Origin of the sequence: Bowmanella yangjiangensis (assembly GCF_017255015.1) — a bacterium.
Lineage (GTDB): Bacteria > Pseudomonadota > Gammaproteobacteria > Enterobacterales > Alteromonadaceae > Bowmanella > Bowmanella yangjiangensis.
Map to the genome: position 1 here is coordinate 286205 of NZ_JAFKCS010000001.1, position 57671 is coordinate 343875.

Genomic DNA, 57671 nt, shown 5'->3' on the forward strand with positions numbered 1-57671 from the left:
CCTCAGCAGGAATGTAGGCTACATCGTCCAAACGCAATCCATTATTCCAGATGTTTTGAGAGCGCAAGAATGGAATGCCTTTATTAACATATACTTTTCGACCACCTCTTGGTGTGCTGCCTGAACCAATCTTGTTCGCTATTTCCCCTAATCGAACAAACGCCCACCCTTTTGGAAGGGGGAATGGATATTCCTCTTCTGGAACATTGCTGAAAGCAGTTTGCTTCGGAATTAGCTTTTGCTTTACAAGATGGGCTTTAGTCGTTTTGACTTGCTCCAACCAGGTATCCAGAGGTGTGTCTACATTTGATCGCTCAACTAATAGTCCGTGAACGGCTAAATCTAAAATGAGAGCGCGCAGTTGGGCCACATCCTCTGGTGTGGAAAACAGTTGGCCGAAGTTAGTTTGCAGGCGTTGCCAGCTTTCTTTCAGTTCTTGTGAGCTTTGGCTGGCAGCGACGGCTTGCAAAATAGATTGACGTAAGTTGTTTTGCAAAGTGCGACGTTTTTGTTGCTGCACTTCTAGCTGGTCGCATAAAGCCATCAGTTCATCAACTTTGGCGACAATGCGGGATTGTTCTTCGGTTGGGGGAAATGGCATTGCGCATAATGCAAAGTAATCCGTCGGTAAACGCTTTTGTCCAGCGGTGCCTGTCATGCTGGCTTCGCCTTTTGCACGGAATAATGGCGAGCGAATAAAAAGATAAATATAGGCTGGATTAACGTCTTCGCTTATGGGGCGGAAAACATGAAATTCTGTAGAGCCTGAGCCGATATTGTGTTCAAGCCCACGTACTACGGCCGACTTTCCGTTTTCAAAACACGGGGTGATTTTAGCCAATAACACATCGCCATTTGCGAAATGTGTGTAACCTTTTTTGATTTCTGACCACGGCCTAACATCGCCAGCTATAGCGATTGAGTGTAATTCGGAAACTGCTGCCATTGGCACAAAAGTGGCCATAATCACTGATTCCGAATCTTCTTCAACTTGATTTCGTGGGTTGATTTCCCCCAGATCGAGCAAGCGACTCCAGCGCCAGCTGGGCGGTAGATCAATTAACGGCGGTACCAATTGTGTTGATTCCAACTTTGGCGAACGCTTAAACTTTTTCTCTGCTATTAACTGTTTACGAATACGAGCTACATTTGTGAGCACGCTGTCTGCGCCACCATCTTCTTCTCTCTGTTGCGTGAGCTTTCCTGTAACGGCGAATTGATAAACCAATTCCCGCAATCGAGCTATGCCCCCCGGCGCATTGGCAATATGGCCAAACTCGGCCAAAAATTGATTCGCGTCCATTACGCTTCCTTATCGCTAAAGTGGTGAGAAAGCGCGGCGGCCAGTTCGCTTTTTAGTTGGTTTTCGGTTTCTTCAATTTCACCTAACAACTTTTTGAATTTAATCAGCAGTTCGTCTGGGTCGTGGCTTTCTTCTTCCGGTGCATTGGGGTTTTTTAAATCCAAGTTATAAATCGGCCAGTAAAGGCGATCGCCAGCGGCTTGTGCATCACGGGCTTTTAAACGCAGTCCTTCACTTTCTGTTTTTAAAACTTCGATGTCATCTTCTACGCTTTGGCGCTGACTTTTGTCGGTGACGCCTTTAATAGAATCACGCAAATCACGGATGCGATTATCCAGAACGCTTGCTTGATTATTTAAGCTTTCGGCATTCGCCCAGTGAGGCGCAGCGGCGGCTTCGGCTTGTTCTCGTTTGCTTTTGAAATCAACTTTCCAGGCGAATTCGTTTTCTTCACGGCTAGCAAAGTCATCACTTTCGTCGCCCCACCAATCCTGCTCAGGTTTAAATTCTTCCAAGCGGATAGGTTTGGTTTTGCTGTAGCTTTTGTAGCCCTGTGGGTAAGGGTGTTCGTAAAACCAGATGGAATCGGTGTGGAAATATTCGCTGCCGTCGTCTACCCGCGTGCCTTTGGTAAAAAATAACAGGTTGGTTTTAATGGTTGTGTAAGGGGCGAACACGCCTTTGGGCAGACGAATGATAGTGTGTAGTTTACATTCTTGCAGCAGTAGCTTTTTAAGGGTGCCTTTAATGCCATCGCCAAATAAAAAGCCATCGGGTAGCACCACAGCGGCGCGGCCATTCTCATTTAATAGCTTTTTAATGATCAACGCCATAAACATATCGGCGGTTTCACGGGTTTTTAAATCGGCCGGGTAATCGCTACCTACACCATCGTCTTCATAGCCACCAAAAGGAGGGTTGGTAATGATGCAATCGACCTTTTGGTTTGCGCTCCATTCGTTCCAGCCGATACCAAGCGTGTTTTTGTGTTCGATCTGACTGGGTATATCTATGCCATGCAGCAGCATATTTGTGGTGCACAGTAGGTGCGGCAGTTGTTTTTTCTCGATGCCGCGAATGAGGTCTTCAATAGCGCGCTTGTCTTCGGCGCTGGATTTGGTGGTTATTTGGTTGCGCAGGTGATCAATCGCTGCGGTTAAGAAGCCACCAGTACCGCAGGCTGGATCCATCACGCTTTCGCGTTTATCGAGGCGTGGATTGACACGATCTGCCATAAAGGCGGTGATGGCGCGCGGGGTGTAAAATTCACCGGCGTTACCCGCACCGCGCAGATCGTTAAGCAGTTGTTCATATACATCGCCGATATTGGCACGGGTTTTAAAATCATGAAAATTAATGGCTTCTTCGAGCTTTTCGATTACCGCCAATAATTGGGTGCCAGATTTCATGTAGTTGTTGGCGTCTTCAAAGACACTTCGAATCACTTTGTGGAGGGCAACCGAAGTTGCATTATCTTTTTCTGCATCGAACACAGGTATTTCCAGTTCTTTTAATGCAGGGAACAGTTGGTTGTTCACAAAGCCAATGATGTCGCTAGCGGCTTTTTGTGGGGCTTTTTTACCATCTACACCTGGAACATAAGCTGCCCAGTTGCGCCAGCGGAGCGCCTCTGGTAAAGGCGATTTATAGCTTGTGTCATCGTCTTCCCATTCTTCTTCGCGTTGATCGAATACTTTTAAAAACAGCATCCAAGTTAATTGGCCGAGCCGCTGTGCATCGCCATCAACACCATCGTCTTTGCGCATGATGTCTTGAATACTTTTAATAGTGCTACTTAAGTTCATTTATTTTCTAATCTCAATCTTTACATGATGACTATGCAGTTAAATCATCTTTATATAATTCGGTTTCTAATTCTTTAATAGCGTTTTGGTATTGGTCTACACCGCCAAAAATACCTCTTCGAATCTGAGTTTTACTACCTAACTGATCAAAAGGAGGTAGCTCTAATACTTTAGGGCTTTCAATATCTTGAACGCCATGTTCAGCAAACTTTTCAACTAACGCTTCAAGTACAGCCTTGGCTTGTTCGCCATATTTCCCGAATACATCACGTTTTTTAACGTTATTTGCTCGTTCTTTGCGAGTTAAAGGCTTCTGGTTAAAAGCTACGTGTGCTATTAAGTCAAATACATCTAGCTCTTCACCGTTAGGAATAGCTTGTTGAAGTAATTCTAACTTGATACCTTGCTCTGCCAATTCATCGATTATGGCTTGTTTTTTATCGCTTTCGTTCCAGCGTTTTAAAAAAACATTAAGCGTACCAAAACTCTCTTTTAATGACTGTTCAATTTGGTCTTTTAACAAGACTCTATAATCTTCAGTGATGAGTTTACCATCCGCGTCAAGATACTGAGAGCGCTCTGCGGCTAGGTCCACATCCACATCATCTAAATAAAATTTCTTTTTAGGTTCACGGACTTCTGAAGTATCCTCTGGCTGTAGCGGCAAAGTATCAACTAGCAGCGTTGAATCATCAGGCGCAATACCTTCTTCAGTTTCTTCTGGCGGAACTACTGGATCATCTTCATCGGGTTCATAAATAATGACGGGCTCGCCATCAAAGTCAGGATCTGAAAATAGGCGAGTAGCACCCTTGAAGTCCATAATGGTGAAGTAGAGTTTGTTATAGTCTTCTCTTAATCGAGTTCCTCTGCCGATGATCTGCTTGAACTCAGTCATTGAGTTTATGTTTTGGTCTAGAACAATCAGTTTACAGGTTTTAGCATCAACACCAGTTGTTAGTAACTTTGAGGTAGTTGCTATCACTGGGAAAGGTTCGTCGTTATCAATGAAGTATGACAATTGAGCCTTGCCTTCGTTATCGTCGCCAGTAATTCTCATAACGTAGCGGCGATTATTTGCAGCGGCAGGTATAAGTTTGACCAACTCTTGGCGCATTCTTTCAGCGTGATCTTGTTCGTCACAAAACACGATAGTTTTTGCCATTGGATCGGTGTTTTCTAAGTATTCCCATACTTTTTTCGCGACGAATCGCGTGCGCTTTTCTAGAATCAGATTTCGGTCGAAGTCTTTAGTATTGTATTGGCGTTGCTCCACTTCTTGGCCGTATTTATCCGTCTTTCCCTTTTCTGGGGTGTAGCCTAGGGCATCAACGTTCGTTGCTATACGAACAACCTTATAAGGTGCTAGAAAGCCATCTTCTATCCCCTGTTTTAGCGAATAGGTGTAAATGGGCTCGCCGAAATACTTGATATTGAATTCAGGGTTTATAATTTCGCCATTAACAGGCTTTTTCTCTTTTGGTGTAGCCGTCAGGCCTATGTGCGTAGCGCTTTCGAAATATTTAAGAATGTCATGCCAAGCAGAGTCTTCTTTTGCACTGCCACGATGACATTCATCAATCACAACTAAATCGAAAAAGTCAGCAGGGAATTGACGATAAATCTGCTTCCATTCTTCTTTACCGGTAACAGCTTGGTAAAGAGCAAGGTATATTTCGTAATTCTTCTTTGCTTCTCGATTGGTAACTTTATGCATCACTTCGCCGAATGGGGCAAAGTCTTGTTGCATTGTCTGGTCAACCAAGATGTTGCGATCTGCCAAGAATAAGATTCGTTTCTTCGTTTTTGATTTCCATAGTCGCCAAATAATTTGAAACGCGGTATATGTTTTACCTGTTCCGGTCGCCATAACAAGAAGGATTCTATTTTGTCCTTTGGCAATCGCTTCTATTGTTCTGTTGATGGCAACACGCTGATAGTACCTAGGTTCTTTTCCACTCCCATCACTGTAATAGGGTTGAGAAACTATCGGTTCAGATGACTCTGTTGTTAAGCCTTTCCACTGTTGATAAATTGGCCATAACGACTGTAACGTTGGAAATTCGTCGAGACTTAACTCTCTTTCTACAGGTGATGTAAGTCCTGTTCTGTCATGAAAAAGAAATCCATCGCCATTGCTGCTTATAGCGAATGGAATATCTAGCATCTCCGCATAGCTAAGAGCTTGTTGCATTCCATGTCCAATGGATAGTGAATTCTTTTTAGCTTCAATTACGGCGATTGGAAGATTGGGCTTTGCATATAGGATGTAATCAGCTCTTTTTGGGCCACCTTTTTTTTCGGGGTTTTTAACGCGGGCCGCCAGTCGACCTTTAACCATCACGCGACCATCAGTAAGTTTTACTTCTTCTCGAAATTGATTTTGTTTCCAATCCGCTTTTTCAATTGCAGGTGTTATATATTTGGTACAAATATCTCTTTCTGATAGTGCTTTTTTATCCATGATGGCGCCTTAATCCTTTATCCCTCGAAGAAGTCTTCGTCTATTTTCTTCAGGTGTAATACCTGTTCGTCTCGGCTGCCGATGTTGTATCGCAGCATGAGCTTTGCTAATTCAGTGCCGTTGATTAGTACAATACGAGTACCTAAGTTTTGTGCAGTTTCGCTGGCTGATACGGTGAAATCTGAGGTGGTAATAAAAATACCTTTTTGCGCACGCTTAAGGTTGAGTGCGCCATAGAAGTCTCGGATGTCACCAGCACTAACATTGTTACCTTCAGCATAACGTTTGGCTTGAATATAAATTTGGTCAACGCCAAGTGGGTCTTGATCTATTACACCATCTACTCCATTGTCGCCGGTTTTACCTAGTGCATGGGCTGCGCCTTCACCTGTACCGCCATAACCCATGGCGACGAGTAGCTCAATTAATAGGTCTTCAAAAAAGGCTGGAGTGACTTTACGTGTTCTATCGAGAATATCTTGCGCTAGAGCATCGTTAATCTTTTTGTAAGCGGCTCTTAGTGCTTCATCAGGGGTGATGTCTTTCTCTGACTCTACGTCAACGCTAGTCGTATCAGATTCATTTGTCTTTTGCTTAAACGCGACAAATTCATCAAATTGCTTGAGATAGTCATTGTCTATTATAACGCTGGGATCTTGCAAAGCTGATATACCACGAGCGGTGATAACAAAATGAGCTCGTCGCGTGGTTTCAAGCAAGCCAGCTTTGGTTAGGTAAGTCCTAGCCCAACCAACACGGTTATCAAGAATAGATTGTCTGCCGCTTGGCAGTGTCTCTTCACGTTCAGCTTCAGATAGACAGAACTTATCAGCTAACTGATTTATCACATCGCGTAACCTAACTTCTTTGCCATCAGCTTGATGAGCTATTTCTAGAAAGGGGCGCATGAATTCTTGATAACTCGGGATCATATAACGTCCTTATTTATTCTTTTGGTTGAGGACTCTTTTGTTCTTCAATCCACTTTTCCAAATCTACGCGCTTAAATCGCCAACTTCCACCCACTTTAAAACCAGGTAATTTGCCTTCACTTGCAAGACGATATGCCGTCTTTTCATTTAGCTTTAAGTAGCTTGCGACCTCTTGAATGGTCAAAATATCATCGGCCATGCTGACCCCCAGTATGTGAACTATTGGATGTTATGAGAAAATTGAGGAGTTATCTATATCTATCAAGGGAACAGAGATCTTGAACCCATAGCTAATACTTTGTTCTGAACACTGAAAGCGCAGAACTTGTGGTCATCCTAGGGTTTTTTAGCATCACTCTTGTTGCAAGTAAGCCTGGATCTCAGCAAGCTCACGCTTATTCCCATGCCGCAGAATCTTAGAGATTTCCTGGTCATAACAGAGGTTTTCAGGGAGCGTTGGTACTGTCTGCCACATCTGGATTGATGTTTGAGTTCACAGGCTTGATGAATGTGAACATTTCGACTACGTTTTAGCCTCTACGACAGCAAAGGAATGCGACGTATGCAAAGCGAATACATTGCACATGATTTTAAAGCCAGCCCTCTCCAATTTTTGATAAAGCTGATGGACTTGAGTTTGTACGCCAGTGAATTGCAAGAATTGGATTCTTCACTCAACATTCTGACGGGGTTAGTGTCTTTTCGCAGTCTTGACCGCCTTAGAAAGTCCCAAATATTGTCACTCATTAATGCTATTCCTCCTGGTCGGCTGCTCGCGAAAATTCATCCAATGCCTGCGCAAATTATTGCCAATCCGTATTGGTACTGTTGGAGCCTTACTGACCAGGAGCTTCGGGAGTATTATGAGTACAATCGTGACTTTTCGAAATCCCTCGAAACCCTTGGTGTCAACTTTGGGTCAATAACAGCTATAGGTATTGCTGGCTTGCTTGTTGACCTATCTAAGTCTGGATTCGCGTCTATGACGGGCAATACAGTGCGAAATGTAAGCTCATATAATAAGCTAATGGACACAACGAGGAAGTTAGGGATATCAGGAGGAGTGGCCAGAAATATTGGTTTTGCAGGTGCGTTTGTCTCGGTGCTGCTTGGATGTTTACATGCTGGTGCACAAAGCGCCAGAGAAGATGCATTAAAGGAACTTTCAATTAGAGGGTTGGTTACGCTGAAGGATTTCTAATGTTTGAGTTGTCATTTGCCAATCTGTTGCATGGCGTTATTGGATTGCTCAGTCTGGGAAAGCTTGTACATCTTTCAATAAGCTATCGTCCAAGTTTCGGACCAAACAGATCCGTATATTTATCTTCGCTACCTTATAGTCTGTTGCAAGGTTTTCTTCTTGCAGTGTCCAGCATGATGCTTTTGAATGTGCTCTCGTTCTTTGTATCTATCAGTCTTTTTCTCACCCAGTTTTTACTATTTACTGTCTATTTCTATTCCTGCGCGCTGTTTAATAGCAAGGAAGTAAAGGATGACTAAGCCCACTATTGCTCTTCTTCTTGTCACAATAACGGCAAACCCTGATTTAGGGTTGCAAGGGCGACATATGGCGTTTCTGATGAGCTGTGCGGAATTTGCTCTTGATGTGAGTGAAGATGATAAGGAGCGGTTCAGAACACTGGGATTTGCAGTGAATGAACGGGTTAAAAACCATTGGCCTGACAATCAGGACTTTATTGATGGCATGCTCAGCGCTTATGAAGAATTTTCTGAACTGGAACCGATGTCGGCCAATATCAGAGACAATAAACAGTTGATGTCAATTAAGCTTACCCCTGATTTCTGCGTATTGCATGCTAGGGGCGCCGAAGCCTTTCTGGAAAATACTATGTCTGCTAAATCATCCAGCCGCATTCCAGCACTCGTTGTGGAGCCTATCGTTGTAGATGGTATTCGTTATGAGCAGGTAAAAAATGGCTTAATGGCGGGCTTTGAACAAATGGGCGGGTTGTTGGCGGCGTTTGAGCAAGATCAGCGGCTATGGGTGATAAAGGTCTACGAGAACCAGCGTGACCCCGCTCGGGAAGGGGATGTGCAGGATGTGTTTTTTAAAAGCATGACCCTGGAAGCGGATGGACTGCATCTGCGTATTGAGAACGAACGAGGCCGGGTATTTCGTGTTAACCGTGAAACCCGGCAAGTGACGGAGTTATAACTTTGTCCTAACTTGAGGTAGAAGAAATTACGGCGGCTCCTTGAGTTGTTAGTGCCTTCGCCCAGTGGCCCTAAAGCTCGGCCACAGGGCTGTCTTGGTCGGGTACGCGACGTTTGGCGGTAAGCAGCATATACACGCAGGTGGTGGCTAAGCAGGCTGTCAGATACCAGGGGATGCTGTTGCTTGAGGTGGTAACGTAAGCGGCTAACAGTGGCCCTATTACCGAGCCCAGGCTGTAGGCCAGCAGCATTAATTCGGTGGCTGATACAATTTTGTTTTGCGCTAACGTTTCACATACCAGAGTGATGGCAATGGGATACAGGGCGAAGCTTGCCGCTCCCAGTAACAGGTAACTCGCCACCAATAGCTCAACCTCGGCGGCGTAGATAACACCTATCAGGCTCAACACCCCTGCCAGGGAAAACAGCGCCATCAGTAAGCATTTATTCAAGCGCGGTGATAAGTAGCTCACCAGCGGTTGCACCACCATACCGCCCAGAATTACCGCCGCCATCAGCAAGCCGGTTTTGGGGGCGTAGTCGGACTGCATAATATACATGGGCAGCAAGCCGTAAATGGGCCCCAGCAACAACCCGGAAACCAGGCAGCCGACCAGCGCCGGGCGGCTAAGGTTTTTCAGCTCCTGCCACCGTAGTTTATGGGATTGTTGTTGCTTTGGCTGACCGCGTTTAATCAGCAGCGGCACCAACACCGCCATGCTGAGCAGCGCAATCACAAACAGATAAGGCATGGCGCCTTCCACCCCTAAGGGCTTTATCATCAATTGCCCCACTGCCGAGCCGCCGTACAGCGAGGTCATATACAGGCCTAATCGCTTGGCGCGCTGTTTGGCGGTGTCGGCCATTAATAGCCAGGACTCTACCACCACAAATACGCCTGCTACCGCAATGCCGGCAATAAAGCGGTCTATCAGCCACAGCCAGGCATAAGGCAAGAGAATTTGGGACACCACCGTAGTCAGCAGCAACAGCAAAAAGCCAATAAAGGCCAGACGATGGCCGGTCACCGCCACTACGCGCTGGATAAAAAACGCGCCACATAGCAGGCCCAGGTAAAACACGCTGGCAAGCCAGGGGGCAAGAGCAGGAGTGAGTTGGTTAGCCACTAACGATAGCGGCACTAGGCTCATTAAAAAGCCTGATGCCACAGCATAAAACGACAAGCCAAGCACAGGCACTAACGGGCTGTTGGGTCTGTTGGCCATCACTACATCGACCATCTTTATTTCCGGGAAAGCCAGCGCCATAAAAGAGACAAAGACGAGAGGTGGCACTGAGACAGGTATGAAATTGGCGGCGAATGTAGGGCAGGCTAGCCATTAAGTAAAGTGACATTTATTTATCCGATACCTGAATAATATTCAGGCAAAGGGCGTATTTAGCCACTTAGGCTGGCAAAGCCAGAGAAATCGGGCCCAGATTGCCATCCACATTGCAAGTTCGCCGGAAAACATGGGTTATCCTCCGCGCCTTGCGATGAAGAGGAAGTTTGCTGTGCCAGTGAGGTGTTAGCGCAATAAAAAACACACTTAACAGCCTGGGCTGATAAGTGTGCTTTTATGTGGTTAAACAAGCTTATTGGCGACACCAACAAGCTTGTAGTTGGTCGTTTTAGAAGGTGTAGTTAATACCCAGGTAGAAACGGCGGCCGTTGGTCCATTCGTTCACCACAATTTTATTTAAATGGTTTTCGTAATAGGGCTTCAGGTCGGCCACTGGAATACCGCTGGCTTCAGACAGCATCTCAAACGCGGCATCGCCGGTAATGGATGATTCAATAATTTGGTTGCCGTCATCATCTGTAGCGATAACACGGTTGCCGGTGGCGGCACCGTTTTCATCCACCTCATCAATCCACTTCATCTTATTGATAACCGGGTCATTGACGATCTGGGTGCTATCCAGGTAGTGAACCACGTTCTCATTGGTCAGGTTGGTAACCGCGAAACTGGCTATCAGGTTGTCCATGATTTTGTAGGTTGCTTTAAAGTCTAACTGTGAACGTGCATCGGTGTAGCGGATACCTTCGCTATTGCTCTGATTGGCAAATTCACTGCGATAGTTATAGGAAAGACGGGCCGAGAAGTCATCGTCTTCATAATAGATCGATGCATTTAAGGTGTCTTTCGACTGGCCAAACATAGGCTCTGTTTGGGTGGTGGTTTTAGCACTAAAACCGGTAACTTCGAAATATTCACGCTGTGAAGGGTCGCTTTGATGGGTTTCGATATCCGTCATATCGGCGATTTCATAGGCAAAGGTCGAAGTCGAGAATTTCTGATCCGGCACGTCGGTATAGGTGTAGTTAATCAGACCACCAAAGCCGTTACCTAAGTCATGCTGAAGCTGTACTTCTACCCCTTCGACTTTCTGCTCACCGGTATTGAAGTAGGAACTGACTACATAGTCACCAAAAATGGCATAACCGTTATTGTCGGTTCGGCCTTCTTCACCCAGATAATCGAGGTTCTGCACCCGAGATGTTGAACGCACCATGTTCTTAATATCTTTCTGGAAGGCAGTAACGGCAAAGATCGAGGACTCGGCAAAGTACCATTCCAGTCCCACTTCACTGTTTACTGAGGTGTAAGAGCCTAAGTTGGGGTTACCCACAGAGCCTCTGCGCTGCGAGTCCATGGCAAGACGTTCAGCATTACCTTCTGGTGTCAGATCTTGCTGACGGCCATCGGTGTAAAGTCTTTGTCTTTCGGTGACCAGATAGAAGGTACTTCTTAACTGGCTCAGGCTGGGGTGAGAGATGTTTTTCGACGCCGCGGCGCGCAAAATCAGATTGTCAGTTAAGTCATACGACAGGTTAAAGCTTGGCAAGTAGTCCTTGGTGGTGCTGGTTTGCACTAATGGTTCGTACTTGTTAAAGCCAGCCAGCTCCGCAATGTAGTCAGGGGCGCTGGGGTCTGTGGGGTGAGAAAGTAACTGACCATTTTCGTCTTTGGCCACTTCTCTGCCAATGGACTCACGCTCGGTATCTACCACCCGCACGCCAACGTTACCACGGAATTTCTCGCCACTGAAGTTGACCATGGCATAGTAAGCCAGCAATTCTTCGGTCACATCATAGAAGTCACCGGCAGACTCGGTCAGGCCAGAGCGGCAACCGAAGTAGTTGCTGGAGCCCGATGCAGCAATGGCGTCTTCACAGGCGCCTTTGTTTGGTGCGCCTTCAGAATGCAGCAGCAGGAAGTGATCATTGAGCAGGGTATTTCGCTTATCCTGGTCAATATCAAAATACTCGTCGGGAATATCGTGACCAGCTGTATCCAGGCCAGATACCGTGCCACCGACGAGTTGGTCAGCGAGGATTACCGGGAACTTACTGGTTTCGTTGGAATAGCCATGGAAAGTGGCATTCTCGGTATAATAGTGTTCCGTACGCTGGATATTACGATACTTGGCACCGAATTTTACGCTATCGATGTAAAAGTCATTATCCAGCTCCCAGGTGACATCGCCCTGGAAAAAGTCTTCGGTGTTTTCACGATAACGGGCGGTATTTCGCAGTCCACCTGTCAGCAGGTAGAACTCGTTGGTTGGGGCCAGTAAGAAGTTTTCAGCACGCTGTTGTGCGGCGGCCAATGCATCACCAGTTAACGAAGGATCAGCATGTAAGCCCCAATAAACCTTCTCGGTATCTGGGTCGTAACCGTAACCCAGGTTTACCCCTTCATAGGTGGGGATTTTCAGGGCAGCGATGTCACCAGAATAGGGCGTCTCAGAGTCTCCATAACGGGTGGCAAGGGTGGTGGCCCTGTCCAGTACCGTACTGTCCGCCGTTGTCCGTCCAGCCTGAAGCTTAACGGTAAAGGCGTCTTTGGCGTAATCCATAGTCAGGTGAACGCGGTCTTGTTCGGTCTCAGTACCGCTACGATCGTTGGAATCCCTGCGCACCATTTCACCCCAGCGGGTATCACCAGCATAATAGTTGTTGCCGTCCCATACCATCCCGGCGCCACGTACCAGGTTGACGCCGTCAATAGGGGCTGTCGCTGACAACACGATATCGCTGATGGGATCCATCACCAGACGCGGGTCGATACCTTCTACACTGTTGCTGTATAGCAACTGGCTGATGCGGAAGGTTTGCGCATACAAGTTATCGTTTTTGTTGTCGCGATCTGAACTGTTGCGGTTTAACTCAAGGTTGAAGCTTAACGAATCAGACGGTGCCCATTGCAAATTCACCGTGGTATCCAGGCGACTTTCATCGGTAGAAAACGCCGGAGAGTACAGCATATTACCTATATGCCTGGGGGCTGTTTGTCCTAAGCCGCCGCTCCTTCGATCTCCTAAGAATAAACCCCAAGTGGGATCGATATAAGTGGGATCCATCACTTCATCAAGTTGCCCCCAGTTATTAGTATGGTTATTCCATACCCCTGAACTGTTAGGGTCATTGGTTAGTGAATAAGCGCCATTGCCTGCTACGGCTTCAAGGTCGCCATAGGTATAGCCGTTTAACGCCATATGTCTGGTAACAATCAGGTTATGGCCATTCATATGCCTTAACTTGATATCGCTGCTGGCACAGTCTTCCGTAGGGCAGGCGATGGGGTTGGTTTGCTGGAAGCCGGTACCTGCACCCATACCACCGGATTCAAACCCCGAGCGAAAAGCATTGCGTTGCTGAAGGCTAACCGCAATGGAGGCACCAAACTTTTGGTCTTCAGAAACAAAGTTATAGGCTGTAGAAATCTGTGGAGAGGACTTCTCTGAAGAGTCATTGTATTCGCCCTCAATATTCAAGTAACCGTAACCGTCTCGTTGTTCTAATGGTTTTTTGGTATGCAGAACAACAGTGCCACCTATGCCGCCGGCATCTAAGTCAGCGCGGGCAGATTTATGCACTTCTATCTTTGCCACCCGCTCTGCTGGAATGTTAGAAAAATCAAAGGCATTACTTTCAGCCTGACCTGGCAGGTACGACGCTGATTTGGCCGATTGACCGTTAACCAGGGTATTGGTCAGTTCGGGCGAGGTACCACGAATGGAAATTTTAGCGCCTTCACCAAACTGACGTTCAATCTGTACACCGGGTATGCGCTGCAACGCCTCCGCCATATTTTTATCAGGGTTCTTGGCAATATCTTCGGTGTTGATTGAATCAACAACAGAGTTTGAAAAACGCTTGTTGTTTAAGTTCTCGCGCAGCGATGAGCGAATACCGGTGACCTGAATAATTTCAACGCCTTCCTTTTCGTTCTCTGCTGCGGTGCCTTGTGCGTCCTGAGCAGCGAAAGCAGCCATTGGCATACTCGCGCTCATCACTAATGCAGTGCTTACTGCTAAAGCGGTTTTGGATAGTTGAATAGCCTTCATACCATTTCCTTCAGTTTAGATGTCGCCACTGTTGTTATGTCCACTCACTGCGAACCTCAGTTGTCGCCTCGCAGGACCGCAAAACGCGGTACTGATGCTTTATGCATTGACCCTTCCGGTTGTATCTCACCGATTCAGATCTGCGCACCTCCTTCTACCGTTGCCGCCTTTTGCCGTGCCGCTTGCAGCCGCTAACTGCGCTAAGTACTGACTAACAAAGCAGAATTAGAGAGAAAACATCCAGAATAATCTATCACATGGTTAATGGATTGTGAAAAATAAATTATTACTGCGTGGGGAATAATTGTCCAATGTCTGTTTGGCATGGGGATCTTTGCTAGGCGTTAATGAGGCGTTTAGGGGCGACGCTCAGAGCACACATGCCTCTTTTTGTACACGCAGACTGAGCAACGCTGTCACTTGTTGGGTCTCTGCCTGAGCGTTGTTGTCTGGCTGGTTCTGGCCGCCTTGGCGGTGAGTGCCTCTTGTCGGCCTTTGAGTTTGGTCGGGCGTTTTGAACTGAGGTTGCAGAGTTACTTTTGAAATCAAAGTAATCTGGCGCTTTAAAAGCTCACGTCTGGCTTTTTGAAAGTACCACCTGATCGCGGCCGCGTACTTTGGCATCGTACAAGGCCTTATCTGCCCGCTCTATAAACGCAGTTGGGCTTTCATCGCCTAACTGGGCGACGCCAAAGCTTGACGTTAAGCGAATATTGTTGGTCCATTGGTGGTCACGAATTAGCCTGCGTAATGCCTGGGCCAGCTCATAGGCGTCTGATAACGAAGTATTGGGACAAACTAACAAAAACTCTTCTCCGCCCCATCGGGCCAAAAAGTCAGTGAAGCGGCAATTTTGACTAATGAGTTTTGAAAATTCCTTGAGAATCTCATCACCTACAGCGTGGCCATAGTTGTCATTAATAGACTTGAAGTGGTCGATATCAATGAACATGAGCGACAGTACCTCAAGTTCTTTAGTGAATATTTTTTCTATTCCAGCGCGATTCAGGGCACCTGTTAAGGGATCTCTCTCGGCCTGGTTTTTAAGCTCTTTGGTTTTGACGTTTAACAGTTGGTTGAGTTGCCTCAAATCCTCGGCTCTTTTTTCTGTTTCACTCAACTGCTTGTATGACAATCTGAGGCTATAAAACAAAAAGCAAGCTGCCGAGCTGACCCACAGCGATATGAGGAAGAGCAAAATCTGACTGTTGGTAAAGTACTTACCATTAAACTGAATGTACTCTACCTCAATCAGATACTCACCAGGTTGAATGTTGTTGCCTGTTGCCAGCTCTAACATCATGACATTATCAAATTCAGGCACCGCGTATTTTATCGGCAGTTTTTGTTCAACTATCCACCAAGTCGCAACTTGCAGGCTTTTTAGAGGAATATCATTCCCTTCTGGTGAACGCTGTGGCCAATACTCAATGCCCACATACTTCCACGTGCCCGGATCGTCCAAACGACCATATGCAGGGTTAAAGTTTCTCAGTTGAAAGCGGAGACTCTCGTGCCCCTTATTGAGATAGCGTGCTTTGACATGCACAGAAGAAAAAGTCGAAAGATCAATGCCTTCTCCCTTTTGAGAGCCAGGCGCTTGAAAGAAGCCAATCGAAATTTCACAGAAAGGCCAACTGTATTCAGAGGCAATGATATGGCAGGCTAGTAGCCACTTGCCGTCTTTTTCGATTACCCTGGCAACGGAGCTTCCGCCATTGCTCTGATCTGATATGGCGCTTACATATTTTGTATCGCCAGGGCGAAGTACTAAGGTTCTTTCCAGTAAGAAAAACTGCAGAAATATTGCAACAAAGGTAATAACTAACAGCAAAACTAACGTGATGCTGTAGAGCTTTCGATGCTCCATAACAACCTCAATCTTTAAATAATTTCACGTCCGTTTGTAACTGGTTAAATCACTTTAGCTTAACTGGGATACACAAGAATTTGCTGTGACATTAAAAATGACACTATTAAATCATGCTGTTAGTGGATGCTGCGGGAAGCGTGTTATTACATTTTCTGAGTCAAGGATTTGCCAATACTTCCAAGCAAAAACCACAATAAATGCCAATAGACAATGACCTCTGTACTGTCTTGTCAGGCTCAATATGCTTGAAAATAAAGCAAAAAGCTATGGTTACCGTGCGTTAGAATCGATGGTTCCGATTTATACTGGTTCTGCTTGCGCTAAAAGTACTGTAAGCACACTAGACTTATTAGGGGATCCACATTGGAGTCCCCTAATAGGTTATTGACGCCGGAACGTGTTTGGCTCAAGGTCGCTCCTCGCTAAGGAGCGCCTATCTGTTGGCTTTAAAGCTATTCACTGTGCTATCTAAGTGCTTGGCGATACCGTGTAAGTCTTTCACAGTCTCATTATTGGTGTTGGCTTGCCGTTGGGCTTCATGGGATAAGTCGGTAACCCGGTGAATATTGTGATTGATATCATTGATCACCGCGCTCTGTTCTTCCGTTGCCGCCGCGATCTGTAAGTTTGAATCAGTTACGCGTTTTAATTTGCTCGTTAAGGTTTCGAGTTGCTGCGTATTGGTATTCAGCATACCGACCATATTGCCGACTTCTGTTTCCGATGCTTCCATATTCCTTACCGCAGAGGCTGACGCCGATTTGAGCGCCAAGATCATCGCCTCAATTTCTTGGGTACTTTGTTGGGTTCTGCCCGCCAAATTGCGAACCTCATCCGCAACAACGGCAAATCCTCGCCCTTGCTCTCCAGCCCTGGCGGCTTCAATGGCTGCATTCAGTGCCAGCAAATTGGTTTGCTCAGCTATGCCTTGTATGGTTGTCAAAATACTATTGATTTTCTCTACCTGAGAACCTAGCTCTACTACTTCTTTTGCTGATTCAGCCATACGCGTATTGAGTTTCTCAGTATTGCTCATCATGATTTGGTAGTCGCTGTTCATCTGGCTGCTTTGTTCGCTGGCATCCTGAATTTCGGCACTTGCCGCCTGAATATTTTGCGCTATCTCTTTGGCTGAGGCTTGCAGTTGGTTAATGGCTGCGGCTACGCTGTTCATATTGTCATTTACATGATTAATGCTTTGCATGGACGAGGAAGTGCAGCGTGCCACTTCATCAGCATTGCCCGTAACTTCGGTACTGGCAGAGCGAATTTCGTTCATCACTGTTTCCAGATCTGCCATCATTTTGTTCAACGCCTGTGCGAGAACACCCAGCTCATTACTTACATCCGTGCTTATCCGATAATTTAGTGAGGTCTCAGGATCTGCCATGGTTGATATTTGACTAATCAAACCATCAACATTCGTCATGATTTTGCGCACCAGGAAGAAGCCGCAAGCAATCAAAAGTGTCATAAGTACTAAGATTACCGGTATGGCTTTTGACGACAGACTGTCTTTTGCCTGCAGGCCAAAGTTGGTAAAGGTTTCTTCCAGAACCGCTTCTGAGGTTTCAGAGACAGTATTCAGCTGTACATAGCTCGCAGATTGTTTAGCTTGCTCCCTGATCATCTTGCCCATATCGGTAAGCGCTGCCGCCACTATGATGATGGTGATAATCAAGGCAGGTAAAATGGCTACAAGAGTTAACTGAGTACGGATTGATAACTTCATAAATGGGCTTGTTCCTAAACAGGCAAAAGTATGACATTCACTACCGGAATGTATGGTTGTAACTTGTCCTACCACATAGGATAAGTCACTGTATGTTAAAGTTTTGTTGATAACAACCGCTTTGACAATGTGGTATCGACCTTCGGTGTCATGTTTACACCAAACCAATGCCAAAGTGCGGTTGAGTTGATGGGATTGCGCCAGGTGTACTTGTATTTTCAACAGCGTCCATACACGCCGCTGGCCTGTACTTTGAAGAGCGGGATCTGCTAAAGCAGTTTGGTAATACTTACCGCAAGTACAAACAGCAAATTGCCACTTTTATCCCAGGTATTTATTAGTTGTTGCTTATCTGACGTATGGCCCAGGTCATCGTCAGATAGCCCTTTAAGTTCTTTTGATTGATGCAGAGGTTTGTGTTCAAACCAGGTAACAAGGCATCAGGTCGCTGAATAGCCAAAACTGCAAGACGATATCTGCGATACCTTTCCTTTCTGTTACTCTGAAGGCAGTTTAATCTCTTACTGTTTTTGGCAAGTGACTGCCGGGAGCCCTTTATGCCCATCTCATGCATTGCAAAAGCGTTACTGGTTTGGGTGGCAATATTGCTGCTGGCCATTACCAACGGCATTTTTCGTGAAGCGGTGTTGTTAAGCCTGTTTATAAAAAGCGCGGCGTTTATGCTGAGCGGTTTACTGCTATGCCTGTGTATCTTTGTGGTCACGTACCTGACTTTACCCTGGCTGGGCCGAGGTTCCCCTCGTCGCTATTGGGCAGTGGGGATGTTCTGGCTGGTTTTAACCTTGTGCTTTGAGTTTGTGCTGGGCTATATCATTCAGGGACATAGCTGGCAGCAGTTGCTGGAACCTTACACATTTAAAGACGGTAATCTCTGGCCCATTGTCTTGCTGGTTACGCTGGCATCTCCCTATCTGGCGGCCAGAGCTAAAAAATGGCTTTAGTACCGCAGAGTTGCGTTTTTTATCAGTCTCTAAGCCATTTTATGGCGAATATCTTTGCCATACCTGAGTCTTGGCGACTAAGCTTGCCCCCATCGTGATTTTGATGCCAAGCACTGTGTTTAATTGTGCACCATAAATTGGTGGTGATAAGTGCTTGATATTCAGCGTGTAACAAGGATGCGTTGATGAAGAAACTGCCGGTCGTATTGCTGTTTTTACCTTTACTGTGCGCTGCTGACGCCAAGGTGATTGAGAATTACCGTTACTATAATGTGTCGGCAACGGAGAAAGGCCGCCTGCTAAGCGCGCTTAACAAGGCCTCGCCCATTCGTGAGGATGGCGAGATATTCCACGGTCATACCAAATATCATATCGGTTGGCGCTATTGGCGGGATAAGCGCGAAAAGCACTGTGCACTGACCAAGGTCGAGATTACCTTAAATCTGACCTACACCATGCCCAAGCTGGCATCCGTCAGCGAAGAGGTAAAACAGGTCTGGGATGCCTGGTATCCTAACCTTGCTCTGCATGAAGAGCGCCATGGCAAACTGGCCAAAGATACCGCTGCATTAATGGATCAAAAACTCAATGCCATAGGCCCACGGGACAACTGCCGGGTTTTGGAAAAAGACGTCAACAAGCAAGCAAATGCCCTGATGGCCGAGCTGAAGAAAGCCAACAAACACTATGATAACCAGACCAACCACGGCGAAACCGAAGGAGCCTGGCTACATTTACATCTTTAGTGTGTTGATTGGCGATGCCTAATTAGTTATCAGTCTGATGCGGGTTGTCTTCACGGCTTTGCGGCAGATGCTGCTGTAAGTAATCCAGCAGCAGACCAACACCGGGGGCGGTCCAGCGACTGGCCGGATACAGCCCCCATATGCCTTCACTATCGGGTCTGTATGGGGCCAATACTTCTACCAGTTGCCCTTGTTGAATCTTGTCCAGCACATATTCTTCGGGTAATTGAACAATGCCGAGGGCCTTTTCGGCGGCATATAACAGGGAAACGCCGCTATTACAGCGCAAGCTGCCATTCACTGTGATGTTGCGTTCCTGGCCGTTGTCCTTAAAACGCCAGTAGCCCAGCGAGCCTAGCAAACAATTATGGCGTTTTAGTTGGTTTAATGTGCTGGGCTGGCCATAAGTCTGGATATAAGCGGGTGAAGCACAAGTGTATACATTGCGGCTGGCCAGTTTACGAAAACGCAAGCGGCTGTCTTCCAGTCGCCCCAGGCGAATAGCCAGATCCAGGCCGCTATCGACAATATCCAGGCGGGCATTGGTCAGTTCCACTTCCAGACTGAGCTGTGGATAGTTCTCCTGAAAATCAATTAGCAGCGGCATCAGAATCCGCTCCCCGTAAGTGATAGGCGCGGTAAGACGAATCTTGCCCTTGGGCGTGCTTTGCAGCTCCTGCAAAGCTTGCTCAGCGTCCTCAAAACCGTCCATCAGTTGGCGGCACTGCTGATAGTAACGCTGGCCAGTTTCAGATACCCGCACCTTGCGCGTGGTGCGGTGCAGCAGTTGAACGCCCAGACGCTGTTCCAACTGATTGACCTGGCGGCTGACTTGGGCGGTGGATACTTGCAAACGTTGGGCGGCAGCGGTAAAGCTGCCGGTTTCCACTATGCAGACAAACTCGGCGATGCCATTCCAGACAGGGAGGTAGCTCATTGTTACATATGTGTAATAGTGATTTTATTGGGTGGATATTATCACTGTGTGGTGGCTAATGTAGGATCCTCTTCATATCATGTTATGAGGAATAAGCGATGAGTGCACAAAGCATACGTTGCCGCGCTGCGGTTGCCTGGGCCGCGGGTGAGCCCCTGAAAATTGAACAAGTGGACGTTGCCCCGCCTAAAGCTGGTGAGGTTCGAATTAAAGTGATTGCCTCTGGCGTCTGTCATACCGATGCGTTCACCCTGTCGGGTGAGGATCCCGAAGGAATTTTTCCGGCTATTTTGGGTCATGAAGGCGGCGGCATTGTGGAGTCTGTGGGAGAGGGAGTAACTAGCCTGAGTGTCGGCGACCATGTTATCCCGCTATACACACCCGAATGTGGTGAATGTAAATTCTGTTTGTCAGGCAAAACCAACCTGTGTCAGAAAATTCGCGCTACCCAGGGTAAAGGCCTGATGCCGGATGGTACCTCACGTTTTTCCATCAATGGTCAGCCTATTTTCCACTACATGGGCTGTTCTACTTTCTCTGAATATACCGTGTTACCTGAAATTGCCCTGGCCAAAATTAATCCTAAGGCCCCTCTGGAAGAAGTGTGTCTGCTGGGCTGTGGTGTCACCACCGGCATGGGCGCAGTGATGAACACGGCCAAAGTGCAGCCCGGTGATACCGTGGCAATTTTTGGTTTAGGTGGTATTGGACTTAGCGCTGTGATTGGCGCCAGTATGGCCAAGGCCGGTCGTATTCTGGCCATAGATATTAATGAGAGTAAGTTTGCCCTGGCGAAACAGCTTGGCGCCACCGACTGCATTAATCCCAAGGACTATGACAAGCCGATTCAGGATGTGATTGTTGAGCTGACAGACGGCGGTGTGGATTATTCCTTTGAATGCATCGGCAATGTGAACGTGATGCGGTCAGCCTTGGAATGTTGCCACAAGGGCTGGGGTGAGTCAGTGATTATTGGCGTAGCCGGTGCCGGACAGGAAATCTCCACCCGACCTTTCCAACTGGTAACCGGCCGGGTTTGGCGCGGCACCGCCTTTGGTGGGGTAAAAGGGCGCAGCGAACTGCCTGACTACGTGGAACGCTATCTGGCTGGGGAATTTAAATTAAATGACTTTATCACCCATACCATGGGGTTGGATGACATTAATCAGGCATTCGACTTGATGCACGAAGGCAAAAGCATTCGCTCGGTGATTCACTTTTAACTCATTGGTAAGTTGAAAAGCCCCTGCATGGGGGCTTTTTACTGAGGTTTAGGCTAGTGTTAACGCAGATACCCTTTACCAGTACTCCACTATGCGACTTACCTTATCTCCCTTAAATTCAAACAGTGTAAGACGCAATTCCTGGCCGTTTTTGCCCTGGTACAAGCGCTGCACGGCAGCGGCTTGCTTGCCCGGTAGCAGACTAACCAATTGATAGCTGTCCGGATCGTCATCCTGATAGCGCCCTTGTTTAAAGAAGCTGACCGAATTGTTGTAAAGGAGTTCTCTGGAATACCGCCCCCCATAGCCTTCGTGCTGGTAGATATAGTCATCCGTGTACAAGGCAAACAGGGCATCAATGGCCGCCAGGGAGGACAAGTTGCTGTAGGCAATACGCTGCGCATTTAGCACCTTGTGGGTCAGGTCGAGCACTTGTTGCTGTTCCGGGCTTAAGGCCGACTGGCTGGCCGGTTCGGCTTGGGCCGCGTGGCCTAAGCACAGTGTCAGTAGTAACAGAAAATAACGCATAGGTTGTCCTTTATTATCAATGGGGCTGTTGTGTTTGGAGCCGTCTGTTTCTAATCCAGGTAGCGGCGCATATGCTGGATCAAGCCGTTCTTATTGAATTCCAGCACTAAGATGGTGCGGCCTTGAAAGTGTTTAAGCTGCTCATGCTTATAGTATGTGGACGTTTCCCTGACGACGGCTACGGCGGTATGGGTGCCAAGCACCGTACTTTCCAGCTCTTCGCTGAGCGACACCATAGCGTTGGCTTTTTCGGGAATACCCTTTCTTAAATGGGCCTTACCGGTAAAGGAGCGATTGAAAGAAACATGAGTATCTATAAGATCCTCGGCGAAAAAGCCTAAAAAATGCTCGATATCCTCCTGTGTGGCATGCCGTTGCCTGGCCTTTTCTGAGGCTGATATCAAGGCCTGAACTTGCTCTGTGGTTGGTGTGGCTTGTGCGCTAACAGCACAGCAGGTCAGAATCAGTAACATCCAGCTAAAGCATTTGTGCATATTCTGCTCTCCGTTTGTTGTTCGGGGCGCACTAACCGCCACTATGGCCCATCAACGGCCATGCCCAGTTGCTGGGCCATTTGCTGATAATTAGCCAGTAAAGGATCGTTGTTGCTCTTCGCCAGGGAAATGGCTTTAGTCAGCAGACGCCTAGCCTGGTCCACTTGCCCGGTGGTCTGGTAAGTAGTTGCCAATGCTGCCAGTGCTTTGGCTGATTTAGGCTGCAATTGCACCCAGCGCTGACCCAGTGCCAGGGCTTCTTCGTATCGCTCGGCTTGGCGCAGCATCATGGCAGCGGCACGCAGACTATCGCTGTTACGTGGAATATCGGCATTGGGCCACACTTCGAACCCGACCAGTTTGCTCAGATAGGCGTAGTAATTGTCTATTTGCTCGAGCATGGGGCCTGCCTCGGCATTGGCACGAAACGCATTAAAGTTAAGGCCGATATCAAAATCCTGACGGGGAAAAACCAGATCCAGTGCAGAAAGTAACGCTTGTGCAGCCATAGGGTAGTGGCCGAAATTATCAACTTGCTCGGCGCGTACCTGGTAATGAGGAAATTGCGCTAGCCTGGCCGTAAGTGTTTTTAAGGTGTCGGGTTGGGTTGGCGCTTCTGATGCGTCTGTGGTGGCAGAAGCGACATACAAATAACCTTTATGCTCTGGCCGTTTGGCCAGTTGCTCAATCAGGCTGTCGATCAGACTGCTTTTGGGGTCATAGCCCATGCCAATAACACTGGCCGCAGCAAACAGAAAGTGGCCGTCAAATAAATCCGGATTCCTGACTAAGCTATCCGCAGCAAAGGCTGCCGTGGGTGACATACCAATCAGCAGACGGAAATTATTGCTGCGTACCTGCTTGTCTACCCGTGGCAACAATTCTTGTTCCAGATAGCCGTGGAACTGCTCGGCATCCTCTCCCCAAAATGTTTTGTCCTCGGGCGCGCCAGGTAAGCCGCTTTGACTTTTGTATAGCTGTGGCGAGATTGCTACGCCGTCATCGGTATGCACGGCGACCACAATGGATTTGGGCATGGAGGCAGTGGTGCCAAGATGACGGGTGACACCTACGACCATGTCTGCCAGGGTCCAGGCGTCCAGGGTATAAATAACCGGATAGCGGATAAAATCCGCATCCAGATGATAGTCTTTGGGCAAGTAAATATCGGCGCGCATGGTGCGCTTCAGATGACTGGACTCGATAGTCAGGCTGATTTTGTCTTGAGGTGTGACGTCGGCGTGCGTCCAACAAGAAAAAAATGCCGCCCATAACAGGGCGAACAAAGGCGGGAACTTACACATTTTTCGTGATCCTTAATCGGGGTAATTGACCCTGTCCAAGCTAAAACAAGACCGAACAGCTGGCATGTGCATGCCTTGATTTATCCCTGATTTTTCGCTGATGGTCTTATTATTCAATAGGTTAGGTTTGTCACGATTTGTGTTTCCGGATATTAATCTGCGGCACTGATATGGTCTGTCTGTGTTACTATTCTTGCGTGCCGGACAACAACAATAACCCTATATGAGTAAACAATTCCGCCTGGGGCAGGCGCAAATTGATCTGACCCGCAATCAGATTATCCTGGCCGGGGTAGTGCAAACCATGCAGCCCAAAGCGATGGCGGTATTGGCCGAATTGGTTAGGGCGCAGGGGCGAGTGGTGTCTATGGATGAGCTCCTGCAAAGGGTGTGGCCAGATACTATTGTTACCCCCAATACCTTGCAGCGCTGTATTGCCCAGCTTCGTAAGGCCCTTGGCGATGACAGCCGCGAGCAAAATATCATTAAAACCCACGCCAAGCAGGGCTATAGCCTGGAAATGGCTGCGGAGTTTGCCGTGCCCATGCCACCCGCAAGCCTTGCAGTTAAACGCAGTGGATTATCTATCCCTTACCTGGTGGTTGCCGGGTTAGTGCTGCTTACCTTGATGGTGGCCGGTTTTTATCTGAAGCACGAGGGCCAGCATAGTTATGGCCACATGCATTATCTGACCACGACAACAGGCAAGGAGAGTTTTGCCAGCTATTCGCCGGATGGCCGTTTTGTGGTGTTTCATCGTTTTGAAGGGCAGTGCGAAAACCATCTTTGGAGTAAGGACTTGCACAGCCAGCAGGAAACACGCTTGACCAAAGAGGCGGGCTATTTTCAGCAGCATAGCTTTGCACCAGGGGGCGATAGGCTGGCATTTGTCGGCAAAAGCTTGTGCGGCAAAGCTGATGTACCGGAATGCTGGGAGCTGAAAACCCTGGATGTGGCAGCAGCCCTAACGACTGCCCAGGACGCGCAAACCCGTATGAGCTGCGATGAGGGCAGATTATATGGGCCACAATGGATGAATAACGGCAATATCGCCCTGCTTAAGAAGCCGCATCAGGGGCAATGGCAGCTTATCAGCTACCATGTACGAGACAACCTTGAGCAAGAGTTGTTTGCTCCTGAAGGGCTGCGACTTTACAACCTGGCATACTCTGCAGGGCTGGATAAACTAGCGCTGCTGGGTAAAACCCATGAGGGTAAGGACCAACTTACCTTGTTAAGCAGTGACGGCGAGGTAACCTCCAGCGCGGTGCTGCAATGGCCGATGGCTCTCTCTCAATTCGATTTGCTGGAGCTGAGCTTTCACCCCAGCCAGCCCAAACTACTGGTATATAACACCCACCATCAGTTTGAAGTGGACTTCAGTGGCCGGGTGACCCCAATTAGCCTGGCGACCGCCAAAGCAATCTATTCTCTGGTATACGCGCCACATCAGGACAAGCTGTTGGCAGCTTATGGTATGCAGGACTGGCATTTTTATCTGCATAGTTTGGACAGCGACGGTCAAACACCACGCTCTTTGCCGGAAAAATGGGAGTCTACCTTTGCCGATAAGGAAGCCCGTTTTCAGCCTCAGGGAGAATTAATCGCCTATGTATCCAATCGCTCTGGTCAGGAACAGGTCTGGTTGATGGATGGACAGCGTACCTGGCAATTGAGCCAGTTCACCCATGGCCCAATAGCCGGACTTAGCTGGTCACCATCTGGTCAGCAACTGCTGGTGAATCATATTGACCGTTTGCTGTTGCTAGATCTGCAGGGGCAACAGCAAGAACTGATTACGCCTTTCGCTGCTATCCAGTTGTTTCAGTGGACCGAGCAGGGCGAGATCCTGTTTTCCAGCCAACGTGAGTGGCAACAACAGATGATTGCCTGGCACCCCGAAACCAATCAGTGGCGCCAATGGCAAGTTGCACCCAGTTCCTGGGCTGCGCTGGATAGCCAAGGGCAGTTGTTAAGCCTGGATAACGGCGGCAAACTTTGGCTGCATCAGAATGGAGAGTCGCCAATATTGCTGCTTAGCGATATTAAAAAGCGTTTTGCCTGGCGCCGTGGTCAGTTGTTGGCCGTAGATAATCAGAATCGACTTATTCACTATGACACCGCACAGCAACAACTGTTGAGCCAGCACAGTCTGGCTACTCCAAGCCTTTATATCGACGACTATGACGGTCGGTCCGTGCTGGTGGCAGAGATCACTGATATGCAACAGGACATTGTGGAACTGAGCCGTTAATAATTTAGCGGGTAGCCCCGCTAGCGGCATGTTTTATTTTTTTATGAGCCTGAGGACCATAAGCCCCAAAGGTTAGGGTAGGACACAAACAGGTTGCACACAGTGCCGTCCTTTTTGGGGGGACTGAGTGAGTGCAGGAACCTGTTTGTGTAAATACTCGGTATCAGCTTAGTTTTGATGTTTCAGCCGGTACATTAGCAGGGCGGCGCGTTTTGCCTGCTTGGGCAACGAGTCCAGTTGGCCGGTTTCCTCGACGGTATGGCCGGCGGTACCGCTCATTCCCAGGCCGTCAATGGCCATATCCACAAAGGCCGCGGTAAAGGATACATCCGCTGCCCCGGCGTTTAGTGGGTTAACCGCCTCAACCTTACCCTGGCCGAGGTCTTCACTGGCCTGGCTGTACAGGCTGAGTAATTTGCGGTTGCCGTCACTGGGGCCCATTGGTGGATAGCCGTCGCCAAACTCAATATTCCCGCTGGTTTGCGGCAGGCTTCTGGCTACTATGGCACGCATTTTTTCCTGCACCCGTTGTAGCTGCTCCAAAGACACTGCTCGAATATCACCGGTAACAATGGCGCTTTCTGCCACCACATTGTTTTTACCAAAGGTGCTGCCGCTGTTGCTGATGGGATCATGATTAACTGTGGTGCCACCCATAATGCGGCCGGGGTTAAAGGTTAGCAGGTCTTCACTACGCAACTCTTCATAAAAGCTGTTCAGAATACGGGCTGCCTCATAAATGGCACCGGCGCCCACTCTGTCCTGAAAGATCTGTGAGGAATGGGACGGCACACCTTTGATTTCTAGGCTCCAGTCTACCGAGCCGCGTCTGGAAACATTGGCAGTTTTCGGGTTACCGTCGCCGTTTTCAAACCCCAGGGAAATATCCGCCCATGCAGCGGCGTCCACCAAGGCTTTTTTGGATAAAGACAGCGGCTTGCCGCTTAACTCTTCATCGCCGGTCATTATTACCATCACATTCATATCAGCCAGTTCACCGGCTTCGTGCAATGCCTTAAGGGCTTGCAGAATAATGATATTGCCGCCTTTCATATCGGCAATGCCGGGGCCCTTGGCGGTCTGCTCGTCGATACGCTCAAAGCGCTGAAATGGGCTGTCCGGTTCAAATACCGTATCCAGATGGCCAATCAACAAAAGCTTAGGCCCTTTGCCACCATGAATTTCTGCTATCAGATGCCCGGCACGGTTAAATGCTTCACCACTGTCAAAGCGAGCCTGCATGCCCAGCTTCTCAAATTCCGGGATCAGCACCTCGGCCACCTGCTTAACCCCGGCAAAGTTCATGGTGCCGCTATTGATATTCACCACCTGCTCAAGCAGGGCCAGAGCCTGCGGGTTACTTTGGTCAATGTGACTGACGAGTTTGCTTTCGCTGGTGGTTAAATCTGCCTGTGCGGCTTGGCTTAGCAGTGCGCTGAGGGTCAGGGCGATAAGGGAATATGGCTTCATTGTGCTTACTTGTGGCAAAGGAGTGTGGCTACTATGGCAAATTACGAAGGTTGGTGCGAGCACAGGTGAGTGGGAATTGGTGCCTGGCGCGGTTAAACCGCCAAAATTCGCGATACAAATTTTCTCACTATGGTGCGCCGGCAAGAAAACTTGAAAAGCGATTCCCGGCAGGCAGGCTTTTAACGTTATAATTGCGCTTTTGTAATTGACGGGGATAGATAATGAAAGTCTGTGGTATTGAATTAAAGAGCAACGAGGCGAATTTATGTCTGTTGTCATTAACCAACGGGCTGTTCCATATTCCCGATTGCCGGGCCCGCCGTTTGACCTTAAGTGATAATAGCGCCGAGGGCCTGCGCCAGTTCCAGAGTACCCTGGCCAAGCTGTTAGAGGATTACAAGATAGACAAGGTGATTATTCGCCAGCGCCCCATGAAAGGTAAGTTTGCCGGTGGCGCCATTGGTTTTAAGCTGGAAGCGGCCATTGAGCTGATTGACGGTGTAGAGACTATTGTGTACGGCAGTACCGAGATGAAAGAGTCACTCAAACATAATCCGGTATCGGTGGACTTTGCCGAAACCGGCCTGAAGCAATTCCAGGAAAGTGCCTTTACCACGGCTTACGCTTGGCTGATGCAAAACGCCTGATTTCTCTGGTGAGAGATGTTGCCGGAGCTATTATTCGCCGGCAACTGCCTATATTTTACTGAAGTACGGAAAGTTCCTGCCCCCATGCACGGTCTAAACAAGCTGACAGAATGATACTGGAAGCAGCAATGACATTGACCAAGCATTTTTTATTACCCGGTTCCTTAATACTGCTGAGCTTTTCAGGCCTGGCGGGTGCGCAAGTGCAAGCAGTTGATTTTATTCAATTGTTTGAAAAGATGAGCGGCAAACAACCCGGTTTACGCAAAGCGCACGCCCGCGGTGTATGTGCCGCAGGGGTGTTTGAGCCAGCAGACAGTGGCCCCTTTGTATCGGCGCCTTTACTAAGTCAGGGCAGCTTACCTGTTAGCTTGCGGTTTTCTGTTGGTGGCGGAAATCCGGCTGCCGATGAGCGTGCGCCCGGAACCCGCGGTATGGGCATGCAGATAAGCTTAGCGGATGGTAGTAAACACACCTTTACTGGCAATAACTTCCCGGTATTCGCGGGTAAAGATCCGCAGACTTTCTTTGGCTTTCTCTCCACCTTGCTACCAGACGAGCAAGGCCAGCGCGATCCTAAGCGCATGGCGGACTATGTGGCCATGCATCCCAGTGTTCAGGGCCACTACGCCTGGTTGAAGAGTGCCAAAACACCGGCCTCTTACGCCAATACCGAATTTTTTGGGCTGCACACCTTCTTTTTTCAGCCTAAGGACGAGTCTCAGATCAAGTTTCGCTGGCAGTTAATACCCGAGGCGGGTGTTAAAACGCTGGAAGCTGAAGAGGCCAAGGCGAAGCCTGCGGATTTTCTGGCCGCCAAGCTGGCTGAGCAAATTGCCACAGGTGAGGTGAGCTATTCTTTGGTGGCAAGCCTCGGCGAGCCGACAGACAGTAATATCGACCCGTCAAGCCCCTGGCCGGCAGACAGGCCGCAGGTTCTGCTTGGCAAGGTTCGTTTAAACAGTGCCGGGGGCGATAGCTGTACGGCAATCAATTTTGATCCCAATCAGCTGTCTCGTGGTTTTACGCCAAGTGACGACCCCGTACTAAAAATGCGCTCACCCGCTTATGCAATCTCTTTCGGTAAACGCCTGAGCGGACAGTAACAAGCATGAAAAAGGGGAGCCGATGCTCCCCTTTTAGGTTATTTAACGCCCATTTCCTTTAACAGGTTATCGGCGCCGTCCAGTTCCATCTGCCACAGCATAAAGCGGTGGTCTACCTGGATTGAGCGGGTATTGGCCGGGTTGAAATCCCAGTCAGAAATAATCGAGTCCAGTGTGCCGTCAAAGGCCAGACCAACCAGTTCGGCCTTACTGTTTAATACCGCTGAGCCTGAGTTACCGCCGGTAATATCCAGGGTAGCCAGGAAGTTCACAGGTACAGAGTTTAGGCTATCAACTTTGTAATCACCGTACTGCTTGGCCTTGATGGCATCCAACTGCTTCTGAGGGGCATTGAACTCACCTTCGCCGGTGGCTTTTTGCGTGATGCCACGTAAGGTAGTGAAGGGTGCCCAGGCATTGCCGTCTTCGGTGCCGTGAGCGCGGCCTTTTACGTTACCAAATGTCACGCGCAGGGTGCTGTTGGCATCTGGGTACACTGCCTTGCCCTGGTCGTGCATAAAGGCAATTTTGGCGCGCATGTAGCTGGCATAAGCTTGCTGAATCTTGCCGCCCAGTTCTTCTTCATCGGCTTCGCGTTTCAGGTCACCTTTGTATAGTGCTACCGCCGCTTTAACAAAGAAGTCGTCTGACTTGGCAAATTGCTCTGGGCTGCTTTCCAGCAGCGCCTGACGGGTTTCCAGTGAGGTCAGTTGGGTGTTGCTGTACCAACTGTCAATCAGTGCGACAAGCTCCGCATCGCTCATTTTGTCTTTGATACCCGTGGCTTTATCAAAAGCCGCATTACGCTGCTTTTTAGGCTGAGCGGCGTATTTTTTCAGATCGTGCAGATCCAAAGCCTTCTCTACACCCACATCAAAGCTGCGCTCCATGGCAGACACGAAAGATTTGAACTTCGGCAGGTCACGTTCCTGGAAGCCGGCTTTGCGCTCAGCGTCAGGCTTAGTGCTTTCCTCGGCTAAGCGGTACAAGGCGCGAGCCGTGCCCAGCAGGCGAGGTGCAGCAGCGTCCAGCAGGTGGTCTTTGCGGTCCTGAGCCTGACGTTGACCCAGCAGCTTTTCGATAGCGGCTAAATCTTTAGCATAGGCTTTCTTGTTGTCACGGCTGCTATTTACCCAGGCTGTCAGCTCAGCATGTTCGGCTTTTTTGCGTTCAAGAAAATCGCTTTCGGCGAAGCTGTCCAGCATGCCCTGGCGGTTTTTCATGTAGTTGTTCAAGCCAGCAACTCGACTGGCATATTTCAGCTCAGCATCTTTGTTGTTGGCGGTTTCACGGGCGATGATATCCAACGCGTCGCGGTAGTCCTGCACAACAGTGGGGTAGCTCCACTCGAAGGTTTCTGCCACTTCACTGGGCAAACGGTGGCGGTTAGTACGGCCTGGGTAACCCAGGGCCATGACGAAGTCACCTTCTTTCACGCCTTGTTTGGCAATGGTCAGATGGAAGTCTGGTGTGTAAGGTACGTTGTCTTTACTGAAATCGGCAGACTTACCTTCCGGGCTTACATAAGCTCGGTAGAAGCTGTAATCACCAGTATGACGGGGCCACATCCAGTTGTCGGTGTCACCACCAAACTTACCTACGCCAGAAGGCGGCGCATGTACCAGGCGTACGTCTTTGATCTCAAGCTGCTTGATCATGTAGTACTCAAGACTGCCGTAGAAAGCAGCCACAGTACAACGGTGACCTTCGTCTTTCTCACACTCGGCAACCAGCGCTTTTTGGTTAGCTTCGATGGCATCGACACGCTTCTTACCGCTCAGTTTGGCAGTTTTGGCATCAATGACTTTATCCGTCACTTCTTCCACCGCTTTGGTAACAAAAATGCGGCTGCCTGGACGGGCTGGCAATTCAGCGTCCAGGGTGTCGGCTAAAAAGCCGTTGGTCAGAATGTCATTCTCAGGTGTGGCATTGTGAGCAATGCTGCCATACACGCAATGATGGTTGGTGGCCACCAATCCCTGGGGAGAAACAAAAGAGGCTGAACACCCACCCAGACTAACAATGGCACCCATAGGAAACTCGGTCAGTTTAGTCAGGGTTGCTGGGTCAAGGGCCAGGCCTGCGGCTTTTAACTGGGGGGCTATTTCTGGCAACTGCTTAGGCATCCACATGCCTTCATTGGCAAATACGGTGCTACTGGCCAGAGCCAGGACCAAAAGGGACTTTTTCATTGTGATTATTCTCGTTATGGGACTTGATACAAAGTAACGGATAGTCTTAGTCGGCGCTAGGTATGTCAAGAGCATAGGTGCGTAAGTGCGGTGTATTTGCGCCAATCAGGTGGAAAGCTTGAGTGACAGCCTGTTGCTTTTGTCAATGCTGCCTTAATCAGCACTTATCTATACTTACGACTAAGCGATATACAGAGCAGGTAATATGACCAAGGAACGCATTCAAATCATCGCTGATGACAGGGAGCAGCAATGCGATATTCCGTCAATTCTGGCAAGTTGCGCCGAGGTGGAGCTGTTGCTTAAACGTCTGCAGTGTGGCGACTACTCAGTGGATGGCTGGTTATTAATAGAAAGAAAAACGGTCAGCGATTTATTGTTATCTATTGTGGATGGCAGGCTATTCCGCCAGGCATACAAACTAAGCCAGTCTGCGATGGCTGCATTGTTGATTGTCGAGGGCCACTTTAAAGAAAAAGAAAATCCAGCCCTGGATCGACGGGCTGTGTTGGGGGCGTTGGCCAGTCTAACCTTAACATTTGGAATTCCGCTACTGCGTACACAAACCCGCCAGGAAACTGTCCAACTTATGCTTTATGCTGCCAAGCAACACCAGTTTATTCAGCACGGCATTGTCAGTCGTGGCGGTTATCATCCCCGCAGCCTGCATAAAAGACAGCTATACGTGCTGCAGGGGTTTCCTGGTATTGGCCCTGCGCTCGCTAAAAATTTGCTGCAGACTTTTGGCAGCCTGTCCGCTGTATTTGATGCCAGTGAAGCAGAATTGAACAAGGTCAGAGGCATGGGGGTAACCAAAGCCGCGGGGTTCAGTCAGCTTTTGAACAGCCAATATATAAAGAGCCAATAGGCATCTTAAAATAGACGCCGGGTAGCCATCCGCTTACACTTGGCAGTATGAATTACCTTGCGCATTTATTTCTGGCCCAACCGACCGCTGATTCACAGATGGGCAACCTGCTCGGGGATTTTTGCCGGGGTGTGGATATCTCACAGTTTTCGTCGCCGGTATTGGCGGGGCTGGCTAATCACCGAAAGGTGGACCGATTTACCGATAGCCATCCCGAAGTCAGAGCCTGTAAAGCTTTGTTCAGTGCCAGACGCAGGCGTTTTGCGGGCATTGCCCTGGATGTGCTGTTTGATCATTTTCTGATCCGGCATTGGTCGCGCTATTCCAGCCAGCCATTCGACGTATTTTGTCAGGCCAGTTACCAGCGCCTGGCAGAGCGTTTAGAGCATATGCCGCTGCGTATGCAACGGGTGGTGGGCAGCATGATCGAACAACACTGGCTGGCCCATTATACCAGCCTGGCAGGCGTGGGGCAGGCTCTGGACCGGATTGCCGGGCGTATCCGTTTTGCCAACGAATTTGTCGGCAGTGTGGAAGAGATTGAGCGATATTACCCGGCGTTTGAAGCCGGTTTTACGGCTTTTTTTCCAGAATTGCTCAGGCATACTGCACAACCGCCATTAGACATCAGACAACCACAGTAATCAGGAATACTCGGTCGTAATCTTTGTGACCCTGCGGCTATTTTTACCCGCGTGCTTTGCACTGAATATGGCCCCGGCCAAAATAACCTGCTTGCGCCGCGCCAATAACATCAGGCAACCCGTTGTTCAGCACTGCTTTTTCGGATGATTAATTTGTGCCTTGCGCGAAAGCTTCGGCAAAACAATCCTGGTTGCGGCCCCCGGCTTTGGCCTGATAAAGCGCTTTGTCAGCCTGCTTGAGCATCTCTTCAAGCTCTTTCATGTTTTCCTGCAGTTTGACTGCGCCTGCGCTGAATTGCAGCGGGTACTCGGGTGCAAGTGTCAGGCGCACGTTAGCGGCGGCACTGCGAAGGCGCCCGAGCACTGCGGTAATGCCATGATGGTCAATATTTTGCAGCACCAGCAGAAACTCTTCGCCGCCCCAACGACCGAACACATCGCCTGGGCGTAAAACTGTCTCTGCAACACGGGCAAATTGCTGCAGTGCTTCGTCGCCAGCATCATGGCCGAATTGGTCATTTAATGATTTAAATCGGTCAAGATCGAGCAAAACAATATACAAAGGTTGCTTACGAGCCCGCGCATGCGCAAATGCTTCCTGTGCACGAACTGTCGTATAACGGCGGTTTGCAACCCCTGTTAGCGGATCGGTAAATGCCATGCGGCGGTATAGGCGACGATGTTTTACCAAGGTGATCACAATGACACAGAGCAGAACCAGCACGATAAGACCAGCACTGAGCAACAATAGGTGACGCTGCTCCCTTTCCTCAGATTCCAGGGTTTTGAGCTCTAAGCTGCGGGCTAATTGGTCAACGCGAAAACGGGATTGCATCAGGCGGTTGGTACGTGCACGTGCACTGCTTTCATGTCCGCGTAATTCACGAAGCGCAGAGTTGAGATCGGTAATGGCTTCCTCCTTGTTCCCTAGCGCAGCATTGATCTGCCCTCTGACATAATAAAAGCGATAACCATGAAAACCAAAGGCCCCATCCGGCCAATTTTCAGGCAAAGGGACGAGCAGATTCATGGCCTCTTGTGGGCGGCTATCCAAAAACAAGGCCTCGGCGTAGTTAATTATTGTGCTGTACTCGGTGACGTGGCCGATACCCTTAAGTTGTTCTAGACTGTTGCTACAGCGTTTTAGCGCATCTTGTACACGCCCTAATTGCCCCAGTACGTTGCACAATCCTGCCTCTGCGTAAGCTACGGCTAAAGGGTTGGCGGCCTTCTGCCCTTCAGTCATGGATCTGAGAAACTGTTGTGAGGCTTTATGCAACGAGTCCGTATCTTGTTCCGCTGCCCAGGACAAGCCATCCATAAACAATTCGTTGGCAGCCATGTCATGCATGTCCTCTGACTTGAAGTAATTTAGTGCTTCTTCACTTAATTTCCTTGCATAACTGCTATCTGTTCTAAGCGCCACCTGACCTAACACTGATGCGGCCTCAGCGCGCATCCACGCAAGTTCTTCGCTATCAGCATGGTGGTATGCATCAGAAGCCAGTGCAAATGATTCCCCATTCAGGTATGTGTGGTCGGCCATCACTGAGGCAAGACGGATTTTCAGGCATAACGTTGCTGGCAGCTTTGGCGGCATTTGCTTTACCTGATCCTCAAGCTGATAAATCGTATCGAGTGTAGCCTGTGACAGACCCGCGCCGTATAAGCTTGCAACCTGCAAATGAAGCAAAGCCGGATGCCTCTTGGGGAGCGCCTTCGCTTTATCAATGGCGAGTGGCAATTCGTTTTTTTCCCTACCGAGCATGCGTTTCGCTTGTGCCCGGGCGGCTTCTAGCCAGGCACGACGTTCGACTGTCAGATGATTATCAGGGTTTAATGCTAACTCTATTGACTGCAGAGCCTGGTGCGGTTGACGGCCTATGTATTTGGCAAGCGCCTCTATTTCAGCGTCGCCGCTACCCAGGCAACTTGTCAATACCGGAGAAGCTACAGACGACAAGGCACAAACTAGCAAAATTCTTATCAACAACATCGTCCTACATCCTCCAGCTCTTCTGTACCCGCTGTAATTAATTTTTATCAGAAAGAGTGCGGATAATTCTAGTGTCGTTCTAACGAGTTGAATTTGGCCACCTGATGAAGTTTGCACTGCATGGCCTTGTCGAATTATTCCAGGCATTAATAAGTGGCTGCTATCCTGATGTTCGCATGCCCCAGGAATTAAACGCCCAACAGTCAGTAAGTTATTCAGTTTTGGGCCATTCAGGGTAAAATCTGCTGCTACCCGACAACAGTGAGCCCAGTCAATGAATAAAACCACCACCAAACTGGAAAACAATCTGATTAAGGCCCTGACAATCGCGTGCGAGGAATTTAAGCGCTGGGATATCGGCTTTGACTGGTTGACTCATACGGTCAGCCATAACCGTTTTCCTGACAGTCTGGTGGTGAGCTGCGTGTTCTTGACCCAGGCGCAGATGCAGCAAGTCTTAAACGACAGTCTGGACGCCAGAATGCGTAAGGAAATTCAGACCCGGCTGCTCAAAGCCGGTATCCGCCCTAAGGATATCCGCCGCAACGTACGTATGGACAACGAACAAGACTGCGCTGCGCAGGACGGCGGCAACTGGGAAGCCAGGCTGCAACGATTTCGTGGTTGACATCATGATTCTGAGGCCTATCATTAGCGCCTCAGGTGACAGAGACGCCTGTCCGCAGAAGATGAATTCACTCTGATCAAATACAAGTACCAGTTCAATTTGAACTAAGTTGGCTTTGCGGAATGCCATAAAAACTTAGGAGAATTGAATTGTGACTAGCAATCGCGATGTCGGCACGACATCCACCTCTTCACTACTTTCGTCCCCTGCCGTGTTATCTGTGTTTATAAAACTCAGTGTGCCGATGGCCGTGGGGATGTTGCTAAATGGCATACACACTTTAGTGGACGCCATGTTTATCGCGCGTTTTATCGGCTCTGAAGCCTTTGCTGCTGTATCGGCTGTGTTTCCTTTGCAGATTGCTCTGGTGTCTCTGGCGGCGTTATTCAGCAATGGCGCATCTGTGTTGTTAAGCCGAAGCCTTGGGGCAGGGCGCTCGCAGGATAGTCAGCAGATCATTGGTACGGCGAGCAGTCTGGCACTCGGATTTGCCTTACTGGTGGCCTTGCTCACCCTGCTAGGGGGCCCTTGGCTACTGGGGGTGATGGAGCTAGAAGGCAATCTGTATCAGCACGCCTGGACGTATCTGACGATAAGCGGGCTGGGCACTATTGCACTATTTAGCTTGTCCCTGCTGGCGGATATTCATCGCGGTGTTGGAAACAGCAATGTGCTGTTTGTGACCATTTTGCTCGGGGCTGTTATCAATATTGTTTTGGACGCGCTGTTTATCATAGGTTTGAACTGGGGCGTTGCCGGTGCCGCCTTTGCTACTTTGCTTTCACAGGGCTTGGCCTGGCTTTATGCGCTGTCTGCGCTTGGGAGTAAGCCTTCCTTACGTGCGGCATTAAAACCCAATTGGCAGAGCAATTGGGCCAGGCATATTTTGCTGCAGGGTTTGCCCGTGACACTGATGTATTTGGGCGGCGCCCTAGTGATGCTGACCTGTACTATTCAAATTGCCAGATTGGCCAGTGTGCAGGGTGAAGATCTGTTAGCCGCTTACGGTATTCTGGGCCGAATCAGTATTTTTATTACTTTGCCGTTGATTGCCATGACTAACAGCTGCCAAACCATGACGGCCTATCATGCAGGTGCCAGGAACATGAGATTGGCTGGTCGTAGCGTTAAATTGACCCTGATATGCACCACCGGTTACTTAAGTTTGATGGCGTTAATATTGGCTCTTGCCATGCCAGTAATTGCTGGCGTATTCAGTCATAACCCGATGCAGGTAAATATGGCCAGTGATATTGCACATCTGCTTTATATGGCACTGCCGTTAGCGGGAATCAGCGCTGTGGCCATTGCGACCATGCAAGCCTTGGGTAAGCCTCTTTTGGCATTGCTTGTGTCCATGGCCAAAACCTATCTGTTTATGATTCCTATGCTGGTGGTGTTGGCTAGTTGGATGGGATTGGATTTAATATGGTACGCCTTTCCGGGGGCAGAACTGATGTCAGTGGCCTTGGTGACTTGTCTGGTTGTACTTAATCGCCGCAGTTTATGGCCCGCGACAACAATGGAGGTGAATTATGCAACTGGCCGTTAATGAACTGAAAGTACGGGCGAAAAAACTGCTTAAACAGTTACGAGAAGGGCAGACACCTGATTGGTTAAGTCGGTCAAAGCATGTGCAAAACGAACCCTGGCAGCTCAAGCACTGTCAGGGGCTGTTGGCTCGCCGCTTAGGCTTTAAGGACTGGCACCACGCCCGACAAGTATTGAGTGGCACACAGTTGTCTGAGGCGGGCGACGACTTTGGCAGCTTCTGGTATGAAAATGCCTGCGGTAGCTTGGTTAACCTATGGTTTGCGCATTATCAAGAAGCCGCCGAGGCGTTGGCAAGTCATCCGACGTTTTGTCTGTATCCCTACAAAAACCAGTTTGTGGTTGCCGCGCCGCTCTATGCTGAAATTATTGGCTTGCCGGCGGTGGACAGCCCTGAGTGGCAGAAGTTGTCACAAAATCTGCTGCAGGGGTATGGTAGTGAAGCCTGGGACAAACTGGCTTTGGTCAGGCTTGAGCGGAAGCTGGCGTAGGTAGCACCCCTCTTTGTCGTTAGGGGCGCAAGCTTGGGTTTGTGCCCCGTTACTGTTATGCAAGCAGTTGAATACATGGCTAATTAGTAAAAATTTAGTGTTTAGCTTGCCCCGATTAAGGGCCTTTTAGCATTTCCCCACTTTTATTCAACGTACCATTCGCTGTGCAGATTCACTTTGGTTTTTTTACATAACGGATGAGTAATATGCTTATTAAAAATGGGATACGGGCAAGCCTGCTGGCCCTTGGCTGGTTTGCCAGTTTGCCTGTCCAGGCGGGATTAATTGACCGTGGTAACGGCATGCTATATGACGATGTGCTGGATGTGACCTGGCTCCAGGATGCCAACTATGCCAAAACCAGCGGCTATTCTGACAGCGGCAGAATGGGCTGGCATCAGGCAAGTGAATGGGCGGACCAACTGGTTTACGGTGGTTTTGATGACTGGCGTCTTGCCACTGTGGATACCACGGATGCTAACTGCAGTTTTTCGTTGGTGGACCATGGGCAAACGCTTAAGCACGGGTACGGTTGCTCGGGCTCGAACAATGAGTTGGGCTATATGTTCTATGAGAACCTGGGCCTGCATGGCGGCCTTACCGGGCAAGGGCTGAATGATCCTCTATGGCACAGAACGCCATGGCAAAGTGTGATAAACAATACGTTCGTTGACGCGTTGACAGGGGTAACCTTGTCAATTAGCAACCTGTTTAGCATGGTGTATTGGTCTTCCACTGAGTTTGCCAGTAACCCAGGTAGTGTCTGGTGGCTGGATACCAGTGTTGGACGGCAGTATTTCTCTGGTAAGTCAGGATCAGGTTATGCCTGGGCGGTGCGTGACGGCGATGTGGCTAATGTAACGCCACCCAATGACATTCCTGAACCGGCTTCTTTGGCATTGCTGGGATTGGGGATGCTTGGTTGGTTAAGACGCAAATCTTAGTTGACCCGAACTGTTAAAAATGTCTGCTCAGCAATAGCCGATCAGAGCACCGCCAAGGCGGCGCTTTGATCCTTTATGCGGCCTAAGATGATTGACGTGCGGCGATCAAGCGCTCAATCTGCTCGTCTGCCGGGCGAATCTCAAACGGCCCGACTCCCACACCAGGGTGTGCAGACATAAGCTCTATGGCCTGTTGCATATCCCGCGCCTCCAGCAGCAAGATGCCTCCAAGTACTTCTTTGGTTTCAGAGAAGGGACCATCGGTAATCTTCAGTTTGCCGTTGTTTTTACGCAGAGTTACCGCCTGCCCCGCACTGGCAAGAGCTTCGCCACCAACAAAGTGACCACCACGACGCAGTACATCGTCATAGGCAAAACACTTTTCCATTAACTGCATGGCCTCTTCGTCGCTGATGTCCTGCCACATAGATTCATCCAGATAACCTAAACAAATAAATTTCAACATTGTCTCCTTTTGGTTTGTTTCAGCTACTGGTCGAATCGGCAGATAGCAAGATCGACATTTTTATAAAGACCTTACGGATTTTTATCCTGGCTTACTCACCGCCCAAGAGTTTCCTGAGCTTTTCCTCTGCTAGCTCGGCTGGGCTTTTCTCTACGCAGGGTTTTTCCCCAGACTCTGTTGGTGGTGGTTCGGGGCTGTCACCGAACAGTGCCGCTAATCTGGCTTTGGCAATAGCGCTTTTATCCTGATAGCCACCTTGATAGGCATTGGACGCAAAGCTGTAATAGTCGCAGAAGTTGGCTTTCTCTTTGTCACTGGGGGGCTCGGCCCGCTGCTCGTTACAATAGCGTCCATCAAAGTGCTTACATTGTTTGCAAACATGCACATCGGCGCCGCACGCATCGCAGGTTTCTCGACGTGACACAGGAAGAAGCAGTCCCTCTAAACCCTGTCCACATTGCCAGCATTGTTGTTCAGCCATACATTCCCCCTTATTAAACGCGATTTCAGCATAGCCTGAATCAACCCACTGGCAAAGCTGGCAACAACGACTCGCTGGATAAGATGAACAAGCATATGCTGTACAAAATAAATGAGAGGGAACCGACATGAAAATAGCGGTAGTGCTGTTTGATGGTTTTGAATTGTTGGATGTCTTCGGCCCACTCGAGATGTTTGGTCAATTACCAGATTGGAAGATTGTTATGGTGGCAGATAAGCCCGGTCCGGTGGCATCCACGCAGGGGCCTTGTGCCTGGGCTGAGGAGAGCCTGGAAACCTTTGTGTGTTGTGACGTGTTGATGGTGCCCGGAGGTAAGGGGACGCGGACATTGATTGACAACCCGGACTTTATTCGCTGGCTGAAGCGCGCTGCTTTAGGAACTGAGTATCTGATATCAGTGTGCACCGGCAGCGCCCTATTGGCTAAAGCTGGATTATTGGACAGCAAGCAGGCTACCAGTAACAGATTGGCCTTCGACTGGGTAACGACACAAGGGCCGAAAACACTCTGGCAATCTGATCAGCGATGGGTGCAGGATGACAAAGTTTTCACTTCTGCCGGTGTATCCGCTGGTATGGATATGTCATTGGCCTTTATTGCCCATCTCTACGGGCAGGAAAAAGCGCAAAAAATTGCCGATTATTGTGAATATCATTGGCTCGCCGATCCTACTGAGATTGACTGTCAGTCACCCAGCCCGGGCTCGTCTGACTGAACCCGGGCAGTATCGGCTTATTTAAGCGGGGCCAGAACTAGTCGTCCGTAGCTGATAAATACACACAGCACCGCCACGGTTAGCCAATAATACAGGGGACCGGCGTTAGCTTCACCCGATTGCCAATGCAGCAGGCTGAACAGCAACATGCTTGCTGCAATCACCAGCGCAGCTAGCGGGGCAAGTATAGCGCCGGGTTTATATAACAGCGGCACAATCAAGCCCAGGCAGCATAACAGTTCAATTACACCCAAGCCGAGCCAGGCTGCATTGGGAATGGCGGCCAAAGACTGCATGCTCTGAGCGGGGTTACTGAATTTCCACAGCGCACCTATGGCGGTGTGTATGGCTATCAATATCTGCAAGGTCCACAACAGAATATTCATGCTTGTATTCCTTGCGCCGCCTCTGCCGACTCTTGTTCAATCGGGCGGATATCCATACTTTCTAAACGCGCTCTGTCCATTATCACATCGATGTGAGTGATCTTGCCGTCTGTTATACCAAAGCAGAACGCCACCATGGTTGTGCCATTTGCCCCCCAGGTCGCCCCTGGCATGCCGTCCACCAGGCTAAGCATGGCGCCCAGAGCTCGGCCTTTAAGGGTATTAGCCACCTTAGTTGCCCCCGACATTTCAGCTTCAAATTGCGGTGCGCCTTTAGCCTGATTGGCCTTAGTGATTTTCAGAGCGGTGGCATCCGCACGCAGAATGGCATCCGGGTGAAGTAAGCTCAGCAGCGCCTGAAAGTCACCTTGTCTGGATGCTTGCAGAAAAGCCGCAACCAGATGCTGTTGGTGTGTATCATCCTGTCTGCTTGAGCTGGCGCCCTGAACCTGGCGGCGGGCGCGGCTGGCCAGTTGTCTGGTGGCGGCCTCAGAGCGTTCGATAATAGGCGCAATGTCGGCAAAGCTGAGATCAAACAGGTCATGCAGGACAAAAGCGATACGCTCCGGCGGTGACAGGGTGTCCAGTATCAGCAGCAGGGCCGGTCCCAATGAGTAAGCGATTAACAGCTCGGTTTCCGGCCCCTGCTGGTTGTCGATGTGCAAGTCCAGCACCACATCGTCTGCTGCTGGTTTACGCGCCCGTAACTGGTCCAGGCAGATGCGTGATACAACAGTTATTAACCATCCTTGCAAATTGTTGATCTGTTCGGCATCACTGCGATTAAGTCTGAGCCAGGCTTCCTGCACGGCGTCTTCGGCTTCATTGCTTGAGCCCAGCATCCGATAGGCCAGCGATTGTAGGTGTTGGCGATGGCTGTTGAAATGCTCTGCCAACCCGTCCTGTTTGTTCATGGTATGTCCCGTATTGTTTAAGTGTTGATTCACAGCCCCAAAGGACTCAATCAAGATGACGAAAAACACTATATCAATGTGACAAAAATAGCGGTTTAATTTTTAATTTGTTGAAAATAAAGAAGATAAATTGAATGCCCGTAGGTAGGGATTAGGTCACAACAAGTCTGGCTGAAGAGGTGCAAGCGATTACACCAGCACTATTTGTAACTCGCGTTTACGCATGGCTTGCAGAACCGTTGGATCGGCGCTTTTATCGGTGATCAATACATCCAGTTCGCGGATACCTGCAACCTGGTGATTGGCAATAAGACCAAGACGGTCTGGCCCGCCCATTACCACGGTTCTATCTGACTGTTCCACCGAAATACGCATGACCTCGGCTTCTTCCATATATTTCGCGGTAAATCCGCGTTCCGGGTGCAGTGCACAGGCACCGGTAAAGTAGATATCAAAACGCATTTTTCGCAGCATATTACAGGTTACGGCGCCAACGCTGCGCAGTGCCGGTTTAAAAAAGCTACCGCCAACCACAATGACATCGGCTTTGTCATGATGCATCAACTCGCAGGCGATAAGCGGGCAGGCCGTGACAACCGTCAGACGCATATCCCTGGGTAGAGATTTGGCCAGATACAAACAGGTTTCACCTGAGTCGAGCAATATGGTTTGTCCAGCCTGCAAATAGCTAAGGGCTGCAGTGGCACGTTTTTGTTTATCCGGGTGTTTTAACTCCAGCCGGTCGGCGTAATCCGGCACATCCAGTTGCAATGGCAGGGCGCCGCCATGCACCCGGCGTAGCAGTTGCAATTCGCCGAGGCGATTGAGATCCCGTCGTACTGTGTCTTCAGATACGCCCAGTTGCAGGGCTAAATCGGCGGCATAAACACGGCCCTTGTCATTCAGTTCTTTAAGGATCAGGGATTGACGTTCGGCCAGCAGCATGAATTTTCCTGTTTTTGCGTGTTCTTGCCGATTTTACTTGATAACCCGGCATCGGCAAGGGTATATTTTGCCTGTTGTTGCATGAATTTGCTTTTTTATGCCTGATTTCAGGCGGTTTTATGCATTTCCCGGTAAGGAGTGTAAATGGTTTCTTGTGCTTTTGACCTCGACGCTTATCAAGCGGTGATCTTTGATATGGACGGCACCTTACTGGACTCTGCCGACGCAATTCGTCAGGTGTGCAGCCGTTGGTGTGCTATTCATCAGTTGGATGTGGAGCAGGTTCTGGCGATGTGCCACGGCTCCAGAATCCGTGACTTCCTGCCCGAGTTGGCCCCGCATCTGGATGCAGATTTGGAGGAAGCCTGGCTGAATGCCGAGGAAGCAGAAGAAACAAACGGCATTGTGCCCATAGAAGGTGCCCATGCCATGCTCAGATTGTTAGAACTGCGCGGTACCAATTGGGGGATTGCGACCTCCAGTGCCGGACCAGTTGCCCGAATGCGCCTTGGCACTTTGGGTTTTCCTATCCCACAGGTGTTAATCACCGCCGAATATGTGAAGCGCGGTAAACCCGATCCTGAGCATTTCGAGCTGGCTGCCAAGCATCTTAATGCCGAACCTGATCGTTGCCTGGCCTTTGAAGATTCAGCCAACGGCGTCGCCGCGGCATTAGCTGCTGGCTGTGATGTGGTGGTGGTCGGGGAAGCAGGACAGTATCTGTACCCGCAACATCAGCGTATTGTCGGCAGAATTAGTGACTATCAGTCCATATTGGCGGTCATTGAACAAACCGGAGTTCGCTGATGGAGAGCGTATCCAGGTTACAGATGCAAGAAAAGTACTGGGATATAGCCGGTATTATCATTGGTTTGATGGGCTGTCTGGCCCAGCTCACTCAGGTTGTGAGTGAGTGGCAGCGCAGTGAGCCTGTCACTATGTCACTGGCCTTTGTTATCGGCTATTGGTTGGTGTTTGCCTTCTGGTTGGCCTATGGCCTGTTTTTTAAACGACCTGCCATTATTGTCACCAACAGTATTGCGCTGTTACTGCAAAGCGCGCTGTTAATCGCGCAGTTTTAACTTCGTACCGGGTAGGTGCGTTGGCCCTCTCTCGCACCTAGTCCGGTAACGCCTTCGCTCATTCCTTTTTTGGGCTTCTGTTTCAGTAAGGGGCCTGAAACCGGAATGTCCTAACCCGGTTGATGTTAGTGCTTTAACAGGTCGGGCATGGGGCTTAGTGCAATAAACGTTTTAACGCCCTGCTAATCTGCTTTTTACTGGCTTTATCGGTGGTTAACCCTTGTGCACGCTGATAAATCTGCCGGGCGAGAGCCGGCTGGGCCATGGCTTCTGCCAGTTCGCCCTGTAGCAGAAGACTTTGCACATAGTCTTCGTCATAAACCTTATCTTCATTGAGTAAGCGGCTGATGGCTGCCATGCCCTGAGCCTTCTCGCCATAGCCCTGCAGACTTAGATGAGCACTCCACTGACAGGCATCCCGCCATTTGGGCAGCAAAGTCACATCGTACGGCGTGAGCATGCAGCTTTGGTAAAAACTCTGCTGTGCTGGCGCTTTTTGATCATAGGTAAGCTGCAACTGGGCGGCACGCTCCATCAAACGCAGGTTATCAGCAAATTCAGTTTTGACTTGTATGATAAGTTGCTCGCCGGTACGGCTGTCCTGGGTGTTTTGGGCAAAATCCATGGCGGCAACCAGATGATATTGCTGATCAAGGGAGGCCAGTTGCACAACCAATTGCCGGGCGGCTTCTTCATCCCATCCCCATAAATTCTCCCAGGCCAAGGCTTTGGCCGCTTCCAGCATGTATTTTGGCGTATTAGGCGCCAGTTCATTGGCGCGCAGCATATGCTGCACATGTAAGTCGATATAGCCCAGCTTATTGATAAAACTGCTGTTTTCCTTTACTTCATACCAGAGCCTGCCCGCCTGGTAGTGGGCTTCGGCACTGTCTGAGTAGCGTTTGGTCAGTGCATGTAGCTGCTCCTGCTGATTGTCGTCCTGGCGGGCAACGGCCAGCGCCGCCTGCCATATATCCTGCTGCAGTGGGGACAGACCCGGTGTTTTCAGCAGGTGTGCCAGTTTCTGGTAATCGCGCTGGTAATAGGCCGTTTTAACCCCGCTGAGTAGGTCTGTGTCGACCACTTCTGCCATGGTCACCTGGCTGCCAAGACAGCTTAGGGCGAACAGGATAGATATCTGATTTTTACTCATTGCACAGTGTCTCCAACCATAGGGTTAAGTTCATCCAGCCATTGGGTGACAGCCACCGGCTGGGTAAATAGCCGCTCAATCAGCTCGCGCTGCCCTGGCGCTTCACGCAGTAAGGCCTGAACAAAGTCCAGCGAACTGGCGGGCCCTGCCGGGTAGCCGTGATCGCGGCCTAAGGTTTTTAGTGCTTTGAGGATTGGCGCATCGCCCACTTCCTGGCGTAGCCTGGCAAAGACCAGGGTAGCGCGGGAATATTGGTCATAGTTCTGCTCGGCGCTGATAAGGCTGACCGGCGCTTCCCGCCGGCGGCTGTCGGCGGCCAGAAAACGTTCCCGCTCGTAGGCAACCAGGGCCTGCATGGCCGCCTGACTTTGATGTTGTTCCAGCATCACCAGCTCCACATATTTAGCCAACGACTCCACCATAAAGGCGCTGTCTTGTTCGATACCGTTGCCTAACCAGTGACCAAACCATTGATGAGCGGTTTCATGCACCGTTCGGCGGTAAGCCTGGCTGAAATCTTGCGAGTCGGTCTGCAGGGCGCGAAATCCTACCCGGCTGCCAATCAGCAGTAACTGTGGCAGGGCATAGCCGGTCGGCCCCATATCTGGCTTTTCCACTAAAGTCAGTGTGCCGCCGTTATAAGGGGCAATATGCTCAGATAAAAAGGCAACTGTGTCGGTCATGGCATCCAGCGTCAGTGGAACATTGGTTTGATGCTGGGGTAAATGGGCTACCTGCAGTAAGGTGTCGCCAATTTGACGGCTGGAAAGCATTAACGGCGCCGCGATAAATCCCTGCAGATTGCGCACTGGCCTCAGGGTTTTAAACAACCGGTATTGCCTGCCATCCTGCTGCCAGCTTTTGACCAGCTCGCCCTGGGTAAAACTTTGATAGCCCAGTGGTGTGGAGAGGCGGGTTTCCATCTGGCTCCATTGATAGCTGTCGAACTGCTTGTCTCTGCCGCTAAGCCTGGCTTCGATACTTTGCTTTTGTGGTGTCGGCAAGCCCTGCTGACGGCGCAGATCTTGGTTACTGATCTGCCGAATGCTTTGGTAGCCGATGGAGGGAAAGTAGGGAATAGCACGTAAGTAATTGAAGTCCTTAGTCAGGATTTTATTGGGTGATATGCTGCTGTAGCCGTTTTGCGCCAACTTCAGAGTAAAGTGCAAGGTTAAACTTTGCCCAGGTTGCAGGGCTTCACTGAGTTTATAGATACGCTGTCCCTGTCTGGCATCATAGTCCACAGTTAGTTCGACTTCGGCTGGATGCGTCGAGTTCTCCCCTTGCATCAAGCTGATATGGCTAAGGGGGCTTCGCCAGTCTTCCCCAACCAGGATTTGATTAATGGCCTGCTGGTGGTGATTTTTCAGCGTATATTGTCCGTTAATCTGCACCTCACGCTCGTGTGGATAAAAGTCCACTTGGGTGGTGACCTTGCTTATTTGTGGCATGGGCAGACTGGCAAAGTGCTGATACTGGCGTTCATAGTCAGCCAGCAAGGCCGTGCGCTGTTTGGGTGTCAGGTAGTGGCCGTTTAGCTTAAGACCGCTTTGGATAGTTAAAAACTGTTTGGCCAGCAAGGCAAGTAACAGGACCGCACTGAGTAAAACGGCTTTGTTGAACTGAAAACGCGGCTTGTTGTGTCCAGCCACCTGACTTGCCAGCAGCAAAAGCACGCCACTGACCAGTAACCAAAAGCAGGTAAATGCCCAAAATCCTTGAATGGTTGCCTGGTAACCCAAGTAGGCATCGGCAGGTTGTAAGGGGGTGGCAAAGGCTCTGAATAGCGGATGATGCAGCCCCATTAACGCCGCCAGGGGGGTAAAGTGCAGCAGCACCAGCAGTAAAGACAGCAGCAACGCCAGCCAGCGTTTGCTTGTGCCAGCGTGAATGGCGAGGAAAACCAACCCTGCAGCGGCGAGTTGTAAACCGGCGTAACAGATCATCTGCAGATAGTCAGTCCACTGCACGGGGCTCTGCTTTAGCCACTGACTGAGTGCGGCGGCCAGCACGGTCAGTAGTAAAAACACCAGTAACAGGGCGCACAAGCTAATCACCCTGGCGGCGAGCCTGATGCTTGGCACAATAGGCAGCGCATCGATAATGCCGTCAATGCGGCATTGTCTGTCATGCTGATGCAAGGCGTCGCTGAAATACAGCATCAGCGCACTACCAAATAGGGGGAGCATGTCCCACATTACCCGGTTAATGGCATCCAAGCTCAGCCCCTGTAAAACGGCTCGTTGCTCGGCATAATCCAAAGAGGGGTAAACCTCACCGACGACAATCAAGCACCAGATCAGGCCCGCCAACCAAATTACAGGCTTGCTGAGGACCTGCTGGATACCCAGCCGGGTGAGGCGTAACAGTTGTGTGGCTGGCTTCGGCGCGACAACAAAGAAATGCAGCAAAGACTTTGGTGCAGGGCTTGATTTCGCTGAGCCAGAAACATGTTTTGTCGGCACCAAAGCCGGTTTGTTGTTGCTCGGTGGCCGGATGGCCAGGCGAATGGCCAGTCCTGCTATTGCGCTGGCAAGCATCAGGATGAGCAGCCGATTGGTGATAATGATAAATTCATTCGGTTGTCTTTCCAGCAGCGCGGTCATGCCAAACCAATCAAAGTAGGACATGGCGCTGTGCAGCCAAGGGATGGGCAGCGTTGACGCGGCCATTAAGGGGGAAGCGCTGGCAACCGCTAGTATGCTATACAGCACGAACCAAAGCAGCGCCGCAAGGTAGACCAGTACCGTCGAGGTACTTAAGTTGCGCAGCAACCAGAATACCGCCACAAACAATAAGATGGCAGGCATTCCCACGACTAACTGCCAGGTTTGCAAGCTAATTGCGATATCGAGCTGACGGCCGATATCTGGAATGGTTTCGGCCTGGGTATTGAGGCCAATCTGTACACCCAGGGCGGCCAATGCACCCAATATCAGTAGCTGCAGTATCAGGCCACTGACCTGAACCGCCTGTTGTTTAACCTGCGACAGGGACGTGGCGGCTGCAAGTTCTGTCATATTGTGGTTCATGGCCCGATAAAGGGAGAATACGGCAAGTAGCCCGCTGGCCCAGGGCAGCGCCATCATACTCAGTACGCCGATAAGATTGAGCTGATGGGCGTTGCTAAATAAGTCTGCTTGCTGGCTATAGCCTCGCCCAACAAAGATACCAAGTAACGGAGCCAGGAGCATTAAGATACGCAGCAGCGGCTGGCGCAGGCAAAGGCTGAGTTCGTTCACCAGCATTATGCAGCCTCCAAAGGCAGACCATGCAGATGCATGAAATAACAGTCCTGCAGACTTGCTGTCACTGGCTCAAACTGCTCTGCCGGACAATGATGACACAGCACTCTGGCCACCGGATTACCTAAATGCAGGCTTTGGCTGAGCAAATGACTGTTGCCCGGAAGATGGCCGGGCTCATGCAGGGGACCTTGCCAGATTTTGCCCTGCAAGGGGTGAAACAGGTTGTGGGTCTCACCGCAGGCGACGATAGTGCCGTTAAGTAAAATGGCCGTTTTGCTGCATAAGTGTTCAATGTCTTCCACTATATGGGTGGAGAGGAGTACCAGCCGGGACTGGGCAATGTCATGCAATAGTTGGTGCAGACGCAGGCGCTCAGCAGGATCCAGACCTGAGGTGGGTTCATCAAAAATCAGCACTTGTGGGTCACCTAACAGGGCCTGGGCAACGCCAAAACGTTGCAGCATGCCACCGGAAAAATGACTGGGTTGTCTGTGCGCGTGTTCGGTTAGATTGGTCAGCGCCAGAACCAACTCAATTTGCTGGCGGCGGGTTTGCTTGTTTGAGAGTCCTTTCAATACTGCCAGATGTTCCAGCAGGGCTAAGCAGGAAATATGCGGATACACACCAAAATGCTGAGGCAGATAGCCCAGCTTGCTGCGTAAAAGCTGCGGGGACTGCAATATGTTCTGGCCATTAAGTTCGATGCAACCGCTATCCGGTGTCTGTAAGGTCGCAATAGTGCGCATCAGGCTGGATTTTCCGGCCCCATTGGGGCCAAGCAGGCCCATCATGCCAGTGCCCAATTGGAGGGAAACGTCGTCCAGGGCTTTGGTACCGTCAGGATAAGTTTTATTAATGTGCGCAAGTGTCAGCATAGGTTTGGCTCCCAGGTTTTTACAGGCAGGTTAAGGAGCGCGGGGCTGGCTATAAAGGTATTGATGACAAACCAGCGGATTTTTATGACATCCTTGATTTATCGGGGTAAATTGCCGTTTATCAGTAAAATTGGCCGGTTTGTCATGATTTAACTGACAGGCTTCGCTGCTTTGCCAACTATAGGTACTTTGTTACCGCCGAATAGTTCTTATTATGTCGAACGCTTTTCTTTCTCTGCTTCGCTCAGCTTTTTGGCCGCCAGTTTTGCCAGTGGTGGTGGCCGTTTTAATCGAAACACTTATCCGTATACATGGCTATGCAGCGGAAAATTACGACGACTATATTCAGCTGCGCGGCGGGGCAGGATTGTATCTGCAAACCTTACTGCAACTGATCTTGGAAAGCGCACCGCTGATAGCAGCCCAGTGCTGGGTGCTGCTACGCCCCGGGCCGCGAGGTATATTAGTCTGGGTCATGGGGTATGTGCTGTATCCGGCTATCAGTCTGATGCTGCAGACCAGCCAACCCGCATTCTCGACGCTGTTGTTTAGTGTACAGTTTTGGATTCTGGCAACGGGGTTGTCACTGCTGTATTGGGGGCAGCGGGCCTACCAACTTGCTCAAGGTGTGCAAAGTGGGGCGTCCTGGTGGCGTTATATATTGTCGTTGGATGCCGCTTTAGTGCTATGCCTGGTGAGCTGGGTGATATTGATGAGCGGCATGTTCGTTTATACCCCTGACCCTATGCATAATCAGCCTCTGGAGCCCAGGCTAGATCCAGTCCAGATGCTCAGGCAATGGCCGCTGACCTTATATTATGCCTGGCAGTTTTCGGTGCTGGCCGCCGTGGTCTTTGCCTACTATTGGGTGAATCGCTATATCTTGATCCGCAGGGTATTAGCGACCCAGGGCGTGTATCTTTTCTTACTGTGTAGCGCCGCCTGGCTGCTATTGTCTTACCCTCTGTTCGGCACAATGGTGTTGCAAATGCCGCTCAATATTGCTGAACAGAGCTTACTGCCTTCGGAAAATCATCTCCCTTTTGACAGCATGAACTTGCTGGTCGCCGTTCTCATCTGGGCCTTTAGCACGCCGCTGATTCTGGCTTTTGAACGGCAACAAAATGCAAGGCAACTGGCCGAGCTTAGCCAGGAACAAACCCAGGCGGAGCTGAAAATGTTGCAACAGCAGGTTAATCCACACTTTCTGTTCAATACACTTAACAGCTTATATGCCCTGTGTCTGACGCAATCGGCTCAGGCCGCCCCTATGCTTTTAAAATTGGCAGACTTACTGCGTTATGTCGTATACCAGGGGCAGAATACCAAGGTGGCGCTGGCGGATGAGGTGGCTTATTTGCAGAACTATCTTGAGTTACAGGAGTTAAGGGTTGGCAAGCGCTGTCTTGTCAAAACTGATATCCAGCTAGCGGATGGGGATTGGCCAATTGCCCCATTGCTGCTGATTATGCTGGTAGAAAATGCCTTTAAACATAGTGTCGAGGTCAGCCAGGATAGTTGCGATATTGAACTCACCCTGAAAATGGACGGCGACCGGCTGGTTTTCGTTTGTAGTAATAGTTTGCCGAAGGATTACCAGCCCAATCAGAACGGTGGAATTGGCCTTATTAACCTAAAGCGGCGCCTACAACTGGGATACCCAGGGGAATATAGTTTGCATAGCGCAGCGCAGGGTCAACGATGGGGCGCCAGGTTGGAGATTAGGTTATGAAAACCCTGCTAATTGACGATGAACCCTTAGCCCATGAAGTATTGTTGCATCATAGTCGCGAGCATGCCGATGTTGAGATTGTTGGCCAATGCTTTAATGCCGCCGAGGCATTGGCGTTTTTGGCCAACCAGCAAGTCGACCTGATTTTTCTGGATATCAATATGCCGGTGCTATCGGGGTTGGAGATGCTGAAAGTGCTCGCCAATCGCCCGCAGGTGGTGCTCTGTACCGCATATCAGGAACATGCTTTGGCAGGCTTTGAGTTGGATGTGACTGACTATCTGCTCAAACCTGTCAGTGCCGAACGTTTTGCCTTGGCACTAGATAAAGTGCGCCGCCGGGCGAATGAGGAAGGACAGAGTACTCAAACCACTGTGGCCAGCCATATAGTGATTAGGGTGGACAGGGAAGATCGCAAGATTGAACTGGAAAAAGTGCAATGCTTCGAAGCCTATGGCAACTACGTAAAAGTATGGCTGGATGATAACTGCTGGTTGACTGCTGCGACCCTCAAGTATTTTGTGGAATCTTTACCTGAGGATAAGTTTGTACAGGTGCATAAATCTGTTTTGGTGAATAAAGCTATGGTGGTGGCCAAAGACAATGAGGGCCTGACTTTGCAAAGTGGTAAACGAGTAAAAATTGGCAAGGCCTTCAGGCAAAACTGTCTGGCAATGCTGACCTGAAGATGGTTTGGGATATTTTGTTTTGGAGATTGGAAAATGCGTCATTTTATTGGTTGTGTTTGTTTATTGAGTACATTTATGGCGGTTGCCATGGATAAACAGCCATTAGCGGAACAAGGGCCGGTTGCGCCGGTCAATGCCTTATTTGATGCCATGCGGGCACACGAAGCTGACAATATCAGAGCGCAATTTAGTCAGGGCGCGCAGTTACAGCGGGTAAAAACGGATGGCCAAGTGGTGTTGTCTGATATTGATAAGTTCGCTGACAGTATCGCCGCCCATAAGGCGTATTTGGATGAGCAGTTATTATCGGTGACGGTTCAGCAGTCGGGCAATCTTGCCAGCGTATGGACGCCCTTTGCCTTTTATGTGGATAACCAACTAAGTCATTGTGGAGTCAATCATTTTGTGGTGGTAAATACGGCGGGAGGATGGCGAATTCAGCACCTGATTGATGTAACCCATGACGGAGATTGTCAGGCCTTTATTGCAGAGCATTGATATTTAAAGGCGACATGATGCCTGGTGACTTCAGACCAAACAACATTCATTGAAAATGAACCATCGGAGTAGATTGATGCGCATAAGGACGCGATGTGTTTCGTCGTTATGGCTGTTATTGGTTGCCTCATATTGCAATCTGGCAACTACCGAGACATCACTAAGTCTTACAGACAAAATTTCCATGGCCACTGAGGCGTTAGCGCAAGGGGATAGCAGCTTAGCCGGTCAACTTATTCAAACTGAGACAGCCGAGCCAAACTATGCCTTGTTGCAACTGGAAATCCTCTATTGGTTGGAACAACGCGAATCTGACCAAGCGATAGACAAGCTCCGCGCATTTGAGCAGTTGTATCCGTTACGGGCGGATACCTTTGCGTTTTCCTCAGAGGTGTGGCGCTCCATAGGTCATCAGGTCAACATTTTTGCCAAATCGGGTTACTACAAAAAAGCGGTGGCAGCCAAAATAAAGGCTGGGCAACTGGCCCCGGATAATCCGCGCTACATGACTTTGGCAGCCTCTGCACTGGGGCAGGCAGACAACTACGGTGGCGACATGGCAGCACAAAAGCCACTGACCGAGCGGATAGTCGGGCTGGATAAAAAATGGGGTTACATTGCGCGTATTAATTTGGCGCAAAATAATGATGAATATACGCAGGGCAGAGTCTTGGCTGCACAAGCGGCTGCAGAGTTTGGTCAGGACTTTGATATATTGGAGAGAGTCGGTCAATTTCATTGGACTCTGGGCGAATACAACGAGGCGCAGTACCATTTTCTGCAAGCTTGTAAAAATCGTCCCAATGATGAGTGGCATCTGCAAATCAAATGGCAGAATGCCTGTTATTTGGTCGGCGAATTTGCAAAAGAGCAACAAATTGGGCTTGAAAATGCTGTAGAAGCTTTGACCATCTTGTTGAGTGTGTATACTTTGCCAACGGAGAGTAACTTCGCGAGCGCCGATTTACTTTTGACCCTTGCCAGTGCGGAACAGGCATCCCCGGCAATAGACATGTTGTCCCGTATTCTGAATGAGTCTGCAGACAAAAAACTCAGGAGAAAGGCTGAGAAAGTTCTGCAACGCTTAAAAAAGCAAACTCAAGCCAGTTAGCGCCACCAATACAAATACTTAATGTCCTAGCGCTTCCGCCAGGAAATCAAATACCAGGCGTAAACGGGCGCTGGTATGTAACTCACGGTGAATTACCAGCCATAATTCGATTTCAAAAGCAGCCATATCCGGGAGTGCCCTTTCCACATCGGGATCGCTGTCACCTACATCCTCTGTCATAAAACCCAGTCCAGCACCCTGCTTGACCAGTTGCCACTGCACTAAATGGTTGGCAACCACCAAAGGGAAGTTATCCGCTGCTAAGCTAAATCCAAGCTTATGCAGCTCATCACGCATCACGTTGTTGTGTTCAAAAGCCAGGAAATCAGCATCGTTAAGATCGTCCGGGCAGGTACGTTTAGTGAAACCTTGCAAATAGCGTTTGGCACCATACAGATGGGCGCGAATATTGGTCAGCTTACGGGCAATTAGATCCTGTTGGGTGGGGCGATAGGCACGAATAGCGATATCTGCCTCTCGGCGCAACAAGTCGCTGCTCTCATTGGTGGCAATCAGCTCGACAATGATGCCCGGCGCATGTTGGCGTAATTTGCTGAGTATTGGAGGCAACATGTAAGCGGCGGTTGTTTCGGCAGCACTAATGCTGACCTTACCCGTCACACTTTGGGCATGGCCACCGGCCGCAACAGATAAGCGGGCCGCCGCGTCATCCATGGCCTGTACATGCTCAAGCAGCGCATGCCCACTTGGGGTCAACAATAATCCGCGTGCCGTGCGCTCAAATAAGGTGGTACCAAGCTGTTTTTCCAGCGCACTGATCTGACGACCCAGAGTGGGCTGGGTCATTGCCAGTAACCTGGCTGCGGAAGAAAAGGAACCTTGTTGCGCCGTCACCAAAAAGACTTTGGCGTGATTCCAGTCAAAAGGTTGAGGTTGTTGAGCCATGCATTTTTGCATATCTGTAGTGAATTTTTCGCCATTCTAACCCTTTATTTGCATAACTTATGATGGGTTTTTGTAAACAAGTACGAGGGAACTATGCAGGAGAGCGTCAGATTCTGGGACAAGGTCGCACAGAAATATGCCAAAAGTGCGATTTCTGATATGCCGTCTTATGAGCACAAGTTGGAGGTTAGCCGCCGCTACTTTACGCCCGATAGCCATTTACTGGAACTGGGGTGTGGCACTGGCTCCACAGCACTTTTGCATGCGCCTTATGTGGCACACATTCTGGCCACAGATATCTCTGCCAATATGCTCAATATCGCCAGACAGAAAGCCGCCGAGCAGCAAATAAGCAACGTTAGCTTTATGCAGGGTCGCAGTGATCAGCTTAACCCCAAAGTACCAATGGATGCGGTTCTGGCACTTAACCTATTGCATCTGGTAGATGACCGGGCTGCAGTGATCCGTGATGCCTACCGTTGGCTGAAGCCAGGCGGGGTGTTTATTAGCAGTACCGCCTGCATCGGCGATAGCAAATGGCGATTTGCCAAGTTTATTGTGCCACTGGGGCGTTTGTTGGGACTGATGCCGCCGGTCTATGTATTCACGCAGGCTGAGTTTGAGCAAAGTCTTAAAAAGGCAGGCTTCGAGATTGATTATGTGTGGCGCTCGGAAAAATTTCCCAGCGTTTTTATAGTGGCTAAAAAGCCGGCATAACTGTTACTTTGTTAACCACTTAATTCAGTTCGATGTTCAGGGAGTCAGATGTCAGCCTTTATCCAGGTTAACAACCTGCGTAAGTCCTTTAAAAAATTGGAAGCCGTGCAAGGTATCAGTTTTTCTGTGCCTAAGGGTATATGCTTCGGCCTGCTAGGGCCGAATGGCGCGGGCAAAACCACCACCATTGAAATGATGGAGGGTATTGTAGATTTTGATGGTGGCGAGATTCTATACGATGGCGAGCCGCTTAATCGTGCCATGAATCAGCGCATCGGCATTCAGTTTCAGCACACCGCTTTGCAGGATTACCTCAGTGGCCGTGAGTGTCTGAGTATGTTTGCCAGCTTTTACAGTCATGCCTTGGATGTTCAGCATTTAATCGAGCTCTGTCAGCTGGAAGATTTTGCTGAGCAGGACCATCGCAAACTATCCGGTGGTCAGAAGCAACGTTTATTGCTGGCTATCGCGCTGGTCAACGATCCGCAGATTCTGTTCTTGGATGAACCCACGACGGGTTTAGATCCGCATGCCAGACGTAACTTTTGGGATCTCATTAACCGTATCAAGGCCCTGGGTAAAACCATTGTACTGACCACGCACTATATGGATGAAGCCGAGTACTTGTGTGATGACATTGCGATTATGGACAAAGGCCGGATTATTGCCCGCGGTGCGCCACGCGATTTGCTTGCCGAACATTTTAAAGGTGTGCTGATTCGTCTGCGCCAGCAGCATTTACCTGAAGCGGTTATGGCAACCTGTCATCCTCGTCAGGATGGGGCCTACTGGTTTATCAACACCGATAAGGTGGAACAAACACTGAAATTACTGGTTGAGGAGCAAGTGGAGCTGGACGGTTTGCATGTTAAATCTGCCAACCTAGATGATTTGTTCTTAAAACTCACGGGTCATGGCTTGCAAGGCGCACCAGAGCAATTGGAGATGGCCGATGTTAAGTAGGTTTTGGGCGGTGTTTAAGTCCCGTAATCTGGAGTTTTTCCGCGACCGCTCGTCGCTGGGCTGGAACCTGGCCTTTCCTTTGTTGCTGGTGGTGGGCTTTGCCTTTATTTTCAGCGGTGATGGCCGCGCAGCATATAAAATTGGTCTGGTGGGAGAGGGAGGCGACAACAGTTTTTTTCACCTGAAACATGTGGAATATGTGGCGTATGACGATCTGGCACTGGCGCAGCAAAAACTGCAGCAGCATCAGCTGGACTTACTGGTGGAACCGGCCAGCCAGACCTATTGGGTTAATAGCAGTTCGCCGCAGGGCTATTTTGCCAGTGAGCTTTTGACCGGCAAGTTACCTGATTATCAACGTCAGGAACTGGATGGCCGGGAAATCCGTTACCTGGATTGGGTACTACCGGGTATTCTGGGCATGAATATGATGTTTTCCAGCCTGTTTGGCGTCGGTTATGTGATTGTTCGTTATCGCAAGAGCTCGGTACTTAAACGCCTTAAGGCTACGCCGTTGCGGGCAGTGGAATTCCTGGCAGCACAGATCTTGTCCCGGTTGTTTATTGTGCTGAGTATCACCAGCTTTGTGTTTATTGCTTGCAACAGCCTGTTTGATTTTTACATGCTGGGTAGCTATCTGGATTTATTCTTGGTCACTGCATTGGGGGCCGCATCTATGATTGCGCTGGGTTTACTGATGGCCAGCCGCAGTCAGAGTGAAGAGCTGACCGGAGGGCTGCTGAATCTGATTAGCTGGCCGATGATGCTGCTGTCAGGGGTGTGGTTTTCCCTGGAAGGTGCCCCGCAAGCCATTGTGCAGGTTGCACAGCTATTACCTCTTACCCATTTGCTTGAGGCTGCCAGAGCCATTATGAACGACGGTGCCGGGCTGGCAGAGATTCAATACCACTTATGGACATTATTGTTGATGACCTTGGTGTTTATGGGATTAGGCGCCTTGTTGTTCCGCTGGCAGGGCGAAGGCCGCTAGGCTGATTTTATTTGTGGCTGGATAAATACGCTCTAGTTGTTGTTTCAGAACAAGTTTTTACAGGATAGCTTTATAAATTTTAAGCAAAAGGCCGTATGATGCAGGGACTATCTGTGGAGGATTGTTGTGAGCGACAGCGCTTTGCAAAACCTGGATTTATCCCTGCCTGCTTTTGCTATGCAAGGGCTGACCAAAGTATTTGGTAGCGGCCCCAGTCGGGTAGAAGCACTGCGTGGTGTTGATCTGACCATTCCTGCCGCCGAGCTGGTGGTCCTACTTGGCCCTTCCGGTAGTGGCAAATCTACCTTATTGAATATTCTGGGGGGCCTGGATAGTGCAACGTCCGGTTCCCTGTCTTATTTCAATCTGGACCTGGCCGCCATGGATGAAAGACAGCTTACCCAGTACCGCCGTCAGCACATTGGTTTTGTCTTTCAGTTTTACAACTTGATGCCCAGTCTCACGGCACTAGAGAATGTGCAATTAGTGACCGAGATTGCCGAGAGTCCGATGGATGCAGCAGAGGCGCTGGCCATGGTGGGGCTGGAAAATCGTCAGCATCACTTCCCGGCGCAGTTGTCTGGCGGTGAGCAACAAAGGGTCGCTATCGCCCGCGCTATTGCTAAAAGGCCCAGGGTGTTGTTTTGCGATGAACCTACCGGCGCCCTGGACAGTAAAACCGGCCGTACCGTATTGAATGTGTTGCAGGAGGTGAACCGTGAGCTTGGAACCACGATTCTGATTGTGACGCATGCCGCCAGTACAGCGGCAATGGCGCATCGGGTGATACATTTTGCCGACGGGCGGATCAGCAAAGAGGTCGAGAACGATCAGGTGCTGTCCGCTGCCGACATTGACTGGTAATTGTTGATGCTGGCATCGCTTGATCAAAAACTACTACGAGATTTATGGCGTGTCAGAGGTCAGGGACTGGCGATTGCGGTAGTCATGGCATTTGGCGTGATGCTGATGGTGATGATGGATGGCCTGATCAACTCCCTCAGTGAAACCAAGCGTAGTTATTACGAACGTTATCGGCTGGCTCAGGTGTTCGCACCGGTCAAACGTGCCCCCAAGCATCTGCTGCAACAAATTTCTGATTGGCCGGATGTCACCGCAGTGGAAGGCCGAATAAACGGCGGCGCACTGATTAA

51 protein-coding genes (2 of these 51 running past the window's edge) are annotated in these 57671 nt (G+C 49.6%); 26 read left to right on the forward strand and 25 right to left on the reverse strand.

Features of this window, described 5'->3' with window-relative positions; translation table 11 throughout:
• The 5 genes in view from J0A65_RS01325 to mads1 are tightly spaced (at most 31 nt apart) and all read right to left on the reverse strand, a layout consistent with a single transcriptional unit that may run on beyond the window.
• Positions 1-1303, reverse strand: partial view of a restriction endonuclease subunit S gene (locus tag J0A65_RS01325; protein ID WP_206592303.1) — the 5' portion only. 692 nt of this gene lie to the left of the window's left edge; 1303 of the gene's 1995 nt are visible here — the first part of the coding sequence; the start codon lies at positions 1301-1303; the stop codon falls past the left edge of the window.
• Positions 1303-3108, reverse strand: a complete 1806-nt coding sequence (locus tag J0A65_RS01330) for a class I SAM-dependent DNA methyltransferase (protein ID WP_206592304.1) — start codon at positions 3106-3108, stop codon at positions 1303-1305. Before J0A65_RS01330 ends, J0A65_RS01325 begins: the two co-directional genes overlap by 1 nt.
• Positions 3109-3139: 31 nt before the next feature.
• Positions 3140-5572, reverse strand: coding sequence for an EcoAI/FtnUII family type I restriction enzme subunit R (gene hsdR / locus J0A65_RS01335; RefSeq protein WP_206592305.1), 2433 nt, complete (start codon positions 5570-5572; stop codon positions 3140-3142).
• Between the two features lie 17 nt (positions 5573-5589).
• Entirely contained in the window at positions 5590-6504 is a 915-nt protein-coding gene (locus tag J0A65_RS01340) for a restriction endonuclease (RefSeq protein WP_206592306.1), read from the reverse strand.
• Positions 6505-6517: 13 nt separating this feature from the next.
• Positions 6518-6703, reverse strand: a complete 186-nt coding sequence (mads1, locus tag J0A65_RS01345; protein ID WP_206592307.1) for a methylation-associated defense system helix-turn-helix domain-containing protein MAD1 — start codon at positions 6701-6703, stop codon at positions 6518-6520.
• Positions 6704-7066: 363 nt separating this feature from the next.
• Between mads1 and J0A65_RS01350 the strand changes: the two genes are divergently transcribed.
• Positions 7067-7705 carry a hypothetical protein gene (locus J0A65_RS01350; protein ID WP_206592308.1) on the forward strand — a complete coding sequence of 213 codons (639 nt, stop codon included), beginning with the start codon at positions 7067-7069 and terminating at the stop codon, positions 7703-7705.
• A 291-nt stretch (positions 7706-7996) separates the two neighbouring features.
• Positions 7997-8680, forward strand: coding sequence for a hypothetical protein (locus J0A65_RS01355; RefSeq protein ID WP_206592309.1), 684 nt, complete (start codon positions 7997-7999; stop codon positions 8678-8680).
• Positions 8681-8750: 70 nt separating this feature from the next.
• Here J0A65_RS01355 and J0A65_RS01360 read toward each other — a convergent pair whose 3' ends face one another.
• The 4 genes from J0A65_RS01360 to J0A65_RS01375 form a co-directional block, all read right to left on the reverse strand.
• Positions 8751-9920, reverse strand: a complete 1170-nt coding sequence (locus J0A65_RS01360; RefSeq protein ID WP_206592310.1) for an MFS transporter — start codon at positions 9918-9920, stop codon at positions 8751-8753.
• 391 nt (positions 9921-10311) lie between these two features.
• The gene (locus J0A65_RS01365) at positions 10312-14034 is read right to left on the reverse strand and encodes a TonB-dependent receptor (protein ID WP_206592311.1); all 3723 of its coding nucleotides are present in this window, start codon (positions 14032-14034) and stop codon (positions 10312-10314) included.
• Positions 14035-14605: 571 nt separating this feature from the next.
• Positions 14606-15904, reverse strand: coding sequence for a GGDEF domain-containing protein (locus J0A65_RS01370; protein WP_206592312.1), 1299 nt, complete (start codon positions 15902-15904; stop codon positions 14606-14608).
• A gap of 436 nt (positions 15905-16340) precedes the next feature.
• Positions 16341-17813 carry a methyl-accepting chemotaxis protein gene (locus tag J0A65_RS01375; RefSeq protein WP_206592313.1) on the reverse strand — a complete coding sequence of 491 codons (1473 nt, stop codon included), beginning with the start codon at positions 17811-17813 and terminating at the stop codon, positions 16341-16343.
• 383 nt (positions 17814-18196) lie between these two features.
• Between J0A65_RS01375 and J0A65_RS01380 the strand changes: the two genes are divergently transcribed.
• Positions 18197-18601, forward strand: a complete 405-nt coding sequence (locus J0A65_RS01380) for a hypothetical protein (RefSeq protein ID WP_206592314.1) — start codon at positions 18197-18199, stop codon at positions 18599-18601.
• Between the two features lie 185 nt (positions 18602-18786).
• Positions 18787-19347, forward strand: coding sequence for a DUF922 domain-containing Zn-dependent protease (locus J0A65_RS01385; protein ID WP_206592315.1), 561 nt, complete (start codon positions 18787-18789; stop codon positions 19345-19347).
• A gap of 22 nt (positions 19348-19369) precedes the next feature.
• Here the strand turns inward: J0A65_RS01385 and J0A65_RS01390 are convergent, their stop codons facing one another.
• Complete coding sequence (locus J0A65_RS01390; protein ID WP_206592316.1) at positions 19370-20284, reverse strand: LysR substrate-binding domain-containing protein; 915 nt, start codon at positions 20282-20284, stop codon at positions 19370-19372.
• Between the two features lie 98 nt (positions 20285-20382).
• Between J0A65_RS01390 and J0A65_RS01395 the strand changes: the two genes are divergently transcribed.
• A complete protein-coding gene (locus J0A65_RS01395; RefSeq protein WP_232849671.1) occupies positions 20383-21507 on the forward strand; it encodes an S-(hydroxymethyl)glutathione dehydrogenase/class III alcohol dehydrogenase in 1125 nt (374 codons plus the stop codon).
• 75 nt (positions 21508-21582) lie between these two features.
• On the opposite strand, the gene J0A65_RS01400 is transcribed toward J0A65_RS01395, so the two are convergent.
• Genes J0A65_RS01400 through J0A65_RS01410 form a run of 3 tightly spaced genes read right to left on the reverse strand, consistent with a single transcriptional unit; the run spans position 21583 to position 23833 of the window.
• Positions 21583-22035, reverse strand: a complete 453-nt coding sequence (locus J0A65_RS01400; protein WP_206592317.1) for a hypothetical protein — start codon at positions 22033-22035, stop codon at positions 21583-21585.
• Positions 22036-22085: 50 nt separating this feature from the next.
• Positions 22086-22529 (reverse strand): nuclear transport factor 2-like protein, encoded by a 444-nt coding sequence (locus J0A65_RS01405; protein WP_206592318.1) that lies wholly within the window; start codon positions 22527-22529, stop codon positions 22086-22088.
• Positions 22530-22570: 41 nt separating this feature from the next.
• Positions 22571-23833, reverse strand: a complete 1263-nt coding sequence (locus tag J0A65_RS01410) for an alpha/beta hydrolase (protein ID WP_206592319.1) — start codon at positions 23831-23833, stop codon at positions 22571-22573.
• Positions 23834-24056: 223 nt separating this feature from the next.
• Between J0A65_RS01410 and J0A65_RS01415 the strand changes: the two genes are divergently transcribed.
• Positions 24057-26087: a winged helix-turn-helix domain-containing protein gene (locus tag J0A65_RS01415; protein ID WP_206592320.1), complete on the forward strand. Its 2031-nt coding sequence runs from the start codon at positions 24057-24059 to the stop codon at positions 26085-26087.
• 168 nt (positions 26088-26255) lie between these two features.
• On the opposite strand, the gene J0A65_RS01420 is transcribed toward J0A65_RS01415, so the two are convergent.
• Positions 26256-27557, reverse strand: coding sequence for a M20/M25/M40 family metallo-hydrolase (locus tag J0A65_RS01420; RefSeq protein WP_206592321.1), 1302 nt, complete (start codon positions 27555-27557; stop codon positions 26256-26258).
• Positions 27558-27778: 221 nt separating this feature from the next.
• Between J0A65_RS01420 and J0A65_RS01425 the strand changes: the two genes are divergently transcribed.
• Together J0A65_RS01425 and J0A65_RS01430 are read left to right on the forward strand one after the other, a co-directional pair.
• A complete protein-coding gene (locus tag J0A65_RS01425; RefSeq protein WP_206592322.1) occupies positions 27779-28204 on the forward strand; it encodes a DUF3010 family protein in 426 nt (141 codons plus the stop codon).
• Positions 28205-28332: 128 nt separating this feature from the next.
• Positions 28333-29310 carry a catalase family peroxidase gene (locus J0A65_RS01430; RefSeq protein ID WP_232849672.1) on the forward strand — a complete coding sequence of 326 codons (978 nt, stop codon included), beginning with the start codon at positions 28333-28335 and terminating at the stop codon, positions 29308-29310.
• 38 nt (positions 29311-29348) lie between these two features.
• Here the strand turns inward: J0A65_RS01430 and J0A65_RS01435 are convergent, their stop codons facing one another.
• Positions 29349-31502 (reverse strand): S46 family peptidase, encoded by a 2154-nt coding sequence (locus tag J0A65_RS01435; RefSeq protein ID WP_206592324.1) that lies wholly within the window; start codon positions 31500-31502, stop codon positions 29349-29351.
• 205 nt (positions 31503-31707) lie between these two features.
• Between J0A65_RS01435 and J0A65_RS01440 the strand changes: the two genes are divergently transcribed.
• The gene (locus J0A65_RS01440; RefSeq protein WP_206592325.1) at positions 31708-32370 is read left to right on the forward strand and encodes an ERCC4 domain-containing protein; all 663 of its coding nucleotides are present in this window, start codon (positions 31708-31710) and stop codon (positions 32368-32370) included.
• Between the two features lie 47 nt (positions 32371-32417).
• Positions 32418-33014 carry an acyl carrier protein phosphodiesterase gene (locus J0A65_RS01445; RefSeq protein WP_206592326.1) on the forward strand — a complete coding sequence of 199 codons (597 nt, stop codon included), beginning with the start codon at positions 32418-32420 and terminating at the stop codon, positions 33012-33014.
• A gap of 148 nt (positions 33015-33162) precedes the next feature.
• On the opposite strand, the gene J0A65_RS01450 is transcribed toward J0A65_RS01445, so the two are convergent.
• A complete protein-coding gene (locus J0A65_RS01450; protein WP_206592327.1) occupies positions 33163-35010 on the reverse strand; it encodes a transporter substrate-binding domain-containing diguanylate cyclase in 1848 nt (615 codons plus the stop codon).
• 274 nt (positions 35011-35284) lie between these two features.
• On the opposite strand from J0A65_RS01450, the gene J0A65_RS01455 reads away from it, so the two are divergent.
• From J0A65_RS01455 to J0A65_RS01470, 4 genes are all read left to right on the forward strand, one after another.
• Positions 35285-35638, forward strand: coding sequence for a Fis family transcriptional regulator (locus tag J0A65_RS01455; RefSeq protein ID WP_206592328.1), 354 nt, complete (start codon positions 35285-35287; stop codon positions 35636-35638).
• A gap of 151 nt (positions 35639-35789) precedes the next feature.
• A complete protein-coding gene (locus J0A65_RS01460; RefSeq protein WP_206592329.1) occupies positions 35790-37190 on the forward strand; it encodes an MATE family efflux transporter in 1401 nt (466 codons plus the stop codon).
• Positions 37174-37680, forward strand: coding sequence for a hypothetical protein (locus J0A65_RS01465; RefSeq protein WP_206592330.1), 507 nt, complete (start codon positions 37174-37176; stop codon positions 37678-37680). Before J0A65_RS01460 ends, J0A65_RS01465 begins: the two co-directional genes overlap by 17 nt.
• A 206-nt stretch (positions 37681-37886) precedes the next feature.
• On the forward strand, positions 37887-38624 hold the full coding sequence (locus J0A65_RS01470; protein WP_206592331.1) for an Lcl domain-containing protein: 738 nt from the start codon (positions 37887-37889) through the stop codon (positions 38622-38624).
• 82 nt (positions 38625-38706) lie between these two features.
• Here J0A65_RS01470 and J0A65_RS01475 read toward each other — a convergent pair whose 3' ends face one another.
• Entirely contained in the window at positions 38707-39087 is a 381-nt protein-coding gene (locus J0A65_RS01475) for a YciI family protein (RefSeq protein WP_206592332.1), read from the reverse strand.
• A gap of 94 nt (positions 39088-39181) precedes the next feature.
• Positions 39182-39571: a hypothetical protein gene (locus J0A65_RS01480; protein WP_206592333.1), complete on the reverse strand. Its 390-nt coding sequence runs from the start codon at positions 39569-39571 to the stop codon at positions 39182-39184.
• 127 nt (positions 39572-39698) lie between these two features.
• Here J0A65_RS01480 and J0A65_RS01485 point away from each other — a divergent pair, with 127 nt between their 5' ends.
• Entirely contained in the window at positions 39699-40307 is a 609-nt protein-coding gene (locus tag J0A65_RS01485; protein ID WP_206592334.1) for a DJ-1/PfpI family protein, read from the forward strand.
• 17 nt (positions 40308-40324) lie between these two features.
• On the opposite strand, the gene J0A65_RS01490 is transcribed toward J0A65_RS01485, so the two are convergent.
• The 3 genes from J0A65_RS01490 to J0A65_RS01500 form a co-directional block, all read right to left on the reverse strand.
• Positions 40325-40693, reverse strand: a complete 369-nt coding sequence (locus tag J0A65_RS01490) for a DoxX family protein (RefSeq protein ID WP_206592335.1) — start codon at positions 40691-40693, stop codon at positions 40325-40327.
• Positions 40690-41607: a sigma-70 family RNA polymerase sigma factor gene (locus J0A65_RS01495; RefSeq protein ID WP_206592336.1), complete on the reverse strand. Its 918-nt coding sequence runs from the start codon at positions 41605-41607 to the stop codon at positions 40690-40692. The genes J0A65_RS01490 and J0A65_RS01495 overlap by 4 nt, the downstream gene beginning before the upstream one ends.
• Before the next feature lie 189 nt (positions 41608-41796).
• A complete protein-coding gene (locus tag J0A65_RS01500) occupies positions 41797-42552 on the reverse strand; it encodes a DeoR/GlpR family DNA-binding transcription regulator (RefSeq protein WP_206592337.1) in 756 nt (251 codons plus the stop codon).
• A 144-nt stretch (positions 42553-42696) separates the two neighbouring features.
• Between J0A65_RS01500 and J0A65_RS01505 the strand changes: the two genes are divergently transcribed.
• Positions 42697-43359, forward strand: coding sequence for an HAD family hydrolase (locus J0A65_RS01505; protein WP_206592338.1), 663 nt, complete (start codon positions 42697-42699; stop codon positions 43357-43359).
• Positions 43359-43634, forward strand: a complete 276-nt coding sequence (locus tag J0A65_RS01510) for a hypothetical protein (protein ID WP_206592339.1) — start codon at positions 43359-43361, stop codon at positions 43632-43634. The genes J0A65_RS01505 and J0A65_RS01510 overlap by 1 nt, the downstream gene beginning before the upstream one ends.
• A gap of 154 nt (positions 43635-43788) precedes the next feature.
• Here J0A65_RS01510 and J0A65_RS01515 read toward each other — a convergent pair whose 3' ends face one another.
• From J0A65_RS01515 to J0A65_RS01525, 3 genes are read right to left on the reverse strand one after another with little or no spacing between them, the layout of a single operon-like run.
• Positions 43789-44787 carry a hypothetical protein gene (locus tag J0A65_RS01515; protein ID WP_206592340.1) on the reverse strand — a complete coding sequence of 333 codons (999 nt, stop codon included), beginning with the start codon at positions 44785-44787 and terminating at the stop codon, positions 43789-43791.
• On the reverse strand, positions 44784-48035 hold the full coding sequence (locus J0A65_RS01520) for a M1 family aminopeptidase (protein ID WP_206592341.1): 3252 nt from the start codon (positions 48033-48035) through the stop codon (positions 44784-44786). Before J0A65_RS01520 ends, J0A65_RS01515 begins: the two co-directional genes overlap by 4 nt.
• Positions 48035-48910, reverse strand: a complete 876-nt coding sequence (locus J0A65_RS01525; RefSeq protein ID WP_206592342.1) for an ABC transporter ATP-binding protein — start codon at positions 48908-48910, stop codon at positions 48035-48037. Before J0A65_RS01525 ends, J0A65_RS01520 begins: the two co-directional genes overlap by 1 nt.
• 277 nt (positions 48911-49187) lie before the next feature.
• On the opposite strand from J0A65_RS01525, the gene J0A65_RS27790 reads away from it, so the two are divergent.
• The 4 genes from J0A65_RS27790 (at position 49188) to J0A65_RS01545 (ending at position 52940) form a co-directional block, all read left to right on the forward strand.
• A complete protein-coding gene (locus tag J0A65_RS27790; RefSeq protein ID WP_206592343.1) occupies positions 49188-50642 on the forward strand; it encodes a sensor histidine kinase in 1455 nt (484 codons plus the stop codon).
• A complete protein-coding gene (locus J0A65_RS01535; protein WP_206592344.1) occupies positions 50639-51328 on the forward strand; it encodes a LytR/AlgR family response regulator transcription factor in 690 nt (229 codons plus the stop codon). The genes J0A65_RS27790 and J0A65_RS01535 overlap by 4 nt, the downstream gene beginning before the upstream one ends.
• A 36-nt stretch (positions 51329-51364) precedes the next feature.
• Positions 51365-51829: a nuclear transport factor 2 family protein gene (locus tag J0A65_RS01540; protein ID WP_206592345.1), complete on the forward strand. Its 465-nt coding sequence runs from the start codon at positions 51365-51367 to the stop codon at positions 51827-51829.
• A gap of 76 nt (positions 51830-51905) precedes the next feature.
• Entirely contained in the window at positions 51906-52940 is a 1035-nt protein-coding gene (locus tag J0A65_RS01545; RefSeq protein WP_206592346.1) for a hypothetical protein, read from the forward strand.
• A gap of 18 nt (positions 52941-52958) precedes the next feature.
• Here the strand turns inward: J0A65_RS01545 and J0A65_RS01550 are convergent, their stop codons facing one another.
• Entirely contained in the window at positions 52959-53846 is an 888-nt protein-coding gene (locus J0A65_RS01550) for a LysR family transcriptional regulator (RefSeq protein WP_206592347.1), read from the reverse strand.
• A 93-nt stretch (positions 53847-53939) separates the two neighbouring features.
• Between J0A65_RS01550 and J0A65_RS01555 the strand changes: the two genes are divergently transcribed.
• The 5 genes from J0A65_RS01555 to J0A65_RS01575 form a co-directional block, all read left to right on the forward strand.
• On the forward strand, positions 53940-54563 hold the full coding sequence (locus J0A65_RS01555; RefSeq protein ID WP_206592348.1) for a class I SAM-dependent methyltransferase: 624 nt from the start codon (positions 53940-53942) through the stop codon (positions 54561-54563).
• 48 nt (positions 54564-54611) lie between these two features.
• Entirely contained in the window at positions 54612-55526 is a 915-nt protein-coding gene (locus J0A65_RS01560; RefSeq protein WP_206592349.1) for an ABC transporter ATP-binding protein, read from the forward strand.
• Positions 55516-56517, forward strand: coding sequence for an ABC transporter permease (locus J0A65_RS01565; RefSeq protein ID WP_206592350.1), 1002 nt, complete (start codon positions 55516-55518; stop codon positions 56515-56517). The genes J0A65_RS01560 and J0A65_RS01565 overlap by 11 nt, the downstream gene beginning before the upstream one ends.
• Before the next feature lie 126 nt (positions 56518-56643).
• The gene (locus J0A65_RS01570; RefSeq protein ID WP_332874284.1) at positions 56644-57381 is read left to right on the forward strand and encodes an ABC transporter ATP-binding protein; all 738 of its coding nucleotides are present in this window, start codon (positions 56644-56646) and stop codon (positions 57379-57381) included.
• Between the two features lie 6 nt (positions 57382-57387).
• Positions 57388-57671, forward strand: the beginning of a protein-coding gene (locus J0A65_RS01575) for an ABC transporter permease (RefSeq protein WP_206592351.1). It continues 2083 nt past the right edge of the window; the window shows 284 of its 2367 coding nt (coding positions 1-284); it begins with the start codon at positions 57388-57390; its stop codon lies off the right edge, out of view.

What these genes read in the sequence shown, in the direction of transcription:
- J0A65_RS01405 (WP_206592318.1), bottom strand. Translation starts at nt 22,529, where the DNA reads ATGCACAAATGCTTTAGCTGGATGTTACTGATTCTGACCTGCTGTGCT.
- J0A65_RS01520 (WP_206592341.1), bottom strand. Translation starts at nt 48,035, where the DNA reads ATGCTGGTGAACGAACTCAGCCTTTGCCTGCGCCAGCCGCTGCTGCGT.
- J0A65_RS01455 (WP_206592328.1), top strand. Translation starts at nt 35,285, where the DNA reads ATGAATAAAACCACCACCAAACTGGAAAACAATCTGATTAAGGCCCTG.
- J0A65_RS01565 (WP_206592350.1), top strand. Translation starts at nt 55,516, where the DNA reads ATGTTAAGTAGGTTTTGGGCGGTGTTTAAGTCCCGTAATCTGGAGTTT.
- J0A65_RS01430 (WP_232849672.1), top strand. Translation starts at nt 28,333, where the DNA reads ATGACATTGACCAAGCATTTTTTATTACCCGGTTCCTTAATACTGCTG.
- J0A65_RS01490 (WP_206592335.1), bottom strand. Translation starts at nt 40,693, where the DNA reads ATGAATATTCTGTTGTGGACCTTGCAGATATTGATAGCCATACACACC.
- J0A65_RS01505 (WP_206592338.1), top strand. Translation starts at nt 42,697, where the DNA reads ATGGTTTCTTGTGCTTTTGACCTCGACGCTTATCAAGCGGTGATCTTT.
- J0A65_RS01380 (WP_206592314.1), top strand. Translation starts at nt 18,197, where the DNA reads ATGCCCATCTCATGCATTGCAAAAGCGTTACTGGTTTGGGTGGCAATA.
- J0A65_RS01355 (WP_206592309.1), top strand. Translation starts at nt 7,997, where the DNA reads ATGACTAAGCCCACTATTGCTCTTCTTCTTGTCACAATAACGGCAAAC.
- J0A65_RS01525 (WP_206592342.1), bottom strand. Translation starts at nt 48,910, where the DNA reads ATGCTGACACTTGCGCACATTAATAAAACTTATCCTGACGGTACCAAA.
- J0A65_RS01440 (WP_206592325.1), top strand. Translation starts at nt 31,708, where the DNA reads ATGACCAAGGAACGCATTCAAATCATCGCTGATGACAGGGAGCAGCAA.
- J0A65_RS01495 (WP_206592336.1), bottom strand. Translation starts at nt 41,607, where the DNA reads ATGAACAAACAGGACGGGTTGGCAGAGCATTTCAACAGCCATCGCCAA.
- J0A65_RS01550 (WP_206592347.1), bottom strand. Translation starts at nt 53,846, where the DNA reads ATGGCTCAACAACCTCAACCTTTTGACTGGAATCACGCCAAAGTCTTT.
- mads1 (WP_206592307.1), bottom strand. Translation starts at nt 6,703, where the DNA reads ATGGCCGATGATATTTTGACCATTCAAGAGGTCGCAAGCTACTTAAAG.
- J0A65_RS01330 (WP_206592304.1), bottom strand. Translation starts at nt 3,108, where the DNA reads ATGAACTTAAGTAGCACTATTAAAAGTATTCAAGACATCATGCGCAAA.
- J0A65_RS01560 (WP_206592349.1), top strand. Translation starts at nt 54,612, where the DNA reads ATGTCAGCCTTTATCCAGGTTAACAACCTGCGTAAGTCCTTTAAAAAA.
- J0A65_RS01420 (WP_206592321.1), bottom strand. Translation starts at nt 27,557, where the DNA reads ATGAAGCCATATTCCCTTATCGCCCTGACCCTCAGCGCACTGCTAAGC.
- J0A65_RS01435 (WP_206592324.1), bottom strand. Translation starts at nt 31,502, where the DNA reads ATGAAAAAGTCCCTTTTGGTCCTGGCTCTGGCCAGTAGCACCGTATTT.
- J0A65_RS01395 (WP_232849671.1), top strand. Translation starts at nt 20,383, where the DNA reads ATGAGTGCACAAAGCATACGTTGCCGCGCTGCGGTTGCCTGGGCCGCG.
- J0A65_RS01425 (WP_206592322.1), top strand. Translation starts at nt 27,779, where the DNA reads ATGAAAGTCTGTGGTATTGAATTAAAGAGCAACGAGGCGAATTTATGT.
- J0A65_RS01470 (WP_206592331.1), top strand. Translation starts at nt 37,887, where the DNA reads ATGCTTATTAAAAATGGGATACGGGCAAGCCTGCTGGCCCTTGGCTGG.
- J0A65_RS01540 (WP_206592345.1), top strand. Translation starts at nt 51,365, where the DNA reads ATGCGTCATTTTATTGGTTGTGTTTGTTTATTGAGTACATTTATGGCG.
- J0A65_RS01365 (WP_206592311.1), bottom strand. Translation starts at nt 14,034, where the DNA reads ATGAAGGCTATTCAACTATCCAAAACCGCTTTAGCAGTAAGCACTGCA.
- J0A65_RS01350 (WP_206592308.1), top strand. Translation starts at nt 7,067, where the DNA reads ATGCAAAGCGAATACATTGCACATGATTTTAAAGCCAGCCCTCTCCAA.
- J0A65_RS01515 (WP_206592340.1), bottom strand. Translation starts at nt 44,787, where the DNA reads ATGAGTAAAAATCAGATATCTATCCTGTTCGCCCTAAGCTGTCTTGGC.
- J0A65_RS01360 (WP_206592310.1), bottom strand. Translation starts at nt 9,920, where the DNA reads ATGGTCGATGTAGTGATGGCCAACAGACCCAACAGCCCGTTAGTGCCT.
- J0A65_RS01410 (WP_206592319.1), bottom strand. Translation starts at nt 23,833, where the DNA reads ATGTGTAAGTTCCCGCCTTTGTTCGCCCTGTTATGGGCGGCATTTTTT.
- J0A65_RS01390 (WP_206592316.1), bottom strand. Translation starts at nt 20,284, where the DNA reads ATGAGCTACCTCCCTGTCTGGAATGGCATCGCCGAGTTTGTCTGCATA.
- J0A65_RS01555 (WP_206592348.1), top strand. Translation starts at nt 53,940, where the DNA reads ATGCAGGAGAGCGTCAGATTCTGGGACAAGGTCGCACAGAAATATGCC.
- J0A65_RS01545 (WP_206592346.1), top strand. Translation starts at nt 51,906, where the DNA reads ATGCGCATAAGGACGCGATGTGTTTCGTCGTTATGGCTGTTATTGGTT.
- J0A65_RS01340 (WP_206592306.1), bottom strand. Translation starts at nt 6,504, where the DNA reads ATGATCCCGAGTTATCAAGAATTCATGCGCCCCTTTCTAGAAATAGCT.
- hsdR (WP_206592305.1), bottom strand. Translation starts at nt 5,572, where the DNA reads ATGGATAAAAAAGCACTATCAGAAAGAGATATTTGTACCAAATATATA.
- J0A65_RS01400 (WP_206592317.1), bottom strand. Translation starts at nt 22,035, where the DNA reads ATGCGTTATTTTCTGTTACTACTGACACTGTGCTTAGGCCACGCGGCC.
- J0A65_RS01415 (WP_206592320.1), top strand. Translation starts at nt 24,057, where the DNA reads ATGAGTAAACAATTCCGCCTGGGGCAGGCGCAAATTGATCTGACCCGC.
- J0A65_RS01535 (WP_206592344.1), top strand. Translation starts at nt 50,639, where the DNA reads ATGAAAACCCTGCTAATTGACGATGAACCCTTAGCCCATGAAGTATTG.
- J0A65_RS01485 (WP_206592334.1), top strand. Translation starts at nt 39,699, where the DNA reads ATGAAAATAGCGGTAGTGCTGTTTGATGGTTTTGAATTGTTGGATGTC.
- J0A65_RS01465 (WP_206592330.1), top strand. Translation starts at nt 37,174, where the DNA reads ATGCAACTGGCCGTTAATGAACTGAAAGTACGGGCGAAAAAACTGCTT.
- J0A65_RS01445 (WP_206592326.1), top strand. Translation starts at nt 32,418, where the DNA reads ATGAATTACCTTGCGCATTTATTTCTGGCCCAACCGACCGCTGATTCA.
- J0A65_RS01370 (WP_206592312.1), bottom strand. Translation starts at nt 15,904, where the DNA reads ATGGAGCATCGAAAGCTCTACAGCATCACGTTAGTTTTGCTGTTAGTT.
- J0A65_RS01450 (WP_206592327.1), bottom strand. Translation starts at nt 35,010, where the DNA reads ATGTTGTTGATAAGAATTTTGCTAGTTTGTGCCTTGTCGTCTGTAGCT.
- J0A65_RS01500 (WP_206592337.1), bottom strand. Translation starts at nt 42,552, where the DNA reads ATGCTGCTGGCCGAACGTCAATCCCTGATCCTTAAAGAACTGAATGAC.
- J0A65_RS01385 (WP_206592315.1), top strand. Translation starts at nt 18,787, where the DNA reads ATGAAGAAACTGCCGGTCGTATTGCTGTTTTTACCTTTACTGTGCGCT.
- J0A65_RS01480 (WP_206592333.1), bottom strand. Translation starts at nt 39,571, where the DNA reads ATGGCTGAACAACAATGCTGGCAATGTGGACAGGGTTTAGAGGGACTG.
- J0A65_RS01510 (WP_206592339.1), top strand. Translation starts at nt 43,359, where the DNA reads ATGGAGAGCGTATCCAGGTTACAGATGCAAGAAAAGTACTGGGATATA.